General features: G+C 60.5%; 50 protein-coding genes and 1 other RNA gene (2 of these 51 running past the window's edge). 31 read left to right on the top strand and 20 right to left on the bottom strand.

Annotated features, from left to right (window positions below):
• The 6 genes from glyA to AB3G35_RS11310 form a co-directional block, all read right to left on the bottom strand.
• On the bottom strand, positions 1–581 hold the start of the coding sequence (gene glyA, locus AB3G35_RS11335) for a serine hydroxymethyltransferase (protein WP_369782674.1). 673 nt of this gene lie to the left of the window's left edge; 581 of the gene's 1,254 nt are visible here — the first part of the coding sequence; its start codon is at positions 579–581; the stop codon falls past the left edge of the window.
• A gap of 49 nt (positions 582–630) precedes the next feature.
• On the bottom strand, positions 631–1,008 hold the full coding sequence (gene gcvH / locus AB3G35_RS11330) for a glycine cleavage system protein GcvH (RefSeq protein WP_106116114.1): 378 nt from the start codon (positions 1,006–1,008) through the stop codon (positions 631–633).
• A gap of 369 nt (positions 1,009–1,377) precedes the next feature.
• Positions 1,378–2,907: a sigma-54-dependent transcriptional regulator gene (locus tag AB3G35_RS11325; RefSeq protein ID WP_095040320.1), complete on the bottom strand. Its 1,530-nt coding sequence runs from the start codon at positions 2,905–2,907 to the stop codon at positions 1,378–1,380.
• Between the two features lie 84 nt (positions 2,908–2,991).
• Complete coding sequence (gene cycA, locus AB3G35_RS11320) at positions 2,992–4,401, bottom strand: D-serine/D-alanine/glycine transporter (RefSeq protein WP_016780330.1); 1,410 nt, start codon at positions 4,399–4,401, stop codon at positions 2,992–2,994.
• 393 nt (positions 4,402–4,794) lie between these two features.
• Positions 4,795–6,123, bottom strand: coding sequence for an ATP-binding protein (locus AB3G35_RS11315; protein WP_177413513.1), 1,329 nt, complete (start codon positions 6,121–6,123; stop codon positions 4,795–4,797).
• A complete protein-coding gene (locus tag AB3G35_RS11310) occupies positions 6,120–6,800 on the bottom strand; it encodes a response regulator (RefSeq protein ID WP_086796237.1) in 681 nt (226 codons plus the stop codon). The genes AB3G35_RS11315 and AB3G35_RS11310 overlap by 4 nt, the downstream gene beginning before the upstream one ends.
• A gap of 177 nt (positions 6,801–6,977) precedes the next feature.
• On the opposite strand from AB3G35_RS11310, the gene AB3G35_RS11305 reads away from it, so the two are divergent.
• The 5 genes from AB3G35_RS11305 (at position 6,978) to AB3G35_RS11285 (ending at position 12,233) form a co-directional block, all read left to right on the top strand.
• A complete protein-coding gene (locus AB3G35_RS11305; RefSeq protein WP_106116112.1) occupies positions 6,978–8,021 on the top strand; it encodes a hypothetical protein in 1,044 nt (347 codons plus the stop codon).
• Positions 8,022–8,112: 91 nt separating this feature from the next.
• On the top strand, positions 8,113–9,855 hold the full coding sequence (gene dsbD, locus AB3G35_RS11300) for a protein-disulfide reductase DsbD (RefSeq protein ID WP_169908884.1): 1,743 nt from the start codon (positions 8,113–8,115) through the stop codon (positions 9,853–9,855).
• Positions 9,856–10,728 carry a TlpA disulfide reductase family protein gene (locus tag AB3G35_RS11295; protein ID WP_016780325.1) on the top strand — a complete coding sequence of 291 codons (873 nt, stop codon included), beginning with the start codon at positions 9,856–9,858 and terminating at the stop codon, positions 10,726–10,728.
• On the top strand, positions 10,707–11,480 hold the full coding sequence (gene dsbG / locus AB3G35_RS11290) for a thiol:disulfide interchange protein DsbG (RefSeq protein ID WP_095040315.1): 774 nt from the start codon (positions 10,707–10,709) through the stop codon (positions 11,478–11,480). Before AB3G35_RS11295 ends, dsbG begins: the two co-directional genes overlap by 22 nt.
• Positions 11,481–11,684: 204 nt before the next feature.
• The gene (locus AB3G35_RS11285; protein WP_016780323.1) at positions 11,685–12,233 is read left to right on the top strand and encodes an RNA polymerase factor sigma-70; all 549 of its coding nucleotides are present in this window, start codon (positions 11,685–11,687) and stop codon (positions 12,231–12,233) included.
• Between the two features lie 86 nt (positions 12,234–12,319).
• On the opposite strand, the gene AB3G35_RS11280 is transcribed toward AB3G35_RS11285, so the two are convergent.
• Entirely contained in the window at positions 12,320–13,111 is a 792-nt protein-coding gene (locus AB3G35_RS11280) for an ABC transporter substrate-binding protein (RefSeq protein ID WP_016780322.1), read from the bottom strand.
• A gap of 188 nt (positions 13,112–13,299) precedes the next feature.
• Between AB3G35_RS11280 and AB3G35_RS11275 the strand changes: the two genes are divergently transcribed.
• Positions 13,300–13,842, top strand: a complete 543-nt coding sequence (locus AB3G35_RS11275; protein WP_369782670.1) for an exonuclease domain-containing protein — start codon at positions 13,300–13,302, stop codon at positions 13,840–13,842.
• Positions 13,843–13,920: 78 nt separating this feature from the next.
• The gene (locus AB3G35_RS11270; RefSeq protein ID WP_016780320.1) at positions 13,921–14,202 is read left to right on the top strand and encodes a pyrimidine/purine nucleoside phosphorylase; all 282 of its coding nucleotides are present in this window, start codon (positions 13,921–13,923) and stop codon (positions 14,200–14,202) included.
• 98 nt (positions 14,203–14,300) lie between these two features.
• Here AB3G35_RS11270 and AB3G35_RS11265 read toward each other — a convergent pair whose 3' ends face one another.
• A complete protein-coding gene (locus AB3G35_RS11265; RefSeq protein ID WP_369782738.1) occupies positions 14,301–16,064 on the bottom strand; it encodes an ABC transporter transmembrane domain-containing protein in 1,764 nt (587 codons plus the stop codon).
• Between the two features lie 245 nt (positions 16,065–16,309).
• Between AB3G35_RS11265 and AB3G35_RS11260 the strand changes: the two genes are divergently transcribed.
• Positions 16,310–16,486: a PA1571 family protein gene (locus tag AB3G35_RS11260; protein ID WP_016780318.1), complete on the top strand. Its 177-nt coding sequence runs from the start codon at positions 16,310–16,312 to the stop codon at positions 16,484–16,486.
• 73 nt (positions 16,487–16,559) lie between these two features.
• Here the strand turns inward: AB3G35_RS11260 and pdxB are convergent, their stop codons facing one another.
• The gene (gene pdxB, locus AB3G35_RS11255; RefSeq protein WP_169844536.1) at positions 16,560–17,702 is read right to left on the bottom strand and encodes a 4-phosphoerythronate dehydrogenase PdxB; all 1,143 of its coding nucleotides are present in this window, start codon (positions 17,700–17,702) and stop codon (positions 16,560–16,562) included.
• Positions 17,703–17,876: 174 nt separating this feature from the next.
• Between pdxB and AB3G35_RS11250 the strand changes: the two genes are divergently transcribed.
• Positions 17,877–19,277, top strand: coding sequence for an MATE family efflux transporter (locus tag AB3G35_RS11250; RefSeq protein ID WP_369782669.1), 1,401 nt, complete (start codon positions 17,877–17,879; stop codon positions 19,275–19,277).
• A 140-nt stretch (positions 19,278–19,417) separates the two neighbouring features.
• Here AB3G35_RS11250 and tusA read toward each other — a convergent pair whose 3' ends face one another.
• Both tusA and rlmM read right to left on the bottom strand, forming a co-directional pair.
• The gene (gene tusA / locus AB3G35_RS11245) at positions 19,418–19,666 is read right to left on the bottom strand and encodes a sulfurtransferase TusA (RefSeq protein WP_016780315.1); all 249 of its coding nucleotides are present in this window, start codon (positions 19,664–19,666) and stop codon (positions 19,418–19,420) included.
• 14 nt (positions 19,667–19,680) lie between these two features.
• Positions 19,681–20,760 carry a 23S rRNA (cytidine(2498)-2'-O)-methyltransferase RlmM gene (rlmM, locus tag AB3G35_RS11240; protein ID WP_016780314.1) on the bottom strand — a complete coding sequence of 360 codons (1,080 nt, stop codon included), beginning with the start codon at positions 20,758–20,760 and terminating at the stop codon, positions 19,681–19,683.
• A gap of 204 nt (positions 20,761–20,964) precedes the next feature.
• Here rlmM and acnA point away from each other — a divergent pair, with 204 nt between their 5' ends.
• From acnA to AB3G35_RS11225, 3 genes are all read left to right on the top strand, one after another.
• Positions 20,965–23,709 (top strand): aconitate hydratase AcnA, encoded by a 2,745-nt coding sequence (gene acnA / locus AB3G35_RS11235; protein ID WP_083369457.1) that lies wholly within the window; start codon positions 20,965–20,967, stop codon positions 23,707–23,709.
• A gap of 239 nt (positions 23,710–23,948) precedes the next feature.
• Positions 23,949–24,740 carry a CPBP family intramembrane glutamic endopeptidase gene (locus tag AB3G35_RS11230; RefSeq protein WP_086796230.1) on the top strand — a complete coding sequence of 264 codons (792 nt, stop codon included), beginning with the start codon at positions 23,949–23,951 and terminating at the stop codon, positions 24,738–24,740.
• A gap of 80 nt (positions 24,741–24,820) precedes the next feature.
• Positions 24,821–26,386: a PAS domain-containing methyl-accepting chemotaxis protein gene (locus AB3G35_RS11225; protein WP_016780312.1), complete on the top strand. Its 1,566-nt coding sequence runs from the start codon at positions 24,821–24,823 to the stop codon at positions 26,384–26,386.
• 166 nt (positions 26,387–26,552) lie between these two features.
• On the opposite strand, the gene AB3G35_RS11220 is transcribed toward AB3G35_RS11225, so the two are convergent.
• The gene (locus AB3G35_RS11220; protein ID WP_086796229.1) at positions 26,553–27,239 is read right to left on the bottom strand and encodes an alpha/beta family hydrolase; all 687 of its coding nucleotides are present in this window, start codon (positions 27,237–27,239) and stop codon (positions 26,553–26,555) included.
• A 73-nt stretch (positions 27,240–27,312) separates the two neighbouring features.
• On the opposite strand from AB3G35_RS11220, the gene ccoN (AB3G35_RS11215) reads away from it, so the two are divergent.
• The 18 genes from ccoN (AB3G35_RS11215) to AB3G35_RS11130 all read left to right on the top strand — a co-directional run bounded on the left by ccoN (AB3G35_RS11215) (position 27,313) and on the right by AB3G35_RS11130 (position 43,697).
• Positions 27,313–28,737, top strand: a complete 1,425-nt coding sequence (gene ccoN, locus AB3G35_RS11215) for a cytochrome-c oxidase, cbb3-type subunit I (protein WP_016780310.1) — start codon at positions 27,313–27,315, stop codon at positions 28,735–28,737.
• Positions 28,738–28,747: 10 nt separating this feature from the next.
• Positions 28,748–29,356, top strand: coding sequence for a cytochrome-c oxidase, cbb3-type subunit II (gene ccoO, locus AB3G35_RS11210; protein WP_083369456.1), 609 nt, complete (start codon positions 28,748–28,750; stop codon positions 29,354–29,356).
• Positions 29,357–29,371: 15 nt separating this feature from the next.
• On the top strand, positions 29,372–29,563 hold the full coding sequence (locus AB3G35_RS11205) for a cbb3-type cytochrome c oxidase subunit 3 (RefSeq protein ID WP_029611342.1): 192 nt from the start codon (positions 29,372–29,374) through the stop codon (positions 29,561–29,563).
• A complete protein-coding gene (gene ccoP, locus AB3G35_RS11200) occupies positions 29,560–30,498 on the top strand; it encodes a cytochrome-c oxidase, cbb3-type subunit III (protein WP_106116321.1) in 939 nt (312 codons plus the stop codon). Before AB3G35_RS11205 ends, ccoP (AB3G35_RS11200) begins: the two co-directional genes overlap by 4 nt.
• 468 nt (positions 30,499–30,966) lie before the next feature.
• Positions 30,967–32,409, top strand: coding sequence for a cytochrome-c oxidase, cbb3-type subunit I (gene ccoN / locus AB3G35_RS11195; protein ID WP_016780306.1), 1,443 nt, complete (start codon positions 30,967–30,969; stop codon positions 32,407–32,409).
• Positions 32,409–33,020: a cytochrome-c oxidase, cbb3-type subunit II gene (gene ccoO / locus AB3G35_RS11190; RefSeq protein ID WP_016780305.1), complete on the top strand. Its 612-nt coding sequence runs from the start codon at positions 32,409–32,411 to the stop codon at positions 33,018–33,020. Before ccoN (AB3G35_RS11195) ends, ccoO (AB3G35_RS11190) begins: the two co-directional genes overlap by 1 nt.
• A gap of 5 nt (positions 33,021–33,025) precedes the next feature.
• Positions 33,026–33,217 carry a CcoQ/FixQ family Cbb3-type cytochrome c oxidase assembly chaperone gene (locus tag AB3G35_RS11185; RefSeq protein ID WP_003447209.1) on the top strand — a complete coding sequence of 64 codons (192 nt, stop codon included), beginning with the start codon at positions 33,026–33,028 and terminating at the stop codon, positions 33,215–33,217.
• Positions 33,214–34,191: a cytochrome-c oxidase, cbb3-type subunit III gene (gene ccoP / locus AB3G35_RS11180; RefSeq protein ID WP_016780303.1), complete on the top strand. Its 978-nt coding sequence runs from the start codon at positions 33,214–33,216 to the stop codon at positions 34,189–34,191. Before AB3G35_RS11185 ends, ccoP (AB3G35_RS11180) begins: the two co-directional genes overlap by 4 nt.
• A 143-nt stretch (positions 34,192–34,334) precedes the next feature.
• Complete coding sequence (locus tag AB3G35_RS11175; protein WP_095002756.1) at positions 34,335–34,586, top strand: type II toxin-antitoxin system Phd/YefM family antitoxin; 252 nt, start codon at positions 34,335–34,337, stop codon at positions 34,584–34,586.
• Positions 34,586–34,996 carry a type II toxin-antitoxin system VapC family toxin gene (locus AB3G35_RS11170; RefSeq protein WP_369782667.1) on the top strand — a complete coding sequence of 137 codons (411 nt, stop codon included), beginning with the start codon at positions 34,586–34,588 and terminating at the stop codon, positions 34,994–34,996. Before AB3G35_RS11175 ends, AB3G35_RS11170 begins: the two co-directional genes overlap by 1 nt.
• A 215-nt stretch (positions 34,997–35,211) precedes the next feature.
• Positions 35,212–36,627, top strand: a complete 1,416-nt coding sequence (gene ccoG / locus AB3G35_RS11165) for a cytochrome c oxidase accessory protein CcoG (protein WP_016780300.1) — start codon at positions 35,212–35,214, stop codon at positions 36,625–36,627.
• 11 nt (positions 36,628–36,638) lie between these two features.
• The gene (locus AB3G35_RS11160; protein WP_083369455.1) at positions 36,639–37,181 is read left to right on the top strand and encodes a FixH family protein; all 543 of its coding nucleotides are present in this window, start codon (positions 36,639–36,641) and stop codon (positions 37,179–37,181) included.
• A gap of 106 nt (positions 37,182–37,287) precedes the next feature.
• Positions 37,288–39,738, top strand: a complete 2,451-nt coding sequence (locus AB3G35_RS11155) for a heavy metal translocating P-type ATPase (RefSeq protein ID WP_134050477.1) — start codon at positions 37,288–37,290, stop codon at positions 39,736–39,738.
• Between the two features lie 20 nt (positions 39,739–39,758).
• A complete protein-coding gene (gene ccoS / locus AB3G35_RS11150) occupies positions 39,759–39,989 on the top strand; it encodes a cbb3-type cytochrome oxidase assembly protein CcoS (RefSeq protein ID WP_016780297.1) in 231 nt (76 codons plus the stop codon).
• Complete coding sequence (locus AB3G35_RS11145; RefSeq protein WP_086796225.1) at positions 39,982–40,665, top strand: sulfite exporter TauE/SafE family protein; 684 nt, start codon at positions 39,982–39,984, stop codon at positions 40,663–40,665. The genes ccoS and AB3G35_RS11145 overlap by 8 nt, the downstream gene beginning before the upstream one ends.
• A gap of 195 nt (positions 40,666–40,860) precedes the next feature.
• The gene (gene hemN / locus AB3G35_RS11140) at positions 40,861–42,243 is read left to right on the top strand and encodes an oxygen-independent coproporphyrinogen III oxidase (RefSeq protein ID WP_016780295.1); all 1,383 of its coding nucleotides are present in this window, start codon (positions 40,861–40,863) and stop codon (positions 42,241–42,243) included.
• Positions 42,244–42,363: 120 nt separating this feature from the next.
• Positions 42,364–43,098, top strand: a complete 735-nt coding sequence (gene fnr, locus AB3G35_RS11135; RefSeq protein ID WP_029611340.1) for a fumarate/nitrate reduction transcriptional regulator Fnr — start codon at positions 42,364–42,366, stop codon at positions 43,096–43,098.
• 53 nt (positions 43,099–43,151) lie between these two features.
• Positions 43,152–43,697, top strand: coding sequence for an adenine phosphoribosyltransferase (locus tag AB3G35_RS11130; protein ID WP_016780293.1), 546 nt, complete (start codon positions 43,152–43,154; stop codon positions 43,695–43,697).
• A 385-nt stretch (positions 43,698–44,082) separates the two neighbouring features.
• Here AB3G35_RS11130 and recR read toward each other — a convergent pair whose 3' ends face one another.
• From recR to AB3G35_RS11090, 8 genes are all read right to left on the bottom strand, one after another.
• Positions 44,083–44,685 (bottom strand): recombination mediator RecR, encoded by a 603-nt coding sequence (gene recR / locus AB3G35_RS11125; RefSeq protein ID WP_016780292.1) that lies wholly within the window; start codon positions 44,683–44,685, stop codon positions 44,083–44,085.
• A 118-nt stretch (positions 44,686–44,803) separates the two neighbouring features.
• Complete coding sequence (locus AB3G35_RS11120) at positions 44,804–45,142, bottom strand: YbaB/EbfC family nucleoid-associated protein (RefSeq protein WP_016780291.1); 339 nt, start codon at positions 45,140–45,142, stop codon at positions 44,804–44,806.
• Between the two features lie 77 nt (positions 45,143–45,219).
• A complete protein-coding gene (gene dnaX, locus AB3G35_RS11115) occupies positions 45,220–47,271 on the bottom strand; it encodes a DNA polymerase III subunit gamma/tau (protein ID WP_106116316.1) in 2,052 nt (683 codons plus the stop codon).
• Positions 47,272–47,496: 225 nt separating this feature from the next.
• An RNA gene (gene ffs / locus AB3G35_RS11110) (signal recognition particle sRNA small type) lies at positions 47,497–47,593 on the bottom strand.
• Between the two features lie 245 nt (positions 47,594–47,838).
• Positions 47,839–50,199: an NAD-dependent DNA ligase LigA gene (gene ligA / locus AB3G35_RS11105; protein ID WP_315247880.1), complete on the bottom strand. Its 2,361-nt coding sequence runs from the start codon at positions 50,197–50,199 to the stop codon at positions 47,839–47,841.
• A 96-nt stretch (positions 50,200–50,295) separates the two neighbouring features.
• Positions 50,296–51,180: a cell division protein ZipA gene (gene zipA, locus AB3G35_RS11100; RefSeq protein ID WP_016780278.1), complete on the bottom strand. Its 885-nt coding sequence runs from the start codon at positions 51,178–51,180 to the stop codon at positions 50,296–50,298.
• A 258-nt stretch (positions 51,181–51,438) separates the two neighbouring features.
• The gene (gene smc, locus AB3G35_RS11095; protein WP_169869872.1) at positions 51,439–54,927 is read right to left on the bottom strand and encodes a chromosome segregation protein SMC; all 3,489 of its coding nucleotides are present in this window, start codon (positions 54,925–54,927) and stop codon (positions 51,439–51,441) included.
• Positions 54,928–54,929: 2 nt separating this feature from the next.
• Positions 54,930–55,589: a GntR family transcriptional regulator gene (locus tag AB3G35_RS11090; RefSeq protein WP_016780276.1), complete on the bottom strand. Its 660-nt coding sequence runs from the start codon at positions 55,587–55,589 to the stop codon at positions 54,930–54,932.
• Between the two features lie 224 nt (positions 55,590–55,813).
• Between AB3G35_RS11090 and xdhA the strand changes: the two genes are divergently transcribed.
• Positions 55,814–56,826, top strand: the 5' portion of a protein-coding gene (xdhA, locus tag AB3G35_RS11085) for a xanthine dehydrogenase small subunit (RefSeq protein ID WP_106116312.1). It continues 445 nt past the right edge of the window; 1,013 of the gene's 1,458 nt are visible here — the first part of the coding sequence; its start codon is at positions 55,814–55,816; the stop codon falls past the right edge of the window.

The following is a 56,826-nucleotide window of genomic DNA, read 5'->3' as shown; positions in this document are numbered from 1 at the left end:
CCGACCTTGTCGGCAATGGCACGAAAACGCGGGAAATCCAGGGTCTTGGAGTAGGCCGAGAACCCGGCCACAATCATTTTTGGTTGGTGCTCCAGGGCCAGGCGCTCGACCTCGTCATAGTCGATCAGGCCATTGGCATCGATGCCGTATTGCACCGCGTTGTACAACTTGCCCGATGAGCTGACCTTGGCGCCGTGGGTCAGATGGCCGCCGTGGGCCAGGCTCATGCCCAGGAGGGTGTCGCCCGCTTGCAGCAATGCCAGATACACCGCAGCGTTGGCCTGTGAACCGGAGTGCGGCTGAACGTTGGCATAGCCTGCGCCGAACAGTTGCTTGGCGCGGTCGATGGCCAGTTGCTCGACCACATCAACATGTTCACAGCCACCGTAATAACGCTTGCCCGGGTAGCCTTCGGCGTACTTGTTGGTCAGCTCGGTGCCCTGGGCCTGCATCACTTGCGGGCTGGTGTAGTTCTCCGAGGCGATCAGCTCGATATGCTCTTCCTGGCGTTGCGCCTCGCGGGTGATGGCAGCGAACAGGGCCGGGTCGAAATCGGACAGGGTCAGGCTTTTATGAAACATGGGAGGTTTCCTTTTTATTAGAGGTTCAAGCAATGCCTGCGGGGCGATATCAGCTGTTTGCGGCGACGAAGGCGTCATAGGCCTGCGAGTCCAGCAGGTCGTTGAAAGCCGACATGTCTTCGATGCGCATACGGAAAAACCAGCCTTCGCCCAGCGGCGAGGTATTGACCCGTGCGGGGTCATCGAGCAAAGCCGCGTTAACGGCCACCACCTCGCCGGTCAGGGGCATGGCGATCGTGCTGGCTGCCTTTACCGACTCCACGACCGCCACTTCATGACCGGCGTTGAAAGACCCCAAGTCGGGTAGCTGCACAAACACCACATCGCCCAATGCCTGCTGGGCAAAGTCGGTAATACCGACAGTCAACTCGCCAGACGCTTCCAGGCGCAGCCATTCGTGTTCAGGGGTAAAGCGCAGAGTGCTCATGGACATTTCTCTTGTTATCAGTGTGTCCTGATGCAGGACGGACAGGCGCAACTGACAGGACAAGAGCAAGGGCAATGCCAACCTTTAAAAAGCTTTTAATATCAATTGCTTAAATAAAAACGAAACCCTTGCGATGAAGGCAGTGGAGCGAAACTGCTCCAGCCCTGGAGAGGATCTGGCAGGTCGGTCCCGCAAGGGCGGGGTCAGGGCGGGCACGGAGCGAAATCATTCCGCTGGAGCAGAATCACACCACTGGAACCAGCGCAAACTACCCGAACTGAATGGTTTTACGATGGCTGCGCCGGAGTGCCGCACCACGCCATCGCAGCCTCGCTCCGCTCCTCAGCGGCTACAGTTCAGCAGTGCGGGTTACGAGCGCGAGGCTATCCCGTACTTGCGCAACCGCTGGCCTATAGCGGTATGCGACGTCTGCAAGCGCGAGGCCAACTGCCGGGTCGACGGATAGGCCGTGTAATAACGTTCCAGCAAGGCTTTTTCAAACCCCTGCATCGCCTCCTCCAGGCTGGTCACTTCTGCGCTGGCTGACTTGTGCGCGGTCAGCTCGGTGCCCGCCAGTTCCAGATCACCGCAATCAATCACGTCGCCCTCGCTGGTGGCTGCCGCGCGGAAGATGACGTTTTGCAGTTGCCGCACATTGCCCGCCCAGCGATTGCCCAGCAGCAGCGGATGGGTCGCCACAGCCAGTTGACAGGGTGAGCGGTGGATCTGCTCGCAGGCCTGGCGCAAAAAGTGCTCGGCCAGCAGCAGGATATCCATACCGCGCTCGCGCAACGGCGGCACCAGCAGGTTGAGGACGTTGAGGCGGTAATACAGATCCTCGCGGAAGGTGCCTTCGCGCACCATGCGCTCCAGGTCGCGGTGGGTCGCGCAGAGCACCCGCACATTGACCTGCACTTCACGTTCGCCGCCGATCCGCCGAAAGCAGCCGTCACTGAGAAACCGCAGCAGCTTGGCTTGCAGGTACGGGGACATCTCCCCCACTTCGTCGAGAAACACCGTGCCACGATCTGCCAACTCCAGCAGCCCCGGCTTGCCGCCACGCTGGGCACCGGTAAAGGCCCCGGCGGCGTAACCAAACAGCTCGCTTTCGGCCAGGCTCTCGGGCAGCGCGGCACAGTTCAACGCCAGGAACGACGCATCGCGCCGGGCACTCATGGCATGACAGGCATGGGCCACCAGCTCTTTGCCCGTGCCGGTCTCGCCCTGGATCAGCAGCGGCGCATCCAGGCTCGCCACTTTGTGCAACCGGGTCTTGAGCTCCTCCAGCACCGCCGACTTGCCCAGCAAGGCTTCCAGCCCTTCTGCCGGGTCGCGCAACAAGGACGCCAACCGCTCGCCGATACGGCTCGGCGGGTACAGGGTCAGCAGACCGCCCACCAGAACATCCGCGCCGCCGCTGATGGGCGTGGCATCGAGCAGCAGGTCGCGCCCCTTGAAGCTGACTTCGCACATGGGCAGGCGAAAGCCTTTATCGATCAGGGTGCGGGCCAGGTCAGGGGCTGCGAACAGATTCGACAGCGGCTCACCGGTGGGGTCGCTGCCATAAAGATCCGTCAGCCCGGGGTTGGCCAGCAGCACGCAGCCATCGGGATCCACCGCCATCACCGGGTCGCTCATGGCGGCCAGCAGGGCCTCCAGCTGCAGGCGGCGGCGCTGCCCAGGGAGGATGTCCACCAGATCAACAGCCTGCACCCCTGTTACCCCCAGCAAAGCGTGGTGGAGTTCGTCCAGCACCTTTTGCGACAGGGTGGGGGCATCGATATAGACATTCGGCGGGCTCATCTCCACCGCGTCCAGGTTGAGATTGCGCGCGCCCAGCAGCATCAGGATTTCCTGGGTAATGCCGACGCGGTCTTTGAACGTAACGTGAATTCGCATGGCTATCGCTCCCTGACAACAAACAACGAGGGGCGGCACACCCTGTGCCGCCCCCCGGGCAGAATCAATGTCGTGAAGCGGCCATCAGTCGGTCTGGCAAGCCAGGTCCGCAGCCTCCTGCTTGTTGCGCAGCACCGAGCGATAGCCCAGGCCCAGCACCACGAACCACAGCGGCACCATGTACAGCGCCTGGCGAGTGTCATCTTCCAGGGCCAACAGGGTCAGGATAAACACGAAGAAGGTCAGGCACACCCAGACCATGACCTTGCCGCCGGGCATCTTGTACTTCGAGGCACGGTGCAGGTGATCGCGCTTTTTGCGATAGGCCAGGTAGGACAGCAGGATCATGGTCCACACGAACATGAACAAGGTGGCCGATACCGTGGTGATCAGGGTGAAGGCCTCCATCAGGTTGGGCACCACATAAATCACCAGCGCCCCGGCCAGCAGGCAGATACAGGAGAAGATCAGGCCATTGGACGGCACTGCACGGCGCGACAGGTTCTTGAACTTGCTTGGGGCATCGCCGTCCATTGCCAGTCCGAACAGCATGCGGCTGGTGGAAAACACGCCGCTGTTGGCCGAAGACGCCGCCGAGGTCAGCACCACGAAGTTGATGATGCCTGCGGCGGCGGGCAGACCGGCGAGCATGAACAGTTCCACGAACGGGCTCTTGTCCGCCACCACATCACGCCACGGGGTGACCGCCAGGATCGCAATCAATGCAAACACATAGAACATGATGATGCGCAGCGGAATCGAGTTGATCGCCCGTGGCAGGTTGCGCTCCGGGTTTTTGGTCTCAGCGGCGGTGGTGCCCACCAGCTCAATGCCCACGAACGCAAATACGGCAATCTGAAAACCGGCGAAGAAGCCCATCAGGCCGTGGGGGAACATGCCGCCGTCATTCCACAGGTTGGCCATGGAGGCCGAGTTGCCGGTGGGCGACTGGAACGCCGTGGTCACCATATACAGCCCGGTGCAGACCAACGCGCAGATGGCCACGATCTTGATCATGGCGAACCAGAATTCCAGCTCGCCGAACATCTTCACCGTGATCAGGTTCAGTGACAGCAGCAGCGCAACGCAGCCGATGGCCGGCAGCCAAAGCGGGATGTCGGGGAACCAGAAGTGGGTGTAGCCGGAGATGGCAATCACATCGGCAATACCGGTCACGATCCAGCAGAACCAGTAGGTCCAGCCAGTGAAGTAGCCGGCCATCGGGCCCAGCAGGTCTGCGGAAAAGTCGATGAAAGATTTGTACTTGAGGTTGGATAACAGCAGCTCGCCCATGGCGCGCATCACGAAAAACAACATGAAACCGATGATCATGTAGACGAAGATGATCGAAGGACCTGCGAGGCTGATGGTCTTGCCCGAGCCCATGAACAGACCGGTACCGATGGCACCGCCAATGGCAATCAGCTGGATATGACGGTTGGACAGGCTGCGTTGCAGTTCCGGTTCTGGGGTATCAGGTCGGTGATTTTGCATGAATCATCCTCTTTTATTGTTCTTGTACGGGGTCCCTGGACCCGATAAACATCATGTTTATCAGGAGCGGACCAAGGGACATGAGCACGTTCTGTGCCAGCCTCGTACAAGCGGTCAAGCGGGCCGTTTATGCGCCGTGGAGTCTGTGTTTGGGTGTAAAGGAATCACTCCACCAAATACCGTTTATGGATGATTCGCTGGAGCGCGGGTACTGTAAACCATGCTCCAACTGAAGTTGTAACGAAATCAGTCCATTGGAGCGTATTCGTACCGTTGCCGGCCTGAGGGGCTTTTTTGCGGGAGCGGGCTTGCTCGCGATGGCATGGCCTCAACCGACCTGCAAGACCGCGTTGCCTGTATCGCGAGCAAGCCCGCTCCCACAGATGATACGCCTCACGCGCTCCTTTTCAGCGGCATGCGCAATTCAACCCGCAAGCCATCGGGCTGGCTGTCGAAGCTCAGTTCACAGCGACAACGCTCGACAATCGCCTGCACGATCGCCAGGCCAAGGCCGCATCCATTGCTGTTGCCATTGCGCCAGAAGCGCTGGGTCATGTGCTGCAGGGTTTCGGCCGGGATGCCGGGGCCGTGGTCGCGCACCTGGTATTTGACCTGCGGGCCGTCCACGCTCACCGTCAATTCCACCTGGGTACCCGCCGGGGTGTGGCGCAAGGCGTTGTCCAGCAAGTTGCGCAGCGCAGCGATGGCCAGCACCGAAGGCACTTCAAGCGCCGTGTCCGGCAGCTCGGGCGGCAGGTGCAGGCGGATCCGCTCACCCTCGCCCGCCGCCGCATCATGAATCGCGAAATGCGCCACTTGCCCTGCCGAGCAATTGACCCCGTCATCAAACGACAGGCTACCCTCGACCCGCGCCAGCAGGAGCAATTGCTCCAGGGTGCGGTGCAGGCGGTCGGCGCCTGCTTCGGCATGGGCCAGCGACTGTTCACGGGCCTCACCCTCGGTCATGCGCGCCACTTGCAGGTGGGTCTTGATCGCGGTTAGCGGGCTGCGCAGTTCGTGGGCGGCATCCCCGGTGAGGCGACGCTCGCGCTCGATGGTCCTGGCGATACGGGCAAACAGCTGGTTCTGCGAATCGAGCAGCGGCTTCAGCTCACTGGGCAACGGCGAAATATTCAACGGCTGCAAGGAGTCGGCATCACGGCGCATCAGGGCATCACGCATTCGGCTGAGCGGCGCCAGCCCCTGGCCAATCCCCAGCCACAGCAGCAGCAGGCAGACGATCAGCGCCATGCCCACCGGCACCGAGGCCGCCAGCAGCACCGACAGGTTCAAGGCCTCGCGCTCGACCTGGCGGTCAGCCGTGGTGATGCGTACATCACCACGGTCCAGGGTGAAGGTGCGCCAGGTGGCGCCATCGATGACCTGATCATGAAAGCCCGCCGCCTGGGACTGCATCGGCTGGTCCGGGTTGTTGTGGCTGCGGGCCAGGATCTCGCCGCGCAAGGAGCTGACCTGGCACGCCATGCCGCCAGGGATGGTCAGTTGCTCGGCACTGAAATGGGTGCCCTCACCTTTTACCGGCAATTGCGGCAACTGCTCCAGCAACCCGGCCACCATGCGTGCCGAAGCCACCAGGCGCTGGTCAAGGGAAAACATCATCTGCTGGCGCAGGTCGCTAAGCATCCAGGCCGCCGCCAGGGCCCAGACCAGCACAAACGCCGAGCCTATGGTCAGGCTCAACCGCAGGCGCAGGCTCATCAAGCTTGGGGCTCTGCGCCATCGGCAGGGCCGAGGCGATAGCCCAGGCCGCGCACGGTTTCGACAATACCGTTGCCCAATTTGCGCCGCAGGTGATGGATATGTACGTTCAGGGCGTTGCTCTCCAGTTCATCACCAAAGCCATAGATGCTGTCCTTGAGCTGTTCGCTGGACAGTACCCGCCCGCGGTTATGCAGCAAGGCTTGCAGCAGCGCCTGTTCGCGGCGGGACAAGTCTACCGGCTGGCCCGCCAGCAAGGTCACACGGCTGCTGGGGTCGTAGCTCAGGGGGCCATGCTCGATCAGGTTGACACTGCGCCCTGCGACACGGCGCAGCAGGGTGTGCAGGCGGGCAGCCAGCTCGCGCAGGTCAAATGGCTTGAGCAGGTAGTCGTCGGCCCCGGCCTGCAAGCCGTCCACGCGGTCGGTGACCGAGTCACGGGCGGTCAGGATCAGCACCGGCAACTCAAGGCCCTGCTGACGCAGCTGTTGCAGCAGCTTGAGGCCATCTTCATCGGGCAGGCCCAGGTCGAGCACCATCACATCGAACTCGGCGGCCTTGAGCATGGCCCGTGCCGCGCCGGCACTGGCCACATGTTCCACCGTCAGGCCCTGGGCCGTCAGCCCGGCCTTGATGCCGCTGGCGATCAGTTCGTCGTCTTCGCAAACCAGTACATGCATGCTGATACCCGCGTAAATGAGCCGATTAAAAGGTCGTGGGATTAAGGGCGGATTATGCCGTGGAGCCAGACATCATGCCTTCTGACTACGCCACCCGGCGTTATATATGTAGTGCACAGCATCTCAGATGCAGCCCTACCCTGAACGCCTGTCCATCCACACTTAAAAGGTACTTGTATGCAGGTATTCACTGATGAATTTTCCTGGCTCCTCGAAGGGCTACCCACCTACACCCTGCTTCATGAAAAAGGCATGCGCCTTTATAACCTTGGGGCTTTGAAGCATGCCGAACAGTTTTTGCAGTTGCCTGCAACAACAGGTAATGCCGACGCTCAGTTTGCGCTGGCCGATATCATTGAACACACCCCTTCTGAAAACTCGAACCAAATCACTTCGCTCAAACAGCAGATTGAGAGAATCTTGCAAATTGATCGTCCGGGAGAGTTTTACTCGCAACTGGTTGCACGGGCTACACAGCTGATCGAAACGCTGGAGGACAACCAAAAGGCCCGGTACATGCCTCTCTATGAAGCATCTGCCGAGCAAGGAAATATAGACGCGATGCTGCGCCTGAGAGGTGATGCCTGGGAAGCAAGTGCACACAGGCAACTCGAAAGCGGCGTCCGCAACCACGACCCCGAGGCAATCTTGAATATGTATGCATTAACCAGGGATCTGGCCTGGCTAAAACATGCTGCCGCAACCGGGCATGCCATTGCTCAATATCTTTTGGCCACTCTCTACGATAAAGACCCGGCACTGGTGACAGACGGAGCAGATCCGCGAGACACGGTATATGAATTGATCACCAGATCGGCCAATGGCGGATACCCGCCTGCCATGTATTGGTACGCAAATCACATTGAAAACCGCAATAATTTTGCGTTTATTCAACAATGGCGAATCAGGGAGGCCCAGGCAGGCAGCATCAATGCGGTTCAACGGTATGGCCTGGCACTGACCGGCATGGACAGCGATGAAACCCATAACGACACCCTCAGTGGTTCCGAGGCCGACTATGTTAAGGGGTATGCCCTTCTATGGCTGGTTCACCAGATCAAGGGGCGAGGCCACAACCCTTACAGCATCCCGGACAAACTCGCACACCTCGAATCCGAGTTGAGCACTGAGCAGATTGCTGCTGCCAAAAGAGCTGCCCATGAGTGGCACCAACAATACCCCCTGCTATCCGAATTTCGCTTGCGAACCTGTTTACGCTGACCCGGCAAAAATTGAGGCGGCCAAGTATTAACACTCGGTTAATCGATACCCCCCAAGGTGGGCTCTATTCGTAAACACCAAGGTCCGGCGCATGTCTCGTTTGTTTATCTTTTTCTTGTTGATGTTCACGGGTTTTAGCCAGGCATACGCCAGTGAAGACCCGTTTGCACAACAGGCTGACTTTTTGCCGGTAGGCAAGGCGTTTGTATTCAGCAGCGAGCACCTGCCCTCCGGCGAGACCCGCCTGCAGTGGAAGATTGCCGACAGCTACTATCTGTATAAAAAACGTTTCAGATTTGACGGGCTCGACGCCGCACACACGCCTGTATTGCCACAAGGGCTGGAGCACAGTGATGAGTTTTTTGGCGCCACCCAGGTTTATCGTGACAGCGTTGCAATCGTGATCCCGGCGGGAGCCAGCGGTCAGGTCAAGGTCAGCTGGCAAGGCTGCGCCGATGCCGGCCTGTGCTACCCGCCACAAAGCCAGGCTGTCGACTTGGGTGGTACCCAGGCAGCTAGCGTGGAGGGTCAGGCCCAGGACCAGTCACTGGCGAACACATTGCAACAGCGATCATTAGGCTGGAGCCTGCTGCTGTTCTTCGGTTTGGGCCTCCTTCTGGCCTTTACACCGTGCTCCCTGCCCATGCTGCCGATTCTGGCCGGGCTGGTAGTGGGCAGTGGCGCCACGGCCGGGCGCGGGTTTGCCGTGGCCGGCAGTTATGTGATCAGCATGGCACTGGTCTATGCCGGGCTGGGGGTACTGGCAGCGCTGCTGGGCGCCAATTTGCAGGCCCTGTTGCAACAGCCCTGGCTGCTGGGCAGTTTCGCCGCGCTGTTCGTGATACTGGCGCTGCCGATGTTCGGCTTTTTCGAGCTGCAATTGCCCGCCGCCCTGCGCGACCGCCTGGAAACTGCCGGGCGCGGCCGCAAAGGCGGCAGCCTGCTGGGTGCAGGCATTTTGGGGGCCCTCTCGGGCTTGCTGGTAGGCCCCTGCATGACCGCGCCGCTGGCGGGTGCCCTGCTGTATATCGCGCAAAGCGGCAATGCGGTTGAAGGCGGCTTGGTGCTGTTTGTCATGGGCCTGGGCATCGGTGTGCCGCTGTTGTTGCTGGTGACCGTGGGCAGCCGTTTCCTGCCCAAGCCAGGTGCGTGGATGAACCTGATGAAGGGCCTGTTCGGTTTCCTGTTCCTGGGCACCGCGTTGTTGCTGGTGCGTCCGGTGCTCGCCGAGTCGTTGTGGCTGGGCCTGTGGGGCGTGCTGCTGATCGTGCTGGCCTGCAGCCTGTGGCAGCAGGCGCAGGTATTCCTGCGCGCCAGACCTCTGTTCAGCCCGCTCAGCCTGCTGGCAGGCTTGTGGGGCAGCCTGCTGCTGGTGGGCGCCGCGGGGGGCGGCACCGAACTGTGGCAACCGCTGCAGGTGTATACCGCCAAAACCGTGGCAGGCGCTTCGGCCAGTGCCGCCCATGACACCTTTATCACCATCAAGGACCCGGCCAGCCTGGACCGCGAGCTGGCAAGCGCCAAGGCCGAAGGCCAATGGGTAATGCTCGATTACTACGCCGACTGGTGCGTGTCGTGCAAGGTCATGGAAAAACAGGTATTTGCCAAACCCCAGGTGATGGATGCCTTGCAAGGCGTGCGCCTGTTGCGTCTTGACGTAACCGCCGATAATGTCGCCAGCCGCGAGCTGCTCAGCCGCTATCAAGTACCCGGCCCGCCCAGTTTTATCTGGATCGGCCCCAATGGCGTTGAGCGTCGCGGGCAACGCATCACTGGCGAAGTCAACGCCCAGACCTTTTTGAATAACTGGAACGCCACTCGGGAACTCCTCTAAATGCTCACCCTGACCATCGGTTCGTTCGCGCTGGCCATCAACCACTTGCTGCTGATCCTGGCCCTTGCCCTGGCGACACTGGTGGGCTGGCGGGTGGCCAAGCGCGGAGGTGAAAACCCGGAGTCAGTGCTGTTCAGCCTGTTTTTACTGGGTTTGCTGAGCGCACGCATCGGCTTTGTGCTCAGCTACTGGCGCTACTTCAAGGACGACCCGCTGCAAATTCTCGACCTGCGCGATGGCGGTTTTTTGCTGTGGCCAGGGCTGCTGGCAGTGCTGGTCGGCGCGCTCATCTGGGGCTGGCGGCGCGCCGGGTTGCGCCGCCCCCTGGGCTGGGGGCTGGCCAGCGGCCTGGCGTTCTGGCTGCTGGCCAGCCTTTCAAGCAACCTCTACGAAAAAGGCACGCGCCTGCCAGAACTGGTGTTGCGCAATGCCAATGGCGAGTCGGTGCAGTTGAGCAGCTACCAGGGCGGCCCGCTGGTGATCAACCTGTGGGCCACCTGGTGCCCGCCATGCCGCCGGGAAATGCCGGTGCTGCAAAACGCCCAGCACGAGCATCAGAACGTGACGTTCCTGTTCGTCAATCAGGGTGAAAGCATGCAGAGTGTCAGCACTTTTCTGGAAACCCAGGGCTTGAACCTGAGTAACGTGCTGTTCGACAGCGGCGGTCAACTGGCACAAAAGGTCGGCTCCATGGCCCTGCCGACTACGCTGTTCTATAGCGCGGATGGCCGGCTGCTGGGCAGCCATTTGGGCGAGCTGTCAAAAGCCAGCCTGGCCCGGGCGATGGAGCCTTTCAACCTGAACACTTCAATGTCGGCCCAACAGGCCGACCCTGCCAGGAATCAGCACACATGTTTAACCGCAAATTGCTAACCCTGAGCATGGCTACCCTGCTGGGTGCCGCGCTCCTGCAATCGCCTGCGCTGCAAGCCGAAGAGCTGCCGCCGGCAATCAAGAAGATTGAAGCCAAGGGCGCCAAGATCATCGGCAGTTTCGATGCCCCCGGCGGCTTGCGTGGTTACGCCGCCCAGTACCAGAACCGTGGCATGGCGCTGTACCTGACCCCCGACGGCAACGTACTGGTGGGCAACCTGTATGACGCCGACGGCAAGGACTTGAGCCTGGCCCCCCTGCAAAAGCTGGTGTACGAGCCAATGGCCAAGCAGGTATGGGCCGAGATGGAAAAGAGCAACTGGATTGCTGACGGCAAGGCCGATGCGCCGCGTATCGTTTACCTGTTCAGCGACCCGAACTGCCCGTATTGCAACATGTTCTGGGAGCAGGCCCGCCCCTGGGTCGACTCGGGCAAGGTGCAATTGCGCCATATCATGGTAGGCATCATCCGCGAAGACAGCCCGGCTAAATCCGCGGCTCTATTGGCCGCCAAAGATCCGCAGCAAGCCCTTCACGAACACGAGAAAGCCGGCAAGGCCAGTACCCTAAAACCCCTGACCAAAATCCCGGCCGATGTTCAGGCCAAGCTCGATGCCAACGCCAAGTTGATGGAAGAGCTGGACGTGGCAGCCACACCGGCAATTTTCTACCAGGACGCACAAGGCAACCTGCAACAGCAGCAAGGCGCGCCGTCGCCGGACAAGCTGGTGCAGATCCTCGGGCCCAAGTAAAACCCGCAGGCTGCGATCGCCGGGGCACGGGATCGCAGCCTCGCCAGCGCCGGCGTGAGCCAGGTCTCAGTTCGCCCTTTTAAGGTGCGATTAATTCTGTTTCTCAATTGACAATCATTATCATTAAGCCTAGCTTGTGAACAGCTGTGTAGGACGCCTCCCACGAAGAGGTCCTCACTCACTCATTCGCAGCAGGTGATCTCCATGACGGAACCCATGTCCACAGGCAAGTGCGACTCACCCCTACTTCAAGCCTTTGTCGATAACCGGCTGGTGCTGGTCAAAATTGCAGCCCGCATCACCGGCTGCCGCTACAGGGCTGAAGATGTGGTGCAGGATGCCTTCTTCCGTTTGCAGTCCGCACCGCAGATCACCTCGTCCTTCAAGGCCCAGCTCAGCTACCTGTTCCAGATCGTGCGCAACCTGGCGATCGACCACTACCGCAAGCAGGCGCTGGAGCAAAAATACTCGGGCACCGAAGAAGAAGGCCTCAATGTGGTGATCCACGGCGCTTCGCCGGAAGCCTCGCTGATCAATTTCTCGACCCTGGAACATATCGCAGTGGCGCTCACCGAATTGCCGAGCCGCACCCGCTATGCCTTCGAGATGTATCGCCTGCACGGCGTGCAGCAAAAGGACATCGCCAAGGAACTTGGCGTGTCGCCGACCCTGGTCAACTTCATGATTCGCGATGCCTTGATCCATTGCCGCGAAGTGTCGGGCACTCACGCCGATACCTACGCGCGGCGTTGATACTGCTGCGCCAACAAAGGCTGACATAACCTGTAGCCGCTGCCGAAGGCTGCGATCGGCGGCGAAGCCGGCGCAAAACCCCCTCCCTACATCCCCACCACGGCAATCTTGTAAGGTGCAAAAATAGCTTGCAGCTGGCCGTTGTCACGCAGCTTTTGCATCATCTGGGCAAAATTGCGGCTCTGGATTGGTGCTTCAGGCCGCAGCAAGGCGTAATGACGATAGGTCTGGTCGACCCGCTCGGACACCATCACCCGCGAACGGGTCTCAGGGTCGCTGCGCAACATCTCGATCAGGTTGGAGCGGGTCATCAAGGCAATATCCGCACGACCGCGCAACACCATCAACAGATTGCTTTCGTGGGAATAGGTCAGGGTTGCCGCAAACGTTTCGGCAAGGTACTTGGGTGCCGGGTTGAACCCGGCAAAGGCGTAGTGATAGCCGCTGAACAGCGCAAGGCGCTTGCCGCTCAAATCATCAAAATAGCTTTGCTGACGATCAGGCTGCTGGCGGGCAACAAACACTTCAGCGTCTTCCAGCCCCATATCAACGGCAACGTAAGAGAACGCCTGCCAGCCCCAGGCCGGGTTCTCGAACATCAGCATGTCCACCCGCCCCCGCTCGAAATCGCGCACACGTCGCGGCACAGAACTGGGTACCAGGACAAATCGGTAGTCGTCCTGCAACTGGTTGAGGGCATCGAGCAGTTGCGACAGCAAGCCGGTGTCGACGCCGCGTTCGGGGCGTACGGTATACGGCGGAAAATGCGCAGCACCCACCCGTACTTCCTGGGCGCACCACACCGGTGTCAGCCAGACCATACCGAGGGTCAGCAACAGGCTGTGGGCCAACTGTAGCGGCGAACACTTCAAAACCATACGCACCTGACGCCGCCCCGGGCTGGAACTTATTGATCGACACGCGACCTGAGATCGGGCACGCACATCATTAAAGCGCATATAGACTAGCAAGCAAGCCCCCTGCCGGCCCACTACAAAATAAGCGCCTGGCCCCGGGTTTTAGCTACGCTCCCACTTCACGCCGATGCTGTTAAAGGAAGCTGCACATGCCTCACTGGCTGGTAATTGACCTGGAAGCCACTACCGATGATGGCGGCTGGCCCCTGGAGGAAATGGAAGTGATTGAAATCGGCGCCAGCGTGGTCACCCGCGCGGGGCGTGAGGTGGATCATTTCCAGCGTTTCATTCGCCCGCAACGGCGCCCCCTGTTGACGCCTTTTTGCCGCCAACTGACCCGCATCACCCAGGCCAATATTGATGCGGGGGCACCGATGAGGCAGGTGTGGGAACAGTTCGAACGCTGGTTGGGCCAGCACCTGCCCAAACTGGAAGGCTGGGCCAGCTGGGGCGAATACGACCGCAAACAGCTGGAGCAGGAGTGGCGCCAACAGCAACTGCACAGCGCCCTGCAGCAATTGCCGCACATGAACCTCAAGCAGCAATTTGCCAGGGCCCGCCAGTTAAAGCAGCCGCTGGGCCTTAACAGCGCCCTGCAACTGGCCGGGATGCAGTTCAGTGGCCAGCAGCACCGGGCGCTGGAAGACGCGCGTAATACCGCGCGTTTATTGCCGCTGGTGCTCAAGGGCTAGGGCCACAAAAGGGCGTGACGAGATAAAACCGCTTCTGCATACTGGCCAGCCCTTTTTAGCCCATTCCGAGGAATCGCCATGTTTAAAGTCAACGAATACTTCGACGGCACCGTCAAGTCGATTGCCTTCGCCCAAACCGAAGGCAAGGCCACCATTGGCGTCATGGCTGCGGGCGAATACGAGTTCGGTACTGCCGAACGTGAAATCATGCATGTGGTCTCCGGCGAGCTGAGCGTCAAGCTGCCGGGCAGTAGCGAGTATGAAACCTTCAAGACCGGCAGCCAGTTCAATGTGCCGGCCAACAGCAAGTTCCAGCTCAAGGTCGCAGTGGATACCGCTTACCTGTGTGAGTACCGCTAAGGCCAAACCCCTGTGGGAGCGGGCTTGCTTGCGATGGCAGCACCGCGATTTCACTGATAGACCGCATTGCCTGCATCGCAGGCTAGCCAACTCCCACACTAGACCGTCGCATTGAACTGCAACGCCGCCAGCCGCGCATACAGCGGGTTGCTGGCGATCAATTGGGCGTGGGTGCCGATAGCAACCAGTTTGCCCTGGTCCATCACCGCGATACGGTCAGCATTCTGCACAGTGGCCAGACGATGGGCGATCACCAGCGTTGTACGCCCCCGCATCAGGCTGGGCAAAGCCTGCTGGATCAAATGCTCACTCTGGGCATCAAGCGCACTGGTAGCCTCGTCCAGCAACAGGATCGGCGCATCCACCAGCAACGCCCGGGCAATTGCCAGACGCTGGCGTTGCCCTCCCGACAACCCCAGGCCGCCATCTCCCAAATGGGTTTTATAACCCTCGGGCATTTGCAGGATAAAGTCGTGGGCATGGGCAATGCGGGCCGCCGCCTGGACTTGCTCGTCACTGGCCCCGGCATTGCCGTAGCGAATGTTGTCTTGAATGCTGCCAAAAAACAGCGCCGGGGTTTGCGACACCAGGGCAAAGCAGCGACGCAAGTCCTGCGGGTCAAGCTGGGTGATCGGTTGGCCTTCCAGCAGAATCCGGCCTTGCTGGGGGTCGTAAAAGCGCAGCAACAAGTCAAACAATGTCGACTTGCCTGCCCCCGAAGGCCCGACCAGCGCCAGGGTTTCTCCCGCATTGACCGTCAGGCTCAAGCCGTCAATGGCATGGCTTTCTGGCCGTGAGGGGTAGGAAAAACGCAGGTTTTCAAGCTCAAGGTTGCCCTCCACCCGCGCGGGCAACACGCGTAAATCCGTGCTCGGCGCCAGGATCAGGCTTTTTGCCTGCAGCAGTTCGGCGATCCGCTCAGCCGCCCCCGCCGCCTGTTGCAGCTCGCCAATCACCTCGCTCAAGGTACCGAACGCACTGCCTACCACCAGGCTGTAAAACACAAAGGCGGCCAGCTCGCCGCCGGTGATGCGCCCGGCGATCACGTCCATGCCGCCCACCCACAGCATCACTCCCACAGCCCCCAGCACCAGCAGGATCACCAGGGTAATCAGCCAGGCCCGTTGCAGGATACGTTTGCGGGCAGTGGCAAACGCATGCTCGACGGTGCTGGCAAAGCGCTGCTGGTCTTGCTGTTGATGGTTGTAGGCCTGCACCGTCTTGATCTGGCTCAGGGCCTCGGCCACATAACTGCCGACATCGGCGATCCGGTCCTGGCTCTGGCGCGACAGGCTGCGCACCCGACGGCCAAAAAACAGAATCGGGACCAGTACCAGCGGCAAAGCGACCACCACGATACTGGTGAGCTTGGGGTTGGTGACAAACAACAGGATCACGCCGCCGATCACCATCAGGCTGTTGCGCAGGAACAACGACAGTGAAGAACCGATCACCGATTGCAGCAGAGTGGTGTCGGTCGTCAGGCGGGACTGGATTTCCGAGCTGCGGTTGTTCTCGTAGAACCCCGGGTGCAAGCCGATCAGGTGATTGAACACCTGGCGCCGGATATCGGCGACCACCCGCTCGCCGATCCACGACACCAGATAAAAGCGCACAAAGGTACCCACAGACAAACCCAGCACCAGTACCAGGAAAAATCCGATGCTCTGGTTGAGCAGGTGCGGTGACTGGGTCATAAACCCCTTGTCGACCAGCAGCCGGATACCCTGCCCCATCGACAAGGTGATGCCTGCCGTGACAATCAGAGCCAATAGCGCACCAAAGGCTTGCCAGCGATAGGGCGCAATAAAATGGGTGGCCAGACGAATGGCGCGGCGGTGACGGGAAGACAGCATCGGCAGGTATCCAGAGAGTGGACAAGCGTAAAAAGCCTGCACAGCCTACAACGAAGTTCGCCCCGGGCCGGTAAACCTTTCTCACTCGTTTTGAATATGACCCGCAACCACAAAGCCTAGACGGTAATGTTCTAAAGTCGGGCTGGAAGTTTCAGGATATTTCTGTTGGACTGGGGTGGTCGCCAAGTTTGTCACAGCTTGGTCATTAAACGGATCTACAGTAGCGCTACACCCTGATGAGGAGACAGGCCATGGATTTGCAACAGAACGCTCAAGCCGTACCGGTTATTCGCACCCAGCCACAGCAATCTCTGGGGTGCGCGTTTATCGACGAAAATGGTCAGGAAGTGCTGATCACTGAAGCGATGATCCAGGACGCCTGCCACGAGCTGGAGCAACGTCTGGTCAAGCCTTCACGCAAAGACTGATCCCAAGATCACACAGCATTCGTTTCACTGACCGGCCTGGTTACCCAAGGCCGGTTTTTTTATGCCCGCAGGCTCAGACCGGCACTGCGCCCAAGGCCTTTACCAGTTGTTTCAAGGCTACTGACTCGCCCTCGATATGCACCTGCAAGCCTTCGATTTCACGGCGAATCGGGTAGTGCTTGCGCAAGCCGTCGAAGGCCAGCTTCTGCTCTTGCACGGTACCGATCAGGCTGCGACGAAAATCGGCATCGTCACGACGCGGGTCATACACGCCTCGGCACAGCATCGCCAAGGCCCAGGCCGGGTCGCTGCTGGCGCTCAGTTCGACCTTGGCCAGCCAGGGTGCAGGCAACAGGTCGGCCAATTTGACCTCTGGGCTATGGCCCAGGAAATCACACAACGCCTGATAAATCTGCGCCGTGCCGCGCTGTTTGCCGTCCAGGCTGTAGCCGGCAATATGCGGGGTCGCCAGCACACACAAGTCCGCCAGTTCGACGTCCACTTGCGGCTCGCCTTCCCACACGTCCAGCACCGCTTGCAGGTCATCGCGGCGGGTTAGTACTTCACGCAGCGCGGCATTGTCCACCACTGGCCCACGACTGGCGTTGATCAGCCAGGTGCCGGGTTTCAACTGCTCCAGGCGCTGCTGATCGAGCAAGTGCCAGGTCGGGTAATCGCCGCCCTTGTCCAGGGGCGTATGCAGGCTGAGCACATCGCACTGCTGGATAATCTGTTCAAGGCTGACGTAGTCACCGCCTTCAGCGGCCTGGCGCACCGGGTCGCACACCAGCACATTGAAGCCCAATGCACGCAGGACGTTAACCAGCCGCCCGCCCACTTCGCCGGCGCCAACCACGCCATAGGTACGCTGGGTCAAGTCGGCGCCTTCGATTTCAGCCAGGGTCAGCAGGCTACCCAGCACATAGTCCACTACCCCACGCGCATTGCAGCCAGGGGCACTGGACCACTGGATACCGGCTTGCTGAAAGTAGTCCAGCGCCAGGTGATCGGTGCCGATGGTACAAGTGCCGACAAACCGCACTGCGCTGCCTTCGAGCAGCTCGCGGTCCACTTTGGTCACCGAGCGCACCAGCAAAACATCGGCATCGTGGACGTCGGCGCGGTTGATCTGGCGCCCCGGCAGGCGGCGTATTTCACCGAAGTCAGCAAAAAATTCTTCAATCAGCGGAATATTTTCGTCAGCAACAATCAACATGGCAGGCTCCTTTCGCGGAGTGGCAGTGTAGGCGTTGTTACGCGCAATGGGCCAGCCGGGTGTGCAGGTACTTGCCGGCACGTTTACAAAGCGCCTACAACTCGGTGTTAACTGACCGTTTGGTCAGGCGTACAATCCCCGGCTTTGCGCGTTTAACCCTGTGGATGCAAGCCTGTGAACTCTGTGACCCAACCCTCCTCCTCCATTGCTGTCAGCCGCCCGGCCCGAGTGCGCACCGAAGTGCGCGCGCTGCTGGCGCTGGCGTTCCCCATCATCATTTCGCAAATCGCCACCACGGCCATGGGCTTTGTCGATGCGGTGATGGCCGGGCGCGTCGGCCCGCGGGACCTGGCCGCCGTGGCACTGGGCAACTCGATCTGGGTGCCGGTGTTTTTGCTGATGTCGGGTATTTTGCTGGCGACCACCCCCAAGGTCGCCCAGCGTTTTGGCGCCAATACCCACGGCGAAATCGGCCCGATCGTACGCCAGGCCTTGTGGCTGGCCCTGATCACCGGCTTGTGTGCGGCGCTGATCCTGATTGGCGCAGAACCGCTGTTGCACCTGATGAAGGTCGATCCGGAGCTGATTGCACCCAGCATGGGCTACCTGCACGGGATCGCCAGCGGCATGCCCGCCGTGGGCCTGTATTGCGTGTTGCGCAATTTCAGTGATGGCCTGGGCAAAACCCGGCCAAGCATGATCCTGGGGCTCAGCGCCTTGGCCCTGAATATCCCGATCAACTACATCTTTATCTATGGCCACTTTGGCGTTCCGGCAATGGGTGGCGTGGGCTGCGGCTGGGCCACGGCCATTGTGATGTGGTTTATGGCGCTGGGCATGGTGGCCTGGACTTATAGAGGCGCCATCTACCAATCGAGCAAGGTCTACAGCCATTTTGAATGGCCTAAATGGTCGATCCTCAAGCGCTTGCTCAGCGTGGGCTTGCCGATCGGCATCGCGGTCTTTGCCGAGTCGAGCATTTTTGCGGTGATTGCGCTGTTGATTGGCAGCCTGGGTGCCACGGTGGTGGCGGGCCATCAAATCGCCCTGAACTTCAGCTCGCTGGTATTCATGATTCCGTACTCATTGGGCATGGCGATTACCGTACGCGTGGGCCAGGCCCTGGGCCGTGAACAGCCGCGCGAAGCACGCTTTGTGGCGGGCGTGGGCATGGGCACCGCACTGGTGTGGGCGGCGATTTCTGCCAGTCTGATCCTGCTGTTGCGCCAACAGATTGCCACCGTCTATACCGCGGACCCGCTGGTGATCGAGGTGGCGACCATGCTGCTGATGTTTGCCGCGCTATATCAGTTCTCGGACGTGATCCAGGTGACTGCGGCCGGTGCCCTGCGCGGTTATCAGGACACGCGGGTAACGATGATCCTGACCTTGTTTGCTTATTGGGGGATTGGCTTGCCGGTGGGCTACGCGCTGGGGCTGACCGACTGGTTCGGCCCGGCCAATGGCCCGAGCGGGCTGTGGCAGGGCTTGATCGTCGGCCTGACCTGCGCTGCGCTGATGCTGGGCGTGCGGTTGGCGCGCAGTGCGAAAAGGCATATCCGCCGCAGCACATAAATGATTGTGGGAACGGCGCAATTCCTGTGGGAGCCGGGCTTGCCCGCGATGGCTTCACCGCGGTTTGCCTGACAGACCGTGGCGCCTGCATCGCGAGCAAGCCCGCTCCCACAAGTGCGGCGCAATGTCTGTGGGAGCTATCAATCCTGCTTCTTGCGAATCCAGTACAGGTACTTGCCCGCCTCTTCCTGCTGCCCCACCAGCTCATGGTCCAGAAACACGCAGAACTTGGGGATGTCGCGGCGGGTCGAAGGATCCGTCGCAATGACTTTCAACAAGCCGCCCGGTGCCAGGTCGCGGATGTATTGGTGCAGCATCATCACCGGCTCCGGGCAGTTCAGCCCGGTAGCGTCCAGGGTGCCGTCAACCGGCAGGTCGGTAAAACTCATCTGTTACTCCCCGATCAGCGAGATTTAGGTTTTTTAACGTCGATTCGACGCAAATGACAGGTCACTTCTTCACGGTCGTGGTACAGCTGCTTGCAGCCGATTTCAACCTGGATGCCCCGGGCCTTGAAGCCGTCGGCAATGCGGTCGAGCAGGCGGCGCACTTCGGCGTAGCGCTGTTTCATCGGCAGTTTCAGGTTGACCACCGCTTCGCGGCAATGGCCTTCGCCGATCCACTCTTCAAGCATCGCCGCATTACGCGCCGGCTTCTCGACGATATCGCAGACCATCCAGTCCACCGGCTGCTTGGGTTTGAAGGTAAAGCCATCGGCCATCAAGTGTTGCACCAGGCCGGTGTCCATCAGGCTCTCGGCCATCGGGCCATTGTCGATGGCGGTCACGATCATGCCGCGGTTAACCAGTTGCCAAGTCCAGCCACCCGGCGCAGCGCCAAGGTCGACGCCGGTCATGTCGCTGTGCAGGCGCTCGTCCCACTGATCGCGGGGAATAAAGTGGTGCCAGGCTTCTTCCAGTTTAAGGGTCGAACGGCTCGGCGCTTCACGGGGGAACTTCAGGCGCGGGATGCCCATCGGCCACATGGCCGAGTTGTTGGCCGCAGCCAGGCCAAGAAACACTTCGCGACCACTTTTAAAGGTCAGCAACAGGCGCGGCTTGCTGGCGTCCTCTTCTTCCGTCAGCTTGCCGGCCTTGATCAAGGCCTTGCGCAGGTGGCCGTCGAACTTTTTACAGAAGTTGGACAGTTCCTTGCCGTCGTTGGTGTCGACCAACTCCAGCCACAGGCTGCCACACACCGGGAAGTCGGCCATGTGCTCGAGAATGACGCTGATCCGGTCGGTTTCCGGCAGGTCGACAAAGCCGCCACGGGCCCATTGGCGCGGGAAGATCAGCTCGGCGAAACGCAGATTGTTCATCAGGCGTTCGGCGCCGCCCTCTTCAGTGCACACAAACTCGGCACAGGCAGTGCCCGGTTTGGCCTTGGCGTAGCCAGACACATTAAGGCGGGCGGCATGCTCGGCAATTTCCGAGCAAACTTCGCCTTCAAACCCGGGCCGGCAGTGCATAAAAACGGTGTTCATTGAATTACTCCTGGGCAGCGGGCAGGAATTGGCCGGCTGCGCATCCTTGATTTGGCGCAAGGACTGTCACGAAAAGGTCGGCATGATAGCCGAGTTCGGAACCTTGAACCCGCATAGACAGTCCAGTTATTAGCCACAGCCCCTAATCAGAGCTAGGTTAGAAGCTCTGCTTGTGCCACGTGATCCGTCTAAAGGAGTCATTTCATGTCCTCCCTCGATAGCCTGAACACCCTCGCCACACTAAAAGTCGACGATAAGACTTATCACTATTACAGCCTTGCGCTCGCCGCCAACTCTCTGGGCGATTTGAGCCAGTTACCCATGTCGCTCAAAGTGCTGCTGGAAAACCTGCTGCGCTGGGAAGACGGCAAGACCGTCACCGAACCCGATCTCAAGGCGCTGGCCGCCTGGCTGAAGGCGCGGCGCAGCGACCGGGAAATCCAGTACCGCCCTGCCCGGGTACTGATGCAGGATTTTACCGGTGTGCCGGCAGTGGTCGACCTGGCCGCCATGCGCGCCGCCATGGCCAAGGCCGGGGGCGACCCGCAACGTATCAACCCGCTGTCCCCCGTGGATCTGGTGATTGACCACTCAGTGATGGTCGATCGGTTTGCCAGCGCCAGCGCCTTCGAGCAAAACGTCGATATCGAGATGGAGCGCAACGGCGAGCGCTATGCGTTTCTGCGCTGGGGGCAAAATGCCTTCGATAATTTCAGCGTGGTCCCGCCGGGCACCGGGATTTGCCACCAGGTAAACCTCGAATATTTGGGCCGTACCGTGTGGACCAAGGACGAAGACGGCCGCACCTACGCCTTCCCCGACACGCTGGTCGGCACCGACTCCCACACCACCATGATCAATGGCCTCGGTGTGCTGGGCTGGGGCGTGGGCGGGATTGAAGCGGAAGCGGCAATGCTCGGCCAGCCGGTATCGATGCTGATCCCGGAAGTGGTGGGTTTCAAGCTCAGCGGCAAGCTCAAGGAAGGCATCACCGCCACAGACCTGGTGCTAACGGTCACGCAAATGCTGCGCAGCAAGGGGGTGGTCGGCAAATTCGTTGAATTTTATGGTGATGGCCTCGCGGACCTGCCCTTGGCCGACCGCGCCACCATTGCCAATATGGCCCCTGAATACGGTGCCACCTGCGGGTTTTTCCCGGTGGATGAAATCACCCTGGATTATCTGCGCCTCTCAGGTCGTCCTGAAGCCACGGTCAAGCTGGTGGAGGCTTACTGCAAGGCCCAGGGGCTGTGGCGGGTCACTGGCCAGGAGCCGATTTTCAGCGAAACCCTGGCCCTGGACATGGGCACCGTAGAAGCCAGCCTGGCCGGGCCAAAACGCCCGCAAGACCGGGTTGCGCTGCCCAATGTCGGGCAAGCATTCGACGACTTTCTCAGCCTGCAATTCAAACCGGCCACGAAAAAAGAAGAAGGCCGCCTTGAAAGTGAAGGCGGTGGCGGTGTAGCCGTAGGCAATGCGGATCTGATCGGCGAAGCGGACTACAGCTATGAAGGCCAAACTTACCGCCTGAAAAATGGTGCGGTGGTGATTGCTGCCATCACCTCTTGCACCAACACCTCCAACCCCAGCGTGATGATGGCCGCAGGCCTGGTGGCGAAAAAAGCCGTGGAAAAAGGCCTGACCCGCCAACCGTGGGTCAAGACCTCCCTGGCGCCCGGCTCCAAGGTGGTCACCGATTACTACAAGGCCGCTGGCCTGACCCCGTACCTCGACCAGCTGGGCTTTGCCCTGGTTGGCTATGGCTGCACTACCTGTATCGGCAACTCCGGGCCACTGTCCGAGCCGATTGAAAAAGCCATTACCCAGTCTGACCTTACCGTAGCCTCGGTCCTGTCCGGTAACCGCAACTTTGAGGGGCGGGTTCACCCGCTGGTGAAAACCAACTGGCTGGCCTCGCCGCCACTGGTTGTCGCTTATGCCCTTGCAGGCACTGTACGAATAGATATCAGCCGTGACCCGCTGGGCACCGGCAAGGACGGCAAACCGGTGTACCTGCGCGATATCTGGCCTAGCCAGAAAGAAATCGCCGATGCCGTGGCCCAAGTGACTACCGGCATGTTCCACAAGGAATACGCCGAAGTCTTTGCTGGCGACGCACAATGGCAAGCCATCGAAGTACCGCAGGCCGCGACGTATGTCTGGCAAGAGGATTCGACCTACATCCAGCATCCACCCTTCTTCGACCAGATCAGCGGGCCGTTACCGGTAATTGCTGACGTCAAGGGCGCGAATATTCTGGCACTGCTCGGCGACTCGGTAACTACCGACCACATTTCCCCTGCCGGCAATATCAAGGCAGACAGCCCCGCCGGGCGCTACCTGCGGGAAAAAGGCGTAGAACCACGGGACTTCAACTCCTACGGTTCGCGCCGTGGCAACCATGAAGTGATGATGCGCGGCACCTTTGCCAATATCCGCATACGCAACGAAATGCTCGGCGGCGAAGAAGGTGGCAACACGATCTATATCCCCACCGGTGAGAAACTGCCGATCTACGATGCGGCCATGCGCTATCAGGCTTCAGGCACGCCACTGGTGGTGATCGCCGGCCAGGAATACGGCACCGGCTCAAGCCGTGACTGGGCCGCCAAGGGCACCAACCTGCTGGGGGTCAAAGCGGTGATTGCCGAGAGCTTCGAGCGTATCCACCGCTCCAACCTGGTGGGTATGGGCGTATTGCCCTTGCAGTTCAAGCTCGACCAGAACCGCAAGAGCCTGAACCTGACGGGCAAGGAAACCCTGGATATCCTCGGCTTGACCGGCAGCGAACTGCAACCGCGAATGAACCTGACCCTGGTAATCACCCGCGAAGATGGCAGCCAGGAAAAGGTCGAGGTGCTGTGCAGGATCGATACGCTTAACGAGGTGGAATACTTCAAGGCTGGAGGGATATTGCACTACGTGCTGCGTCAGCTGATTGCTTCATAGCCGCACCTTCCCCCTGTGGGAGCGGGCTTGCTCGCGATGGCAGCGACGCGGTTTGCCTGAACGGACTGCGCCGTCTGCATCGCCGGCAAGCCAGCTCCCACAGGTAGTGCTGTGCCACATTAAGCTGCGATGTGCAGGATCATTGTGGGAGCAGGCTCGCTCCCACAGGGCCACGAATCGTTATACTTGCGCACCCCGGACTGGATCCGGGGTGTTTTTTAACGATTGCAAGGATTCACATGATCGCTTTGCCCTGGCCTTACCTGGCCCTTCTAACCCTGGGCTACGGCCTTGCCCTGAGCTACGGGCAACTGGGTGTTCAAACCTTGATCGCGCTGGCCCTGCTGACTGTCAGCGGGCTTGCCGTTCTGCAGCGCAAAAGCCATTACCTGCGTTATGCCGGGCACGCCTTGTTTGTGCTGCTGGCGCTGGCGCTGGCCTTGCACTGGCTGCCAGGCTTCCATAACGGCCGCGCCATCACCCCCACGCGCCTGACCCCGGATGCCGTACCCTTCTCGATGTACTTCAACCTGGACAAACCGCTGATTGGCTTCTGGCTGCTGTTGGTATGCCCCTGGATAGCCCCACGTTTTTCCTGGCGTGTGTCTTTGCGCGCCACCGCGATGGGTCTGGCCCTGGCTGCCATTGCCGCGCTGGGCGGCGCAATGCTGTTGGGCATGGTGGCCTGGGCACCAAAATGGCCACATCAGGGCACCCTCTGGCTGTTGAATAATCTGCTGCTGGTAACCCTGGTTGAAGAAGCACTGTTTCGCGGTTATATCCAGGGCGGGTTAAGCCGCAAGCTCAAGTTGCTGCCCTATGGCCAGACCGTAGCGCTGGTCGTGGCCTCGGTGCTGTTTGGCCTGGCACATGCGCCAGCAGGCTGGCAATGGATGTTGCTGGCAGGGCTGGCAGGCATTGGCTATGGCCTGGCCTACCGCTTTGGCGGGCTGAGTGCTGCGATCGCCACGCACTTTGGGCTTAACGTGCTGCACTTGGTGTTTTTTACTTACCCGATGCTCACGCCCTGAAGGCCCGGCGCCTGAAATATAAATTAAACAATTCCTGACCCATGCCGACAGCCTGTCAAAGTCTTGCGGATTGAAACGACATGCGTAATAACCAGCCCATCACTCAACGCGAACGCACATTTCCCGCGCAGCAACGGTTGATTTCCACGACCGATGCCAAAGGCGTCATCACCTACTGCAACGATGCGTTCAGGGAAATCAGCGGATTTTCGCGTGAGGAGCTGATACGTGCGCCGCACAATCTGGTGCGCCACCCTGACGTGCCGCCCGCAGTCTTCGAGCATATGTGGAGCACCCTGAAAAAGGGTTCGCCGTGGATGGGCATCGTCAAAAACCGCTGCAAGAACGGCGACCACTATTGGGTCAACGCTTATGTAACCCCGGTTTTCGAAAACGAGCGTGTGGTGGGTTACGAGTCGGTGCGGGTCAAGCCGACGGCCGAGCAGATCCGCCGCGCCGAAGCCCTGTACTTGCGCCTCAATCGCGGCAAGTCGGCGGTGCCCCAACGCGACAAGTGGCTGCCGGTGCTGCAGGACTGGCTGCCGTTTATTCTGGTCAGCCAGTTGAGCTTCATGATTGGCGCCACGCTCAATTCCAGCTGGGGTTTTGCCCTGGCGGCCCTGCTGTCGATTCCGCTGGGCCTGCTGGGCCTGAGCTGGCAACAACGCGGGGTCAAGCGCCTGCTGCGCCTGGCCGAGCAAACCACCTCCGACCCGTTGATTGCGCAGATGTACACCGACAGCCGCGGCCCGCAAGCGCGTCTGGAAATGTCCATCCTGAGCCAGGAAGCACGCCTGAAGACCTGTCTGACACGTTTGCAGGACACTGCCGAGCACCTCAGTGGCCAGGCGCGCCAGTCCGACATCCTCGCACACAAAAGCTCCACAGGCCTGGAGCGCCAGCGCGTCGAGACCGAGCAAGTGGCCACGGCCGTCAACCAGATGGCCGCCACCACCCAGGAAGTGGCCAGCCATGTGCAACGCACCGCCGACGCCACCCAGGAAGCCAACCGCCTGACCAGCCGCGGCCGCGATATTGCCGGGGAAACCCGCGAAGCGATCCAGCGACTGTCGGTGGTAGTGGGTGAAACCGGAGCCACAGTGACGCAGCTGGCAAAGGACAGTGACGAGATTGGTGGCGTTGTTGACGTGATCAAGGGCATTGCCGACCAGACCAACCTGCTGGCCCTGAACGCCGCCATCGAAGCGGCGCGGGCCGGGGAAATGGGCCGTGGCTTTGCCGTGGTAGCTGACGAAGTGCGCCAGCTGGCGCAACGCACCAGTGCTTCAACCGGGCAGATTCACAGCCTGATCGCCAAGCTGCAGCAGACCGCCGCCACGGCGGTACAAACCATGGACGCCGGTCACCGGCAGGCCGAAGAAGGTGTGGCGCGGGTACTGGAAGCCGACCAGGCGCTGGTGGGCATCAGCGAAGCGGTGGCCAATATCACTGACATGACCACCCAGATCGCGGCGGCGACCGAGGAGCAAAGTGCCGTGGCCGAGGAAATCAGCCGCAACATCAGCACCATTGCCGACCTGGCCGACCAGACCTCAGAGCAGGCGCAGCATTCGGCGCTGTTGAGCGAGGAGCTGACCCAGACCGTGAATACCCAGTATTCGTTGGTGGAGCGGTTTAACCGCTAAGGTCATCGAATACACCTACCCCGCCCGTAGCAGCTGCCGAAGGCACGAGGCTGCGTTCGAGCGCGAAGCGGTCGTAAACCTGAGTCCGCGGTCTGACTGGAAGACCGAGATATCAGATTTTACGACGGCTTAGCCGCCGAACGCAGCCTCGTGCCTTCGGCAGCTGCTACAGGGCCTTGCGCAACCACCCCGCGATCCTGTCCGCCGCCGCATCCAGATGCTGTTCATGGGTGAACCCTGAGGCCTTCAGCGGCTTGAGGTCATGATCAGCCGCCTCCAGCCACATCAACTCAATACCCGGCGCCAGTGTGTAGGCCTCCACCGCCGCACGGTTGCCCAGCGCATCACGTTCGCCCTGCACGATCAGGGTCGGGGTTTTCAATTGCGCCAGGTGCGCCACCCGCGGTTTTTCCGGCTTGCCTGCGGCATAGAACGGATAACCCAGGCAAACCAGTGCGTCGGCGTTGAGCTCATCCGCCACCAGGCTGGCCATGCGCCCGCCCATTGACTTGCCGCCAATGGCCAACGGCCCAGCGACATGCCGTCGCACCTCGGTAAAAACTTCTCGCCAGCTTTCGAGCAATTTGACCTGCTGATTAGGCGGCCTTTTGCCACCATCGAGACGGCGTTGTGCCATATACGGGAATTCAAAGCGCAATACGCTCACCCCGCGCGCAGCAAGGCGTTCAGCCATGCCGTCCATCCAGTTACTGTCCATCGGCGCACCCGCACCGTGGGCCAGGATCAGGGTCGCGAATGCGCCCCCGCCAGCGTCATTCCACAGCCAGCCCCGTTCCCGCGCGCACTGCGCCCATTGATCCCCGTCAATACCGGCCTTGCCCGCTACGACCATGCTTGCCTCGCTTTTAGTCTGCTTATAACTCCAGGCGTGCGTTTGAACGCGCCTGAACCGTGGATGGGGAACCATGAACACTTCTACAAGTACCGCCTACAACTACAAGGTGGTCCGCCAATTTGCCATTATGACGGTGGTTTGGGGCATCGTCGGTATGGGGCTCGGCGTTTTTCTCGCTGCGCAGTTGGTTTGGCCAGAACTCAACTTCAATTTGCCTTGGACCAGTTTCGGGCGCCTGCGCCCATTGCACACCAACGCCGTGATTTTCGCCTTCGGCGGCTGCGCACTGTTCGCCGCCTCGTTCTACTCGGTACAACGCACCTGCCAGGCCACCCTGTTCTCGCCGAAAATCGCGGCGTTTACCTTTTGGGGCTGGCAGCTGGTGATTGTGCTCGCGGCCATCAGCCTGCCGCTGGGCTACACCAGTTCCAAGGAATACGCCGAGCTGGAATGGCCGATCGACATTTTGATCACCATCGTATGGGTCGCTTACGCCATCGTGTTTTTCGGCACGATCATGAAGCGCAAGACCAAACACATTTATGTGGGTAACTGGTTTTTCGGCGCGTTTATCGTGACCGTGGCGATTTTGCATATCGTCAACAACCTGGAAATCCCGGTCAGTTTCACCAAGTCCTACTCACTCTACGGTGGCGCCACTGACGCTATGGTGCAGTGGTGGTATGGCCACAACGCTGTGGGCTTTTTCCTGACGGCGGGCTTTTTGGGGATGATGTACTACTTCGTACCCAAGCAGGCCGAGCGTCCGATCTACTCCTATCGCCTGTCCATCGTGCACTTCTGGGCGCTGATCACCCTGTACATCTGGGCCGGCCCTCACCACTTGCACTACACCGCGCTGCCCGACTGGGCACAGTCGCTGGGCATGGTGATGTCGCTGATCCTGCTGGCGCCAAGCTGGGGCGGCATGATCAACGGCATGATGACCCTGTCGGGGGCCTGGCATAAGCTGCGCAGCGACCCGATCCTGCGCTTCCTGGTGGTGTCCCTGGCCTTCTACGGCATGTCGACCTTCGAAGGCCCGATGATGGCAATCAAGACCGTCAACGCCCTCTCCCACTACACCGACTGGACCATCGGCCACGTACACGCCGGCGCTCTGGGCTGGGTGGCGATGATTTCGATTGGCGCGCTGTATCACATGATCCCGAAAATCTTCGGCCGCCCGCAGATGTACAGCCTGGGCCTGATCAACGCGCACTTCTGGCTGGCCACCATCGGCACCGTGCTCTACATCGCTTCGATGTGGGTCAATGGTATCGCCCAGGGCCTGATGTGGCGCGCAGTCAACGAAGACGGCACGCTGACTTACTCCTTCGTCGAAACCCTGGTGGCCAGCCACCCCGGCTTTGTCGTGCGACTGGTCGGCGGGGCGATCTTCTTCAGCGGCATGTTGCTGATGGCTTACAACACTTGGCGCACCGTGCGTAACGCCGAGCCCGCTGAAGTCGTAGCCGCCGCGCAGATGGCCTGAGGAGTTGGCAATGAAACACGAAGTCGTTGAAAAAAATATCGGCCTGATGCTGTTGCTGATGATCCTGTGCGTAAGCGTGGGCGGCCTGACCCAAATCGTCCCGCTGTTCTTTGAAGACGTGACCAACACCCCGGTGGAGGGCATGAAGCCTTACACCGCGCTGCAACTGGAAGGTCGCGACATCTACATCCGTGAAGGCTGTGTGCAGTGCCACTCGCAGATGATTCGTCCGTTCCGGGCCGAGACCGAGCGTTATGGTCACTACTCGGTAGCCGGTGAAAGCGTGTGGGACCATCCGTTCCTGTGGGGCTCCAAGCGCACCGGCCCGGACCTGGCCCGCGTCGGCGGCCGCTACTCGGATGACTGGCACCGCGCGCACTTGTACAACCCGCGCAACGTCGTACCCGAGTCGAAAATGCCTGCCTACCCGTGGCTTGTTGCGGCGCCGGTGGACAGCAGCCATACCGAGAAAAAACTCGAAGTGATGCGCACCCTGGGCGTGCCTTACACCGACGAAGACATCGCCAATGCCAAGCAGTCCGTGCAGGGCAAGACCGAGATGGACGCTCTGGTCGCCTACCTGCAAGTGCTGGGCACTGCCATCAAGAGCAAGAGGTGAGTCATGGTCTTGGAGATGAGTAGTGGAATGATTCGCGGCCTGGGCACCGTGGTGGTGGCCGTGGCGTTTATCGGTCTGGCGCTGTGGGTGTTCAGCCCGCGGCGCAAATCGGAGTTTGAAGACGCGACCTTACTGCCATTCAAGGACGATCCAGAGGCGATTCAACACGTCGAGAAAGAACAAGCGTCTAGGAGTAACAAAGCATGACCACCTTCTGGAGTCTGTACATATGCGTGCTGACTATCGGCACGCTGATCGGCCTGACCTGGCTGCTGGTCAGTACGCGCAAGGGCGAAACCAAAAGCGATACCGTCGAAACCATGGGCCACAGCTTTGACGGCATCGAGGAATACGACAACCCGCTGCCGCAATGGTGGTTCATGTTGTTCGTGGGCACCCTGGTGTTTTCGGTGGGTTACCTGATCCTGTACCCGGGCCTGGGCAACTGGAAAGGCCTGCTGCCCGGTTATGAGAACGGCTGGACCGGTGTTCATGAGTGGGAAAAGGAGATGGACAAGGCGGACGCCAAATTCGGGCCCATCTACGCTAAATATGCCTCCATGCCCGTTGAGCAAGTGGCACAAGATCCGGCGGCGCTGAAAATGGGGGGGCGCCTGTTTGCCTCCAACTGCTCGGTGTGTCACGGCTCGGATGCCAAGGGCGCGTTCGGCTTCCCGAACCTGGCCGACAGCACCTGGCGCTGGGGCGGCGATGCCGACACGATCAAGACCACCATCATGGGCGGGCGCATCGCGGCCATGCCGGCCTGGGGCGAAGTACTGGGTGAGGACGGGGTGAAAAACGTCGCCGCCTATGTGCGCCACGACCTGGCAGGCCTGCCGCTGCCTGAAGGCGCCACTGTCGACCTGGCGGCCGGCAAGCAAGCGTTTGATACCACCTGCGTGGCCTGCCACGGGGCAAACGGTAAAGGCATGCCGATGATGGGCGCGCCCGACCTGACCCAACCGGCCGGTTTTATCTACGGCACCAGCCTGGCGCAATTGCAGCAAACCATTCGCCACGGCCGCCAGGGCCATATGCCGGCGCAAAACGAGTTGCTGGGCAACGACAAGGTGCAGTTGCTGGCGGCTTATGTGTTCAGCTTGTCACACGGTAATCAAGAGGAAAAAACTGCCGAATAATTACCGGACATTTCCTGCCGCATCATTTTGGTGCGGCAGTTCCCGCCTCAAAGCGCGACCAAGTGTCGCACCTCTTTCTGCCCCGCCATTGCTCTCCCGCCATTCAAGACTAAGCTCAACGCTTGTGTGAGCCGGATCTGTGCAGCGCCACGTCAAGTGAAACTAACCGGTAAGTTGAAGGGCAGCGTTACGGGCCACAATGGTGGGTTTGCACCGGCTATCGTGCATTACGATGTTTGCCGCGCCTTGCCCCCACCTCAACCCGCCCGCCTCGACCCCTTCACTTTTGCCCTGCATGCGGCGTTTTTGGCGAGGTCACTTTGACCTTACTTCCCGCATGGAAAGGCCGCAGAACAAGCCTTGGAAAGCATTGACCGGGGTCATGGTTCGTTGCAATAGCCCTACGCTTTATACATACTTGCGACCGATTTTTATCCTAATAAAATACCTAAACCGTGGAACCTTAGAATGAGCACAGCAATCAGCCCGACTGCTTATAACTATAAGGTAGTCCGCCAGTTCGCCATCATGACGGTGGTCTGGGGGATCCTTGGCATGGGGCTCGGGGTTTTCATCGCGTCACAGCTTGTGTGGCCTGAATTGAACCTTGGCCTCGAGTGGACGACCTTCGGCCGTCTGCGCCCCCTGCATACCAACCTTGTGATCTTTGCCTTTGGTGGCTGTGCATTGTTTGGCACCTCTTACTACGTCGTGCAGCGAACCTGCCAGACACGACTGATCTCCGATTCGCTGGCCTCGTTTACCTTCTGGGGTTGGCAAGCGGTAATCGTCGGCGCGATCATCACCCTGCCACTGGGTTACACCACAACCAAGGAATACGCCGAGCTGGAATGGCCACTGGCTATTTTGCTGGCGATTGTCTGGGTGACCTACGGCATTGTGTTCTTCGGCACCATTACCAAGCGCAAAACCAAGCACATCTATGTCGGTAACTGGTTCTACGGTGCGTTCATTGTCGTGACGGCAATGCTGCATATCGTCAACCACGCGTCCCTGCCGGTGAGCTTCTTCAAGTCCTACTCGGCTTACGCCGGTGCGACTGACGCCATGATCCAGTGGTGGTATGGCCACAACGCCGTAGGTTTCTTCCTGACTACCGGCTTTTTGGGGATGATGTACTACTTCGTGCCCAAGCAGGCCGAGCGTCCGATCTACTCCTACCGCCTGTCCATCGTGCACTTCTGGGCGCTGATCACCCTGTATATCTGGGCCGGTCCTCACCACCTGCACTACACCGCGCTGCCGGACTGGGCCCAGTCTTTGGGCATGGCGATGTCGATCATCCTGCTGGCTCCAAGCTGGGGCGGCATGATCAACGGCATGATGACCCTCTCGGGCGCCTGGCATAAGCTGCGCACCGACCCGATCCTGCGCTTCCTCGTGGTGTCCCTGGCCTTCTACGGCATGTCGACCTTCGAAGGCCCGATGATGGCCATCAAGACCGTCAACGCGCTGTCGCACTACACCGACTGGACCATCGGCCACGTACACGCCGGCGCTCTGGGTTGGGTGGCGATGATCTCGATCGGCGCCATGTACCACATGATCCCCAAAGTCTACGGCCAGAAGCAGATGTACAGCACCGGCCTGATCAACGTGCACTTCTGGCTGGCGACTATCGGTACCGTGCTTTACATCGCGTCGATGTGGGTCAACGGCATCACCCAGGGCCTGATGTGGCGTGCGATCAACGACGACGGCACGCTGACCTACTCGTTCGTGGAAGCGCTGCAAGCCAGCCACCCGGGCTTTATCGTTCGCGCCCTTGGCGGTGCCATTTTCGCCAGCGGCATGCTGTTCATGGCCTACAACGTGTTCCGTACCGTTCGTGCCTCGAACCCGGTAGAAGCTGAAGCGGCGAGCAAGATCGCTGTAGTTGGAGCCCACTGATGATCAAGCACGAAACAATCGAGAAGAATATCGGCCTGATGGCCTTCTTCATGGTCATTGCCGTGAGCATTGGCGGCCTGACGCAAATCGTTCCGCTGTTCTTCCAGGACGTGACCAACACCCCGGTCGAGGGCATGAAGCCGCGCAGCGCGCTGGAGCTGGAAGGCCGCGATATCTACATCGCCAACGGCTGTGTGGGTTGCCACTCGCAGATGATCCGTCCGTTCCGCGCCGAAACCGAACGTTATGGTCACTACTCGGTGGCCGGTGAAAGCGTATGGGACCACCCGTTCCTGTGGGGCTCCAAGCGCACCGGCCCGGACCTGGCCCGTGTTGGCGGGCGTTACTCCGATGACTGGCAACGTGCGCACTTGTACAACCCGCGCAACGTCGTGCCCGAGTCGATCATGCCGGCGTACCCGTTCCTCGTTGAGCGCAAGCTGGACGGCAAGGACACCGCGAAAAAAATGGAAGTCTTGCGCACGCTCGGCGTCCCTTACACCGACGAAGACATCGCCGGCGCCAAGGATGCAGTGAAGGGCAAAACCGAAATGGACGCACTGGTGGCTTACCTCCAGGGCTTGGGCACCATCATCAAAAGCAAACGGTGATCTGAATGGATATCGGGATGATTCGTGGCCTGGGCACTGTCGTCGTGATGGTGGCTTTTATCGGTTTGGCATTGTGGGTCTTCAGCCCGCGACGCAAGTCAGAATTTGACGACGCGACCCTGTTGCCGTTCAAGGATGATCCCGAAGCCATCAAGCACGTCGAGCAAGAGCAAGCTTCTAGGAGTAACAAAGAATGACTACGTTCTGGAGTCTGTACGTTACAGTCCTCACTCTGGGTACCATCTTCGCCCTGACCTGGCTGTTGCTGGCCACCCGCAAGGGCCAGCGCAGCGAGCAGACCGACGAGAAAGTCGGCCACGCGTTCGACGGCATCGAAGAGTACGACAACCCAATGCCGAAATGGTGGTTCATGCTGTTTGTGGGCACCGTGATTTTCGCCCTCGGCTACCTCGTGCTGTACCCGGGCCTGGGCAACTGGAAAGGCCTGCTGCCAGGCTATCAGTACCTGGACACCAAAGAGCAGACGCCGTTTGCCAATGGCCAGACCGGCTGGACCGGGGTGCATGAGTGGGAAAAGGAAATGGCCAAGTCGGACGCCAAGTTTGGGCCGATCTTCGCCAAATTCGCAGCCATGCCCATTGAAGAAGTGGCCAAGGACCCGCAAGCACTGAAAATGGGTGGCCGCCTGTTCGCCTCCAACTGCTCGGTGTGCCACGGTTCCGACGCCAAGGGCGCTTACGGCTTTCCTAACCTGACCGACGCCGACTGGCGCTGGGGCGGTACACCGGCCGACATCAAGACCACCATCATGGCCGGCCGTCACGCGGTCATGCCGGGCTGGTCGGAAGTGATCGGCGAGCAAGGCGTCAGCGACGTTGCCGCCTATGTGCTGACCAGCCTCGACGGGCGCAAGCTGCCGGAAGGCGCGAAAGCCGACCCTGCCAAAGGCAAGGAAATCTACGCGACCAACTGTGCGGTTTGCCACGGGCCTGAAGGCAAGGGCAACCCGCTGATGGGCGCGCCCAACCTGACTCACCCCGGGGCGTTTATCTACGGTTCGAGCTTTGCTCAACTGCAGCAGACCATCCGTTACGGCCGTCAGGGCCAGATGCCTGCCCAGGCTGACCTGCAAGGCAACGACAAGGTTCACTTGCTGGCCGCCTATGTTTACAGCCTGTCCCATGGCGATGAGGCCAAGGCAGACGAGTAACGCGGTAGTTTGAACGCTGCAAAAAATGGCCCCGCCAACGAAAGTTGCCGGGGCCATTTTGTTTCAGGGCTGCAGCCGCTATTGCCGTACTCACCCGTAAGGTAGTAACGTTTCTACATTGTATTTTTGGGGAGGATCAGCCCATGACCATCACCACCATTTCCAGCCGCGAATTCAATCAGGACACAAGCGGTGCCAAAAAAGCATCGCAACAAGGGCCTGTTTACATCACTGACCGTGGCCGCCCCGCCCATGTACTGCTATGCATGGAGGAGTACCAACGGCTAACCGGCCTGGACACCAGCATTGTCGACCTGCTGGTGATGCCCGAAACAACGCCGGTTGAATTTGAACCCGAACGCGCAGTCATCACGCCGCGCCCAGTGGATTTCTAATGTTCCTGCTCGATACCAACGTCGTTTCTGAACTGCGCAAAACCCAGGCCGACCCTGCAGTGGTGGCCTGGGCCCGCAGCGTCCCGGCTTACAAACTGTATATCTCGGCCATTACCCTGCTGGAAATCGAAACTGGCATCTTGCGCCTGGAGCGCCGCGATCCAGGGCAGGCCGCCACCTTGCGCAACTGGCTTGAAGTACATGTTATGGCTGCCTTTGCCGGGCGCGTGCTGTCAGTCGATGGCGCCGTTGCCAGGCGCTGCGCCCGCCTGCATGTGCCTGACCGCAGCAATGAGTGCGACGCCCTCATCGCGGCCACTGCACTGGTGCATGACATGACCGTGGTTACCCGCAATACCCGGGACTTTGCCTTTAGCGGCGCTCTTGTGCTCAACCCTTGGGAGCTTTGACTCAGCCAGGACGCAACCTGCCTGCAGGTGTAAGTCAATTGATCCATGTCATGACTTGTTACAACTCCTATACCAACTTGCCATTTTCCGGAACGCGACCAAAGGTCGCACCCTTGAGCTAGAGTCACAGGGGTATCATTACGCTATCGCAACACCTTCTGACCGCGGTCGGCACGTACTGACCGAGGCATTTTCCACTGCCGTGGGACGCACTAATGAGCAATCAGATTCCTGTACACAACGTCACTCCGCCTGCCAAGAAACCCGCTGAAAGTACCGATCTCTACGCGGCCCGGGAAAAGATCTATACCCGCGCCTTCACCGGACTTTTCCGCAACCTGCGTATCGGCGGCGGGGCGATATTGTTCCTGCTGTATTTCGGTACGGTGTGGCTCAACTGGGGCGGCCACCAGGCTGTGTGGTGGAACCTGCCCGAGCGTAAATTCTTTATTTTTGGTGCCACCTTCTGGCCACAGGATTTCATCCTGCTGTCGGGGCTGCTGATCGTCGCAGCCTTTGGCCTGTTCTTTATTACCGTATATGCCGGGCGCGTGTGGTGTGGCTATACCTGCCCGCAAAGCGTGTGGACCTGGGTGTTCATGTGGTGCGAAAAGGTCACTGAAGGCGACCGCAACCAGCGCATCAAGCTGGACAAGGCACCGATGAGTGCCAACAAGTTTGTGCGCAAGTTCAGCAAACACACACTCTGGCTGTTGATCGGCTTTGTCACCGGCATGACCTTTGTCGGCTACTTTTCGCCCATCCGCGAGCTGGTGATCGACTTCTTCACCGGCCAGGCCGATGGCTGGGCGTATTTCTGGGTCGGCTTCTTCACCCTCGCCACCTATGGCAACGCCGGCTGGCTGCGCGAGCAGGTGTGCATCTACATGTGCCCGTATGCGCGCTTCCAGAGCGTGATGTTCGACAAGGACACCCTGATCGTTTCCTACGATCCGCGCCGCGGCGAAGTCCGTGGCCCGCGCAAAAAGGACGCCGACTACAAGGCTATGGGCCTGGGCGACTGCATCGACTGCACCATGTGCGTGCAGGTATGCCCCACCGGCATTGATATCCGCGACGGCCTGCAGATCGAATGCATCGGCTGCGCCGCCTGCATCGATGCCTGCGACAGCATCATGGACAAGATGAACTACCCCCGCGGCCTGATCAGCTACACCACCGAGCACAACCTCTCAGGCCAGAAAACCCACAAGCTGCGCCCGCGCCTGATTGGCTATGCACTGGTCTTGCTGACCATGATGGGGCTGCTGGCCGCTGCGTTCTTTACCCGTACGCTGGTGGGCTTCGATGTCAGCAAGGACCGTGTGCTTTACCGCGAAAACGCCGAAGGGCGGATCGAAAACGTCTACAGCCTGAAGATCATGAACAAGGACCAGCACGACCACACGTATGTGCTGGAGGCCACCGGCCTGCCGGACCTCAAGCTGCAGGGCAAGCGCGAGATCAAGGTCGCAGCCGGCGATATCGTCAGCCTGCCGGTCGAGCTGTCGATTGCTCCCGAGAAACTGCCGTCAAGCACCAACGAGGTGTTCTTTATCCTCAAGGACGCTGACAACAACGACGTCAACGTTAAAGCCAAGAGCCGATTCATCGGCCCACAAATCAGATAAGAGAATTCGACATGCCCGCAGCAAACGCTTCCAGCCCCTGGTACAAGCACATTTGGCCCTGGATTATCATTGCCATCCTGGCCTGCTCGGTGACCCTGACCCTGTCGATGGTCACCATTGCCGTGAACAACCCGGACAACCTGGTCAACGACAATTACTACGAGGCAGGCAAAGGCATCAACCGTGCACTGGACCGCGAACTGCTGGGCCAGACCCTGCAACTCAAAGCCAAGCTGCGCCTGGACGAAATGACCGGTGAAGTCGTGCTGCTGCTGGAGGGCAACAGCAAGCCACAGGTGCTGGAATTGAACCTGATCTCGCCGACCCAGCCGGAAAAAGACCGCAAGATCAGCCTGAGCCAGAGCGCATCAGAACCGGGGCGCTATATCGGCCAACTGGACGACAAGATCGAAGGCCGCCGTTTTGTCGAGCTGCTGGGAGTCGAAGACGGCAAGACCTGGCGCCTGTTTGAAGAAGAGCTGGTCGGCCACGACAAGGACCTGCTGCTGGGCGACGAGCCTATCCAGGGCGCTGAAGACCACACGTCGAAATAACCCCATCGCGGGCAAGCCCGCTCCCACAGGGATGCGCGAACCCTGTGAGAGCGGGCTTGCCCGCGATGAGGTATTTTCCGGCGACACCATATCGCGATAGAGCGCCATGACCACTCCCGTTCCCTGCTACCACTGCGCCCTGCCCGTCCCGCCCGGCAGCCGGTTTACCGCCGTTGTCCTGGGCGAAGTGCGCGAGTTCTGCTGCCCGGGCTGCCAGGCCGTGGCCGAAGCCATCGTCGCCGGCGGCCTGGAAAGCTACTACCAGCACCGCAGTGAAGCCTCCGCCAACCCCGAAGCGTTCCCTGTGCAACTGGTCGAAGAGTTGGCGCTGTATGACCGCCCCGACGTGCAAAAGCCCTTTGTCAGACATGAGGGTGAGCAAGCCGAAACCACCCTGCTGATCGAAGGCATCAGCTGCGCAGCCTGTGGCTGGCTGATCGAAAAGCACCTGCGCCATCTGCCTGCGGTCAGCGAAGCCCGGCTCAACCTGTCCAACCACCGTCTGCATGTGCGCTGGGATGACAGCCAGTTGCCATTGAGTGAGGTGCTCAGCGAACTGCGCCATATCGGCTATGCCGCGCACCCCTACCAGGCCGACCGCGCCACCGAACAACTGGCCAGCGAAAACCGCCTGGCCTTGCGCCAGCTCGGCGTCGCCGGGCTGCTGTGGTTTCAGGCAATGATGGCAACCATGGCCACTTGGCCCGAATTCAATATCGACCTCAGCCCCGAGATGCATACCATCCTGCGCTGGGTGGCGTTGTTTCTGACAACGCCTATCGTGTTTTATAGTTGCGCACCGTTTTTCAAAGGCGCCATGCGCGACCTGCGCACCCGCCACCTGACCATGGATGTGTCGGTGTCCCTGGCCATCGGCGGGGCCTATATCGCCGGGATCTGGACCGCCATCACCGGTGTTGGCGAACTGTATTTCGATGCCGTGGGCATGTTTGCCCTGTTCTTGCTGGCCGGGCGCTATCTGGAGCGCCGCGCCCGGGAGCGCACTGCCGCCGCCACTGCGCAACTGGTCAACCTGCTACCCGCCTCGTGCCTGCGCCTGAGCGCTGATGGCCAGAGCGAGCGTATCCTGCTGACCGAACTGAAGGTCGGCGACCGCGTACTGGTTCACCCCGGTGCAATCCTGCCGGCCGACGGCAAGATCCTCGATGGCCAGTCCAGCATCGACGAGTCCCTGCTGACCGGCGAGTACCTGCCGCAGCCGCGCCGGACTGGCGATGCTGTCACTGCGGGCACCCTGAATGTGGAAGGCGCGCTGACCGTCGAAGTCATGGCCCTGGGCCAGGACACACGCCTGTCTGCCATCGTGCGCCTGCTCGATCGCGCGCAAAGCGAAAAACCACGCCTGGCGGAAATTGCCGACAAGGCGGCGCAATGGTTCCTGCTGTTTTCGTTGATAGCCGCTGCCGGGATCGGCCTGCTGTGGTGGCAACTTGATCCATCACGGGCCTTCTGGATTGTCCTGGCGATGCTGGTGGCCACCTGCCCGTGCGCCTTGTCCCTCGCCACCCCGACTGCCCTCACCGCTGCCACCGGCACCCTGCACAAGCTGGGCTTGCTGCTGACCCGCGGCCATGTGATCGAAGGCCTGAACCAGATTGATACAGTGATTTTCGACAAGACCGGCACCCTGACCGAAGGCCGTCTGGCCCTGCGCGCCATTCGCCCCTTGCGCGACTTGGACAGCGACCAGTGCCTGGCCCTGGCCGCCGCCCTCGAAAATCGCTCCGAGCACCCCATTGCCCGCGCCTTTGGCCGTGCCCCGCAAGCGGCCGAGGAAGTGCACAGCACTCCGGGGCTGGGCCTTGAAGGGCGGGTCGGCGAACAGCGCTTGCGCATTGGCCAGCCGGGTTTTGTCTGCGCGCTGAGCCAGTGCCAGGCCCCGGACATGCCGGATGAGCCCGGCCAATGGCTGCTGCTGGGTGACACTAACGGCGTGTTGGCCTGGTTTGTCCTGGACGACCGCCTGCGCGACGACGCCCCGGCATTGCTGGCGGCGTGCAAGGCCCGCGGCTGGCACACATTGCTGCTCTCGGGGGATAGTTCGCCGATGGTCGCCAGCGTGGCCGCCGAACTGGGAATAGATGAAGCGCAGGGTGGCTTGCGCCCGGATGACAAGCTGCAGGTCTTGCAGCAGTTGCACGCCCAGGGGCGCAAGGTGCTGATGCTGGGGGACGGCGTCAACGATGTGCCGGTACTGGCCGCTGCCGATATCAGCGTGGCCATGGGTTCGGCCACGGACCTGGCAAAAACCAGTGCCGATGCGGTGCTGCTGTCCAACCGCCTCGACGCGCTGGTGCAGGCCTTCAGCCTGGCACGCCGCACCCGGCGGGTGATCATCGAAAACCTGTTGTGGGCCGGCCTCTACAATGGCCTGATGCTGCCATTTGCCGCGCTGGGCTGGATCACCCCGATCTGGGCCGCCATCGGCATGTCGCTCAGCTCATTGACCGTGGTGCTCAACGCCTTGCGCCTGACGCGCATGCCCGCGGTGGCGCATACTCGCGCCATGCCTCACAACCGCCCGCTACCGGCCTGAACCGGTCGCCTGGAGCCCTTATGCCAGCGCTATACATCATGATTCCGGCGGCATTGCTGATTGTCGCCATCTGCATTTTCATCTTCTTCTGGGCGGTCGACAGCGGCCAGTACGACGACCTGGACAGCCCGGCCCACAGCATCCTGTTCGACGATCAGGACCCGCAGCACACCGCCGCCGTCGAAGAAGCCAAAAACCTGCACCCGGAATCGGCCTCCGATACCGACAGCAAGTCGCCACCCCATGCTTGAACTTGCGCCCCTGCTCGTCTCGGCCGTGATCCTGGGCCTGCTCGGCGGCGGCCACTGCCTGGGCATGTGCGGCGGCCTGATGGGCGCGCTGACCCTGGCCATCCCCAAGGAACAACGCAGCCGACGCTTCAGGCTGCTGTTGGCCTACAACCTTGGGCGAATTCTCAGCTATGCCACGGCAGGTTTACTGCTGGGGCTGGCAGGCTGGGCGGTGGCCAACAGTCCAGCGGCCATGTTTATGCGCATCCTCGCCGGCCTGTTGCTGATTTGCATGGGCCTGTACCTGGCTGGCTGGTGGAGCGGCCTGACCCGCATCGAAAGCCTGGGCCGTGGCCTGTGGCGGCATATCCAGCCCGTGGCCACCCGCTTGCTGCCAGTGTCCAGCCTGCCCCGCGCATTGCTGCTGGGCGCACTCTGGGGCTGGCTGCCCTGCGGGCTGGTGTACAGCACGTTGATCTGGTCAGCCAGCCAGGGCAGCGCAATGGACAGTGCCTTGCTGATGCTGGCATTTGGTTTAGGCACCTGGCCCGTCTTGCTGGCCACCGGCCTGGCCGCCGAACGGGTCACTGCGCTGCTGCGCAAACGCAGCGTGCGCATGGCTGGCGGCCTGCTGGTGATCCTCTTCGGCATCTGGACCCTGCCCGGCCCGCACCAGCACTGGCTGATGGGGCACTAGACAGACCCTCTGGGAGCGGGCTTGCTCGCGATGGCATCACTGCGATTTTTCTGGCAGTCCGCGTCGCTGGCATCGCGAGCAAGCCCGCTCCCACAAAAATCTTGCCAATCACAGCTGTTGATGCAAATCAAGATGCTACAACGCCCCACCCCCTAGAATCCTGAGCATTGCCAGCCATCCCAGGGGAATGCCCGCATGCTCGACGCCATTCGTTGGGACCCAGAATTGATCCGCCGCTACGACCTGGCCGGACCGCGTTACACCTCATACCCGACAGCCATGCAGTTCAACAACCAGGTCAGCCCCTTCGACCTGCTCCACGCCCTGCGCGAGAGCCGCAAAGCGCTGCGCCCGCTGTCGTTGTATGTACATGTGCCTTTTTGCGCGAACATTTGCTACTACTGCGCCTGCAACAAGGTCATCACCAAGGACCGTGGCCGGGCCCAGCCCTACCTGCAAAAACTCGAGCAGGAAATCCAGATGATCGCCTGCCACCTCGACCCCAAACAGAAGGTCGAGCAATTGCACTTTGGCGGCGGTACCCCGACGTTTCTCAGCCACGACGAATTGCGTCAACTGATGGCCAAGCTGCGTCAGCAATTCAATTTGCTGGACGACGATTCAGGTGACTACGGTATCGAAATAGACCCGCGGGAAGCCGACTGGTCGACCATGGGCCTGTTGCGTGAACTGGGCTTCAACCGTGTCAGCATCGGCCTGCAAGACCTTGACCCAGACGTGCAGCGGGCGGTCAATCGCCTGCAAAGCCTGGAAGAGACCCGGGCCGTGATCGATGCCGCGCGCACCCTGCAATTTCGCTCGATCAATATCGACCTGATCTACGGCCTGCCCAAACAGACGCCCGAAGCCTTTGCCCGCACCGTCGAGGAAGTGATCAGCCTGCAGCCCGATCGCCTGTCGGTGTTCAACTACGCGCACTTGCCTGAACGCTTTATGCCGCAGCGCCGCATCAACACCAGCGACCTGCCCTCACCTGCCGCCAAACTGCAGATGCTGGAGCGCACCATCGAGCAACTGACCGGCGCCGGCTATCGCTATATCGGCATGGACCACTTCGCCCTGCCCGACGATGAACTGGCCATCGCCCAGGAAGAATCAACCCTGCAACGCAACTTCCAGGGCTACACCACCCACGGCCATTGCGACCTGATCGGGCTGGGCGTCTCGGCCATCAGCCAGATCGGCGACCTGTACTGCCAGAACGACAGTGACCTGGCGAGCTACCAGCGCACCCTGGCCAGCGATCAGCTCGCCACCAGCCGCGGCCTGCTGTGCAATCAGGACGATCGTATCCGCCGCGAAGTCATCCAGCAGATCATCTGCAATCTGCATGTACCGTTCGCGCACATCGAGCAGGCGTTCAATATCGATTTTCGAGGCTATTTCGCCCCGCAGTGGCCGACGCTCAAGACCATGGCCGCGGACGGGCTGATCACCCTGGACGACGAGCAATTGACTGTCCTGCCTGCCGGGCGGCTACTGGTACGCTCGGTGTGCATGGTGTTCGACGCCTACCTTGAGCAGCAAACCCGCCAGCGCTATTCGCGGGTGATTTAAGGCCTCGAAGACGGCCTCTACAGCATGAGATGAGTGCACTGGCGTGGTGCGGCTGGCCTACCCCCCCCACGCTGGGGTACCCTTGCATCTTATGTGTGTTTTCCTACAAGGATTTAAGAAATGTCCGAGCCAGTAAAAGTGCGCGCTCACACTCAGGCACAGTGCAAGGATTGCAGTCTGGCCCCTCTCTGCTTGCCACTTTCGTTGAACCTGGAAGACATGGATGCGCTGGAAGAAATCGTCAAGCGCGGCCGCCCACTGAAAAAAGGCGAATTCCTGTTCCGCCAGGGCGACACCTTTGGCTCGGTTTACGCCGTACGTTCTGGCGCACTGAAAACCTTCAGCCTGAGCGACAACGGTGAGGAGCAAATTACCGGCTTCCACCTGCCCAGCGAACTGGTCGGCCTCTCCGGCATGGACACTGAAACCTACCCGGTATCGGCCCAGGCCCTGGAAACCACGCCGGTGTGCGAAATTCCTTTTGAGCGTCTCGATGAACTCTCGGTGCAACTGCCACAGCTGCGTCGCCAACTGATGCGGGTGATGAGCCGCGAGATCCGTGACGATCAGCAAATGATGCTGCTGCTGTCGAAAAAAACCGCTGACGAGCGTATCGCCACCTTTCTGGTCAACCTGTCAGCACGTTTCCGTGCTCGCGGTTTCTCGGCCAATCAGTTCCGCCTGAGCATGTCGCGCAACGAAATCGGCAACTACCTGGGCCTGGCCGTAGAAACCGTATCCCGCGTATTCACCCGCCTGCAGGAAAACCAGCTGATTACTGCCGAAGGCAAAGAAGTGCATATTCTTGACCCGATCAAGCTGTGCGCCCTGGCCGGTGGTTCGCTGGAGGTCTGAGACGGCTTGACGGGTTATACTGGCGCGCTTAATGCTCCCCAGGACAGCCCGATATGGTCTCCGACGATTTTTGCCTCAAAACCCTGATCCGCCCGGTTGTTGATTTCCCCAAGCCGGGCGTCATCTTTCGTGACATCACTCCGCTGTACCAGTCGCCCCGTGCCATGCGCGTGATTGCCGACCGTTTTATCGAGCGCTACGTCGAGGCTGACTTCAGCCATATCGGCGCCATGGATGCCCGCGGCTTCCTGATCGGCTCGGTACTGGCCCACCAGCTCAACAAACCGCTGATCCTGTTTCGCAAACAAGGCAAATTGCCCGCTGACGTATTGGCCGAAGGCTATCAGACGGAATATGGCGAAGCGTTTCTGGAAGTTCACGCCGACAGCCTGTGTGAAGGCGACTCGTTGCTGATCGTCGATGACTTGATTGCTACAGGCGGCACGCTGATTGCGGCAGCCAACCTGGTGCGACGCATGGGTGCGCAGGTGTTTGAAGCAGCAGCCATCATCGACCTGCCCGAGCTGGGCGGTTCGCAGCGCCTGCAGGATTTGGGCGTGCCGACTTTTTGCCTGACGGAATTTTCGTTGACCGAATAAACCGAAAGCCCCCTTGTGGGAGCGGGCTTGCTCGCGATGGCACCGCTGCGGTGTACCTGCCAGTCCGCGCCGCCTGCATCGCAGGCAAGCCAGCTCCCACAGGTAATGCATGGCTAACTGAATTCGCGGCTTGCCAGGCCCCTTTGTGGGAGCGGGCTTGCTCGCGATGGCATCGCTGCGGTGTACCTGCCAGTCCGCGCCGTCTGCATCGCAGGCAAGCCAGCTCCCACAGGTAATGCATGGCTAACTGAATTCGCGGCTTGCCAGGCCCCTTTGTGGGAGCGGGCTTGCTCGCGATGGCATCGCTGCGGTGTACCTGCCAGTCCGCGCCGTCTGCATCGCAGGCAAGCCAGCCCACAGGAGCCCCCCCTCCCGGCAATCGCAGTCAGAGCGTAATCGGTCGACGCCCCGAGAACGAATGGGCCAGCGTGCCACCGTCCACCAGTTCCAGCTCTCCACCCAACGGCACGCCATGGGCAATACGCGACGCAATCAGGCCTTTGTTGCTCAGCAACTGGGCAATGTAATGCGCAGTGGCTTCACCCTCGACCGTAGGGTTGGTCGCCAGGATCACCTCCGCAAACGTGCCCTGCTCGGCAATACGCGCCATCAATTGCGGAATGCCAATCGCCTCCGGCCCCAGGCCATCCAGCGGCGACAAGTGGCCCTTGAGCACAAAGTAACGGCCGCGATAACCAGTCTGCTCGACGGCATATACATCCATCGGCCCCTCGACCACGCACAGCAAGGTGTCATCCCGACGCACGTCGGCACACTGCGGGCACAGATCGTCTTCGGTAAGGGTCCTGCACAGACGGCAGTGCCCCACACCTTCCATTGCCTGGGTCAGGGCCAGGGCCAGACGCGAGCCGCCACTGCGATCACGTTCCAGCAATTGCAGAGCCATGCGCTGCGCGGTCTTTTGACCTACGCCCGGCAGGGTACGCAAGGCATCGATCAGTTGGCGAATCAGGGGGCTAAAGCTCATAGGGAAAGGTCCGACAAAACAACGAGACGCGGTTTATACCCGCGGTGTGGGCCAGCGTCAAATACCCGTAGAACAGGCAAAAAAATGCCAGGCTCATGGCCTGGCATTGTCGAGCGCCTTAGAACGGCAGCTTCATGCCCGGCGGCAGTTGCATGCCGGCGGTCACGCCAGACATTTTGTCCTGGCTGTTGGCTTCGATCTTGCGCACGGCGTCGTTCACCGCTGCGGCGAACAGGTCTTCCAGCACTTCGCGGTCGTCTTCGCTCACGCCTTCCAGCAACGTCGGGTCAATGCTTACCCGCTTGACGTCATGACGGCCGGTCATGACCACAGTGACCATATCGCCACCCGCCTTGCCGGTGACTTCAGCATTGGCCAGTTCTTCCTGCATCTTGGCCATTTTTTCCTGCATCTGCTGCGCCTGCTTCATCAGGCCGGCCATGCCACCTTTCATCATGGGAATCACCTCAAACGTTATTTGGACAATGCTCCCGCAATCAAAACGACTGCGGGCTGTAAGTTAATGCTCTGGCGTTACGACGCTTGAGCCTGTGCAACCTCTACAGGTTGAATCGTATCTTCGCGCACGACCGCACCGAACTGCTCAACCATCTGCTGCACCAGCGGGTCGGCATAAATCGACTCTTCAGCCAGGCGCTGACGCTCAGCACGAAAACGCGAAGCCGCCTGGGCCGGGGTTTCCTGCTCCGGCTTGACCAGCTCGATGGTGACTTTGAGTGTACGCTGAGTGAACTGGTTCAGTGCATCGTTGAGCCGGCGCTGCTGGGTCAGGTTGAACAATGCGCTGTGAGCCGGATCCAGATGCAACAACCAGTCATCACCGTCAACGGCAATCAGGGTGCAGTTGGCACCAATGCTGGCAGTCATGCCCGACACCGGTAATTTGGGGAACATCTCCAGCCATTCAAGGGCCAGGCCGGTCGCCGGCATGGCCGCAGGCAGAGGCTCGGGCTCAGGAGCAGGTTCGGCGGCGTGCTCACTGGCCAGCTCATCCAGGTAGCTGTAGGCAGCCGAATCCATGTCCGGCTCGATATAGTCTTCGTCCAGCGGCGGCTCATCGTCGCGATCCATACCCGACACCGCTGCATCCACCTGTTCGGCGGTCGGCTCGGGAATCGCTGCTGCGATCCACTCTGGCGCATCCGGCACCACGCTGTCCGGCGTTGGCATCGGCATCGGCGGCAACTCAGGCGGCTCGCCAACGGTATCCAGCACCGACTCGGGCGCTGCCTCGATGTCGACCACAGGGGCGGACGGCGCGTTCCAGGGCAAGTCCTTTTCGGGCGCTGGCGGGGCCTTGGGCGCCTGCACAGGCTCGGCAACCACCTCGACCACTGGTACAACGGGTTGCGCAACAACCGCTGCCGGCGCGGCAACGGCTGGCGCAACAGGGGTCGTACCCGCCACGGCTTGGGCGGAATCAACTGTGGCCTGGCTGATCCCCACTGGCTTTAGCGGCTGACTCGGCGCGTTGCCGGTATCTGCCGGGCGGAACGCCAGCATTCGCAGCAGGACCATCTCAAAGCCACCACGCGGGTCTGGCGCCAGCGGCAAGTCGCGCCGGCCAATCAGGCCCATCTGGTAATAAAACTGCACGTCTTCGGCAGGCAGCGCCTGAGCCAGGGCCAGCACGCGGTCGCGGTCGCCATGACCGTTGTCGACACCGTCCGGCAGCGCCTGGGCAATGGCCACGCGATGGAAGACGTTGAGGATCTCCGACAGCACGCCATTCCAGTCCGGGCCCTGCTCGGCCAGATGGCGCACGGCCTCAAGCATGGCCTTGGCATCACCTTCGATCAAGGCGTGCAGCAGGTCAAACACCTGACCGTGATCCAGCGTGCCAAGCATCGCCCGCACATCACCTGCCAGTACCTTGCCTTCGCCGAAGGCAATCGCCTGGTCGGTGAGGCTCATGGCATCGCGCATAGAACCGTCGGCAGCGCGGCCCAGCAGCCACAGCGCGTCGTCTTCGAACGGCACGTTCTCGACACTGAGCACATGGCTCAAATGCTCGACCACGCGCTCCGGTGTCATGTTTTTCAGCGAGAACTGCAGGCAACGCGACAGGATCGTGGCCGGCAATTTCTGCGGATCGGTGGTCGCGAGGATGAACTTGACGTAGGGCGGCGGTTCTTCAAGGGTCTTGAGCAGCGCATTGAACGAATGGCTGGAGAGCATGTGCACTTCGTCGATCAAGTAGACCTTGAAGCGCCCGCGACTCGGTGCGTACTGCACGTTGTCGAGCAGCTCACGGGTGTCCTCGACCTTGGTGCGGCTGGCGGCGTCGATCTCGATCAGGTCGACAAAGCGGCCCTCGTCGATTTCACGGCACACCGAGCACTCGCCGCATGGCGTCGAGGTGATACCTGTCTCACAGTTCAGGCATTTGGCGATGATCCGCGCAATGGTGGTCTTGCCCACGCCACGGGTACCGGTAAAAAGGTAGGCGTGGTGCAGGCGCTGACTGTCCAGGGCATTGATCAGAGCCTTGAGCACATGGGTCTGGCCGACCATTTCGCGGAACGAGCGCGGACGCCATTTACGTGCAAGAACCTGATAACTCATTGATAACCGTCGCGTCTGAAAAGCGGAGGGGGCTAATGCTAGCGGAGCAAGGCCGAAATTGCATCCGATGCGCACGTTTAACTGCTTGCAGCCGGTGCAGAGAGGGTTTTACCCGCGCACAAGAACACATCGCCCGTTCTTTTGAACGTCGACAAGGGCTTTTTGAGAAGAGAGTTGGATTTTGATTCAAACCCGGCACAATTGCGGGTTTTAAAATGGAGGCAACCCCACCAGCCACACCCCGGCACACAATGTTCCCGCTGTGGCTGCTTCCTTCCGGATCTGACCAGGTTCACGGGTAATCGTTGCGGGGGGACCGATAGGGTCACCATAACAACATCCGCCTAGCAGCGAACGGCGCCATTGTACCTGTCTGAGAAAAACTTACAACCGCTGTGACAAGAATAAAAAAATGAATGGGCTCAAGCACTTGGATTCGGGTTGAAACACTGTCTTGCAACACCCTACAGCTCGTTTGTGGGAGCCGGCTTTCCCGCGATGGCTTCTGCGCGGGTCAACTGAGACACCGCGTCGCCTGCATCGCGAGCAAGCCCGCCCCTACCGCCATTACTGGATCGAAATGCCCTGCCCGGCCAAAAACGCGACAAAGGCTTCTTCATCCAGCACCTTGAGCCCCAGCTCGTTGGCCTTGACCAGCTTGGAGCCCGCCCCCGGCCCCGCCACCACGCAGTGGGTCTTGCCGGATACCGAACCCGAGACCTTGGCCCCCAGGCTTTCCAGCTTGTCCTTGGCGACGTCGCGGCTCATCAATTCCAGCGAACCGGTCAGCACCCAGGTCTGGCCCGCCAGCGGCAAGCCTTCTACAGCCTTTTTCTCGCTGTGCCAGTGCATGCCGAAATCACGCAGCTGCGCTTCGATTTCCAGCGCCATGCGCGCATTTTCAGGATTATCGAAAAACTCGCGAACCGCCTTGGCCTGTTTTTCCGGCAGGGCCTGGCGCATATCGAGCCAGTCGGCATTGATCACCCCCTCCAGCGAGCCGAATTTCTCGGCCAGCTTCTGTGCCCCGCCCGGCCCGACCGAGGGAATATGCAGCTTGTCGATCAACCCGCCCAAGGTGGTACTGGCGGCAAACTCGGCGCCCAGTTCGCCCTGGTCCTGCAACTCCAGGCCGCGCTCCAGTAACTGGGCAATCACCTGCTGGTTGTGGCCATCACTGAAGAAGCTGTGGATCTCGTGCGCCACTTCCAGGCCCACATCCGGCAGGTAGGTCAGCACTTGCGGCAAGGCCTTCTGTACACGCTCCAGAGAGGCCAGAGAACGCGCCAGCACTTTGGCAGTCTCTTCTCCCACATCAGGAATGCCCAATGCGTAGATAAAGCGCGCCAGGGTCGGACGCTTGCTGTCGGCAATGGCCTGCAGCAGGTTTTTACTCGACAGCTCGGCAAAGCCTTCGAGATCGACGATCTGCTCGAACTGCAGGGTATAGAGGTCTGCCGGCGAACTCACCAGCCCCTCATCGACCAACTGCTCGACACTTTTTTCGCCCAGACCTTCGATGTCCATCGCCCGGCGCGAGACAAAATGAATGATCGCCTGTTTAAGCTGAGCACCACACGCCAAACGGCCGACACAGCGATACACCGCGCCTTCGCTGACGGTTTCGCGGCCCTTGCTGCGCTTGATCAACTGCGTGCGCTCGACATGGGAACCGCACACCGGGCAGTGTTCAGGAATCTGCACCGGGCGGGCATTTTCAGGGCGGCGCTCGAGCACCACCTGAACGACCTGCGGGATCACATCGCCAGCACGGCGAATAATCACGGTGTCGCCAATCATCAGCCCCAGCCGCGCCACTTCATCCATGTTGTGCAGGGTGGCATTGGACACGGTGACACCCGCCACCTTGACCGGCTTGAGACGCGCCACCGGCGTTACCGCACCGGTGCGCCCGACCTGAAACTCCACATCGAGCAGCTCGGTCAGCTCTTCCATCGCCGGGAACTTGTGGGCGATGGCCCAGCGCGGCTCCCGCGCCCGAAAGCCCAACTCGCGCTGCGACGCCAGGTTATTGACCTTGAACACCACGCCGTCGATTTCATAGGGCAGCGAAGCCCGGCGCTCGCCAATATCGCGGTAGTAATCCAGGCACTCGGCAATACCATGAGCCAGCTTCAGTTCGTGGCTGATAGGCATGCCCCATTGCTGCAACTGCTTGAGATTGCCGATATGGGTGTCAGAAAACTCTTCAGAGACCTGCCCCAGGCCGTAGCAGCAAAACTCCAGCGGGCGGCTGGCGGTAATCTTCGAATCCAGCTGACGCAAGCTACCCGCCGCAGCGTTACGAGGGTTGGCAAAGGTCTTGCCGCCGACGGCGAGCTGGGTTTCATTGAGCCGGTCAAAACCGGCCTTGGACATAAACACTTCGCCGCGCACTTCCAGCACCGCTGGCCAGCCACTGCCATGCAGCTTGAGCGGGATATTGCGCACGGTGCGCACATTGACACTGATGTCTTCGCCGGTGGTGCCATCACCCCGGGTGGCACCGCGCACCAGATTTCCATCGCGGTACAGCAAACTCACCGCCAGCCCGTCCAGCTTGGGTTCGCAGCTGTATTCAACTTCAGCGCCGCCACCAAACAGGTCGCCTGCGGGCAGATCCAGCCCTTCACTGACCCGGCGATCAAATTCACGCATATCGGTTTCATCAAACGCATTGCCCAGGCTCAGCATGGGCACTTCGTGACGCACCTGAGTAAACGCGGACAACGCCGCGCTGCCTACCCGCTGGGTCGGCGAGTCGGCAGTCACCAGCTCGGGATGCTCGGCTTCCAGCGCCTTCAACTCACGGAACAGACGGTCGTACTCGGCGTCCGGAATGCTCGGCTCGTCGAGTACATGGTAGCGGTAGTTATGCTGATCCAGTTCAGCGCGCAGCTCTAGAATGCGGGTATTGGCGGCGGTCATGGGGTGTTCTCTCGCAAAGCAAAAGAGCAGCCGAGGCTGCTCCTTGTAGTATTCATGGTGCATGCGGGGGGAGCAGGCAAGCCGGCCCCCACATGTTCAGCGTTTTTGAGTCAGGGCACGGCGCTCGAATTCAACGATGCGCTGGCGGTAATGCTCGATGGTCTGGGCCGTCAGAACACTGCGCTGGTCGTCCTTGAGCTCGCCATTGAGTTCCTGGGACAGCTTGCGTGCAGCGGCAACCATCACATCAAAAGCCTGCTTGGGATGACGCGGTCCCGGCAAACCAAGGAAAAAGCTGACAGCCGGCGTGCTGAACAGGTCGATATCATCCAGATCGAAAACACCCGGCTTGACTGCGTTGGCCATCGAAAACAGCACTTCGCCATTACCGGCCATGCTTTCATGGCGATGGAAAATATCCATTTCGCCAAAACGCAGACCGCTTTCCAGAATGTTCTGCAACAGTGCAGGGCCCTTGAAACCCGCCGGGTCACGGCTGATCACGCTGATCACCAGCACTTCTTCGGCCGCTGGCTGCGCAGCAGCAGGCTCCTTGACTTCAACTTCCGCCACACTCGGCTTGGCACGGCCGCGCGCAGGTTTGACCGGCGCGACATGATCATCATCACGGGCACTGATGCTCGGGCCTTCATCCAGTTCCAGATCAAGGTTCAGGTCACCCTGGCTCGGCTCACCGCCACGCTTGCCGCGCTTGGCGCCTTTGTCCCGCGCAGGCATGCTGACCGATGGCAAGTCATGCTCATCCAGCTGCGGCTCTTTATGGGTGGGCGTATCCAGAACCCGTGCCGGGCCCAGCAACTCAGGGCTGTGCTCGTCGTCCGGGGCGTTGGAAAAACTGCGATCAAGCCGGAACTTGAGCTTGCCTTTGCCACCACGCATGCGGCGCCAGCCATCAAAAAGAATACCGGCGATTACCACTATGCCGATGACTATCAGCCATTCGCGCAGACCGATTTCCATGTAATCCCTTGCCCCTAAAAAATGATTCTATGAAGAAGAGCCTAAAGCCCTTTAAAACGTGGCGCCAACTCTATGTTCTGAATGGCGTTTTACCCACGTACAAAAAAATTAGACATTAAATTAACACGACCAAAGATAACTTTACACCGTCTGTCGCATTGAGTTAGGCCCATGTAGCCTTTGACCTTCACGTCGTATCGATCAAATCGCAGATAAATTTCTTACAAGAAGAAAAAAATCGTCCTACATGCTTATAGCTCAAGCATCGACCATTGCCATTGCCTCCTCAACATCAACCGCTACCAGACGCGAACAGCCGGGCTCATGCATCGTCACCCCCATCAACTGATCGGCCATTTCCATGGCGATTTTGTTGTGGGTGATGTAGATGAATTGCACCGTCTGTGACATCTCTTTGACCAGGCGTGCATAGCGGCCTACGTTGGCATCATCGAGCGGTGCATCAACCTCATCGAGCATGCAAAACGGCGCCGGGTTGAGCTTGAAAATGGCAAAAACCAGGGCCAGGGCAGTCAAGGCTTTCTCGCCACCGGACAGCAAATGGATCGTGCTGTTTTTCTTGCCCGGCGGGCGCGCCATGATTGTCACCCCTGTATCGAGTAAATCTTCGCCCGTCAGTTCCAAATAAGCGCTGCCGCCACCGAAAACTTTTGGGAAAAGTGCCTGTAATCCACCATTTATCTGATCAAAGGTGTCTTTAAAGCGACTGCGGGTCTCTTTGTCGATCTTGCGGATGACGTTTTCGAGGGTGTCGAGTGCTTCGACCAGATCGGCATCCTGGGCATCGAGGTAGCGCTTGCGCTCCGATTGCTGCTGGTACTCATCGATGGCCGCGAGGTTGATCGCGCCCAAACGCTGAATGCGTGCAGCAATACGTTCCAGTTCTTCTTCAGCCTGCTGTTCATTGACCTCGGCATCAAGCGTAGCGAGCACCCCGTGCAAGTCATAGCCATCTGCCAGCAACTGATCCTGTAACGCCGTACGTCGCACGCTCAGGGCTTGCCACTCCATGCGCTGCTGTTCCAGCTGGCCACGAATCAGCTGCGACTGTTGCTCAGCCTGGTTGCGGCGCTTTTCAGCGTCACGCAATTCACGGTCGGCGTCTTCGAGGGCGGTCTGGGCAATCTTGAGTTCTTCATCCACGCTCAGGCGCTTGTCGAGCAACTCTTCAAGTTTCAGGCGCAGCTCTTCCAGAGGCGCTTCACCCTCCTCCAGATTGAGGTTGAGCTGTTCGCGCTTTTCAGCCAGACGCTCGGACTGCATTTGCAGACGTTCAAGGGCCTGACGGGTGGAGTCATGCTGCGCCTTGAGCGAACCCAGTCGAACCGCCAACTGGTGCGCGTGATCCTTGTGCTGACGGGCATCCTGGCGCACCCGGTCGAGCTGCTCGCGCAGGCTGTCACGCCGCGCCAGCAACAATTCGCGCTGTTCGGTGTCGGTGGCCATTGCATCGAGGGCTTCCTGCAACTGCAGGCGCGCTTCGCCCACTTGCTCGTGCTCAAGCGCGCGCTGCTCAGCCAGCTCGGCCAGTTCTTCGTCCAGACGACGACGGCGCAGGGTCAATTGCTCGACTTTGGCTTTGCTCGCAGATAGCTTGGCCTTTATCTCACCCTGCTGGCGTGCTTCGTCCTGCAAGCGACGGCGAACCTGCTCACGAGAGTCCTCTTGCACCAACTGCTGCTCACGCAGGCTTTGCAGCTGTTCTTCAAGGGTCGCGAGGGTGGCTTCGCGCTCTTCGCGCTCAAGCCCCAGACGCTGAATTTCCTGGCCCCGGGCCAAAACGCCACTTTCGGCTTCGCTGGCACGGCGCACCCGCAGGAAATTACGCCCCACCCAATAACCATCACGGCTGATCAGGCTCTGGCCATCGACCAATTGCGCGCGCAGCGCCAGCGCCTGCTCAAGGGACTCGACCGGCCTGACCTGAGCCAGCCACGGCGCCAGATCAAAATCGGCCTCTACCTTGTCGAGCAGGCTGCCCGCCAAACGGGAGACCGGCCCTGCGCCACTGACCAGGCGCAAATCGCCCTGGGCAAAGCCGGCCAGATCCAGCCGGGCAAAATCCTCAACCAGCACGGCCTGCAAGTCGGCCCCCAGCACGGTCTCGACCGCCAGTTCCCAGCCCGGCTCTACCCGCAAGCCTTCGGCCAGCCGCGGTTGCTCGGCCAACTGCTGATCGCGTAACCACTCACTGGTGCCGGTGCCCGGGTCTAGGGCCGCCTGCTGCAGGGCCTCAAGCGAAGCCAGGCGGCCGTTCAGCCGCTGCAAATCGCCCTGGGCCTGCTGCTGATTCTGCGTGGCCTGTTGCAAGTCATGCCGCACTTGCTCTAGCCGCTCCACCAGTTGCTCTTCGCTGGCCTGCAGTTCTTCGTGAGTCAGCTCGCTGGTGGCCAGTTGCTCACTCAGTTCAAGAATCGCCGCGTCTTCAGGGTCCGCTGCCAGCAAGGCGCGCTCTTCAGCCAGGCGGCGCTGACGCTCCGCCACACGTTCCATGCTGGTTTCCAGCTGCTGGATGCGCGCTTGCAGCACTTCGGACTGGCGCTGCGGCTCGGCCGAGCGAAGGTTAAAGCTGTCCCACTGCTCTTGCCAGCCGTGCATGGTCTGTTCGGCCACTTCCAGCGTGGCGGCGGCCTCTTCGGCGGCGGCGCTGGTGAGTTCCTGCTCGGGCTCAAGCATGTGCAGCTCTTCACCCAGGGTCGCCAGCAGGGTGCGGTCATGCCCCAGGTGAGACTCGGTCTCCAGGCGCGAGCGTTCGGCTTCGCGCAGGTCATCCTGCAACTGGCGCAAACGTTGCTGGCCATGCTGAATGCTCTGCTCGACGCGGGCAATATCGCCCCCGACCGAATAGAAGCGCCCTTGCACCAGATTGAAGCGCTCTGACAGATCATGGTGCCCGTCACGCAGGCGTTCGATGCTGGCATCGGCATTGCGCTGCTCGGCCACCAGGGCTTCGAAGCTGACTTCCTGGTTGCCGATGATCGCTTCACGCTGACCCACCTGCTCATTCAGGGCCTGCCAGCGCAGGGCCGACAGCTGGGCCTTGAGCTGACGCTCCTGGCCCTTGTATTCCTGGTACTTCTCGGCAGCCTGTGCCTGGCGGTGCAAGCGTTCCAGCTGGCGGCCCAGCTCGTCGCGCAGGTCAGTCAGGCGGGCGAGGTTCTCGTGGGTACGGCGAATGCGATTTTCGGTCTCGCGACGGCGCTCCTTGTACTTGGAGATGCCGGCTGCTTCTTCGATAAAATTGCGCAGGTCTTCGGGCTTGGACTCGATCAGCTTGGAGATCATGCCCTGCTCGATGATCGAGTAGCTGCGCGGCCCCAGGCCCGTACCGAGGAAGATATCGGTAATGTCACGACGCCGGCATTTGGTGCCGTTGAGGTAATAAGTGGTCTGGCTGTCGCGGGTTACCTTGCGGCGAATGGAGATCTCGGCGTAGGCCGCATACTCGCCCAGCAGGGTACCGTCGGAGTTGTCGAACACCAGCTCGATGCTGGCCTGGCTCACCGGTTTGCGCGTGGTTGAGCCATTGAAGATGACGTCGGTCATCGACTCGCCGCGCAGGTTTTTGGCCGAGCTTTCGCCCATGACCCAGCGCACGGCATCGATGATGTTGGACTTGCCACAACCGTTGGGGCCGACCACCGCCGCCATATTGCTCGGGAAGGTAACGGTTGTCGGGTCAACGAAAGACTTGAAGCCGGCCAGCTTGATGCACGTCAGGCGCACGCTCAGGCAACCGTCAAGGCAGACAGCACCAGGGCACAACTGCGCTGGGCATAGCTGCTCAGCACCACGCGAATCTGCACCAGGTCACGCGCCAGCACGGCTTCGAGCAACTGCGCAAACAAGGCCAAAAATTCGCTCATCTCGGCCTTGCGCTGATCCAGTGCCAGGTAATAGGCACGGCTCATGGCCGGGTGCAGGTTCTCGACGGTTTCCTGCAGGTACGGGTTGTCCGCGAACGGGTACGCCGCACGCATCACATTGAAGCTGTCTTCAACAAAGGCGCTGATGTCCTGGCGCTCGTAGCTGGCAGCCAGACGCTGCTGAATCTGCAGGAATGGCCCCAGGTCAGCCGGCACCGCCCAGCGTTGGGCAACCGCATTGCCGAGCAGGATGTACATCTCGCTCATCAGCGTGCACAGGCTTTGCACCTTGTGCGCCGTGAGTTCGGTCACATGGGCACCGCGGCGCGGGAGGATGGCGATCAGATGTCGCCGCTCCAGGATCAGCAAGGCTTCGCGCACAGAGCCACGACTGACATTGAGCGCCAGTGTCACTTTCTGTTCCTGAATGCGTTCCCCAGGCTTTAGCTCGCCGCGAATGATGCGTTCGGCGAGGTGGTGAGCGATTTGCTCGGCGAGGCTGTCCGGCGCCTTGAACGTCATGTTTTACCTTCAAAATCTTTTATCAGTGCAGGGGCGAAGTGTAACGCACTTGGTGGGCCCTCGCGCAGAGCCCCGGAGGCCGAATATGGCACGAAATAAGCAAATAAATCCCCCGGATATCAATCACAGGGATGAGCGAGCGCTATTTCTTGACCCGCAGGTCAACTTTAGCTAGATTTCTACTCATCCCGCGTTACAACAATAATGATTATGCGAGGCCTTCCGTGATCCAGTTCCTACTCAACCAGACGCTGCGCACCGAGCACACGCTGGACCCCAACCTGACCGTGCTCAACTATTTGCGCGAGCACTTGCACAAACCCGGCACCAAAGAAGGCTGCGCCAGCGGTGACTGCGGCGCCTGCACCGTGGTGGTCGGCGAGCTGCACACGGACGACCAGGGCCTTGAGCGGCTGCGCTATCGCAGCCTGAATTCGTGCCTGACCTTTGTCTCGGCACTGCACGGCAAACAACTGATCAGCGTCGAAGACTTGAAACACCAGGGCCAACTGCACAGCGTGCAGCGGGCGATGGTCGACTGCCACGGCTCGCAGTGCGGCTTTTGCACCCCGGGTTTTGTGATGTCGCTGTTCGCCCTGCAAAAAAACAGCAGCGGCCAGGCTGATGGCCATCAAGCCCACGAGGCACTTGCCGGCAACCTCTGTCGCTGCACGGGCTACCGGCCCATACTGGCGGCTGCCGAACAGGCATGCGCCGGGCAGCAACCGGATCAGTTCGATGCCCGGCACAGCGCAACCATCGCCCAGCTCAAGGCAATCACCCCAAGCCAGACCGGCGAACTCAACAGCGGCGATAAACGCTGCCTGCTGCCCTTGACCGTCAGCGACCTGGCCGAACTCTACGAGTCCCAGCCCCAGGCCCGGCTGCTGGCAGGCGGTACCGACCTGGCACTGGAGGTCACCCAGTTTCATCGCCCGTTGCCGGTGATGATCTACGTCGGCAACGTGGCCGAGATGAAGCGCATCGAGCACTTCGCCGATCGCATTGAAATCGGCGCCGCCGTTTCCCTGACTGATGCCTATGCCACGCTCAATACCGAGCACCCTGACTTTGGCGAGCTGCTGCAGCGTTTTGCCTCACTGCAAATCCGCAATCAGGGCACCCTGGGCGGCAATATCGGCAACGCCTCGCCGATTGGCGACTCACCCCCGCTGCTGATTGCCCTCGGCGCGCAGCTGTTGCTGCGCAAGGGCCAAACCCGCCGCACGCTGGCCAT

Source organism: Pseudomonas sp. WC2401, from assembly GCF_041200115.1.
In the GTDB taxonomy this organism is placed as follows: domain Bacteria; phylum Pseudomonadota; class Gammaproteobacteria; order Pseudomonadales; family Pseudomonadaceae; genus Aquipseudomonas; species Aquipseudomonas fragi.
The sequence above is the reverse complement of the archived record's forward strand: the minus strand, read 5'-3'. Positions and strand labels throughout refer to the sequence as shown.

What these genes read in the sequence shown, in the direction of transcription:
- gcvH (WP_106116114.1), bottom strand. Translation starts at nt 1,008, where the DNA reads ATGAGCACTCTGCGCTTTACCCCTGAACACGAATGGCTGCGCCTGGAA.
- AB3G35_RS11325 (WP_095040320.1), bottom strand. Translation starts at nt 2,907, where the DNA reads ATGCGAATTCACGTTACGTTCAAAGACCGCGTCGGCATTACCCAGGAA.
- cycA (WP_016780330.1), bottom strand. Translation starts at nt 4,401, where the DNA reads ATGCAAAATCACCGACCTGATACCCCAGAACCGGAACTGCAACGCAGC.
- AB3G35_RS11310 (WP_086796237.1), bottom strand. Translation starts at nt 6,800, where the DNA reads ATGCATGTACTGGTTTGCGAAGACGACGAACTGATCGCCAGCGGCATC.
- AB3G35_RS11305 (WP_106116112.1), top strand. Translation starts at nt 6,978, where the DNA reads ATGCAGGTATTCACTGATGAATTTTCCTGGCTCCTCGAAGGGCTACCC.
- dsbD (WP_169908884.1), top strand. Translation starts at nt 8,113, where the DNA reads ATGTCTCGTTTGTTTATCTTTTTCTTGTTGATGTTCACGGGTTTTAGC.
- AB3G35_RS11295 (WP_016780325.1), top strand. Translation starts at nt 9,856, where the DNA reads ATGCTCACCCTGACCATCGGTTCGTTCGCGCTGGCCATCAACCACTTG.
- dsbG (WP_095040315.1), top strand. Translation starts at nt 10,707, where the DNA reads ATGTTTAACCGCAAATTGCTAACCCTGAGCATGGCTACCCTGCTGGGT.
- AB3G35_RS11285 (WP_016780323.1), top strand. Translation starts at nt 11,685, where the DNA reads ATGACGGAACCCATGTCCACAGGCAAGTGCGACTCACCCCTACTTCAA.
- AB3G35_RS11280 (WP_016780322.1), bottom strand. Translation starts at nt 13,111, where the DNA reads ATGGTTTTGAAGTGTTCGCCGCTACAGTTGGCCCACAGCCTGTTGCTG.
- AB3G35_RS11275 (WP_369782670.1), top strand. Translation starts at nt 13,300, where the DNA reads ATGCCTCACTGGCTGGTAATTGACCTGGAAGCCACTACCGATGATGGC.
- AB3G35_RS11270 (WP_016780320.1), top strand. Translation starts at nt 13,921, where the DNA reads ATGTTTAAAGTCAACGAATACTTCGACGGCACCGTCAAGTCGATTGCC.
- AB3G35_RS11260 (WP_016780318.1), top strand. Translation starts at nt 16,310, where the DNA reads ATGGATTTGCAACAGAACGCTCAAGCCGTACCGGTTATTCGCACCCAG.
- pdxB (WP_169844536.1), bottom strand. Translation starts at nt 17,702, where the DNA reads ATGTTGATTGTTGCTGACGAAAATATTCCGCTGATTGAAGAATTTTTT.
- tusA (WP_016780315.1), bottom strand. Translation starts at nt 19,666, where the DNA reads ATGAGTTTTACCGACCTGCCGGTTGACGGCACCCTGGACGCTACCGGG.
- rlmM (WP_016780314.1), bottom strand. Translation starts at nt 20,760, where the DNA reads ATGAACACCGTTTTTATGCACTGCCGGCCCGGGTTTGAAGGCGAAGTT.
- acnA (WP_083369457.1), top strand. Translation starts at nt 20,965, where the DNA reads ATGTCCTCCCTCGATAGCCTGAACACCCTCGCCACACTAAAAGTCGAC.
- AB3G35_RS11230 (WP_086796230.1), top strand. Translation starts at nt 23,949, where the DNA reads ATGATCGCTTTGCCCTGGCCTTACCTGGCCCTTCTAACCCTGGGCTAC.
- AB3G35_RS11225 (WP_016780312.1), top strand. Translation starts at nt 24,821, where the DNA reads ATGCGTAATAACCAGCCCATCACTCAACGCGAACGCACATTTCCCGCG.
- AB3G35_RS11220 (WP_086796229.1), bottom strand. Translation starts at nt 27,239, where the DNA reads ATGGTCGTAGCGGGCAAGGCCGGTATTGACGGGGATCAATGGGCGCAG.
- ccoN (WP_016780310.1), top strand. Translation starts at nt 27,313, where the DNA reads ATGAACACTTCTACAAGTACCGCCTACAACTACAAGGTGGTCCGCCAA.
- ccoO (WP_083369456.1), top strand. Translation starts at nt 28,748, where the DNA reads ATGAAACACGAAGTCGTTGAAAAAAATATCGGCCTGATGCTGTTGCTG.
- AB3G35_RS11205 (WP_029611342.1), top strand. Translation starts at nt 29,372, where the DNA reads ATGAGTAGTGGAATGATTCGCGGCCTGGGCACCGTGGTGGTGGCCGTG.
- ccoP (WP_106116321.1), top strand. Translation starts at nt 29,560, where the DNA reads ATGACCACCTTCTGGAGTCTGTACATATGCGTGCTGACTATCGGCACG.
- ccoN (WP_016780306.1), top strand. Translation starts at nt 30,967, where the DNA reads ATGAGCACAGCAATCAGCCCGACTGCTTATAACTATAAGGTAGTCCGC.
- ccoO (WP_016780305.1), top strand. Translation starts at nt 32,409, where the DNA reads ATGATCAAGCACGAAACAATCGAGAAGAATATCGGCCTGATGGCCTTC.
- AB3G35_RS11185 (WP_003447209.1), top strand. Translation starts at nt 33,026, where the DNA reads ATGGATATCGGGATGATTCGTGGCCTGGGCACTGTCGTCGTGATGGTG.
- ccoP (WP_016780303.1), top strand. Translation starts at nt 33,214, where the DNA reads ATGACTACGTTCTGGAGTCTGTACGTTACAGTCCTCACTCTGGGTACC.
- AB3G35_RS11175 (WP_095002756.1), top strand. Translation starts at nt 34,335, where the DNA reads ATGACCATCACCACCATTTCCAGCCGCGAATTCAATCAGGACACAAGC.
- AB3G35_RS11170 (WP_369782667.1), top strand. Translation starts at nt 34,586, where the DNA reads ATGTTCCTGCTCGATACCAACGTCGTTTCTGAACTGCGCAAAACCCAG.
- ccoG (WP_016780300.1), top strand. Translation starts at nt 35,212, where the DNA reads ATGAGCAATCAGATTCCTGTACACAACGTCACTCCGCCTGCCAAGAAA.
- AB3G35_RS11160 (WP_083369455.1), top strand. Translation starts at nt 36,639, where the DNA reads ATGCCCGCAGCAAACGCTTCCAGCCCCTGGTACAAGCACATTTGGCCC.
- AB3G35_RS11155 (WP_134050477.1), top strand. Translation starts at nt 37,288, where the DNA reads ATGACCACTCCCGTTCCCTGCTACCACTGCGCCCTGCCCGTCCCGCCC.
- ccoS (WP_016780297.1), top strand. Translation starts at nt 39,759, where the DNA reads ATGCCAGCGCTATACATCATGATTCCGGCGGCATTGCTGATTGTCGCC.
- AB3G35_RS11145 (WP_086796225.1), top strand. Translation starts at nt 39,982, where the DNA reads ATGCTTGAACTTGCGCCCCTGCTCGTCTCGGCCGTGATCCTGGGCCTG.
- hemN (WP_016780295.1), top strand. Translation starts at nt 40,861, where the DNA reads ATGCTCGACGCCATTCGTTGGGACCCAGAATTGATCCGCCGCTACGAC.
- fnr (WP_029611340.1), top strand. Translation starts at nt 42,364, where the DNA reads ATGTCCGAGCCAGTAAAAGTGCGCGCTCACACTCAGGCACAGTGCAAG.
- AB3G35_RS11130 (WP_016780293.1), top strand. Translation starts at nt 43,152, where the DNA reads ATGGTCTCCGACGATTTTTGCCTCAAAACCCTGATCCGCCCGGTTGTT.
- recR (WP_016780292.1), bottom strand. Translation starts at nt 44,685, where the DNA reads ATGAGCTTTAGCCCCCTGATTCGCCAACTGATCGATGCCTTGCGTACC.
- AB3G35_RS11120 (WP_016780291.1), bottom strand. Translation starts at nt 45,142, where the DNA reads ATGATGAAAGGTGGCATGGCCGGCCTGATGAAGCAGGCGCAGCAGATG.
- dnaX (WP_106116316.1), bottom strand. Translation starts at nt 47,271, where the DNA reads ATGAGTTATCAGGTTCTTGCACGTAAATGGCGTCCGCGCTCGTTCCGC.
- ligA (WP_315247880.1), bottom strand. Translation starts at nt 50,199, where the DNA reads ATGACCGCCGCCAATACCCGCATTCTAGAGCTGCGCGCTGAACTGGAT.
- zipA (WP_016780278.1), bottom strand. Translation starts at nt 51,180, where the DNA reads ATGGAAATCGGTCTGCGCGAATGGCTGATAGTCATCGGCATAGTGGTA.
- AB3G35_RS11090 (WP_016780276.1), bottom strand. Translation starts at nt 55,589, where the DNA reads ATGACGTTCAAGGCGCCGGACAGCCTCGCCGAGCAAATCGCTCACCAC.